Source organism: Halalkalibacter urbisdiaboli (genome assembly GCF_002156385.1).
GTDB lineage: Bacteria > Bacillota > Bacilli > Bacillales > Bacillaceae_D > Halalkalibacter_A > Halalkalibacter_A urbisdiaboli.
Window position 1 is genome coordinate 335,435 of sequence record NZ_MVJM01000003.1, and the last position, 57,671, is coordinate 393,105.

The window sequence follows — 57,671 nt, forward strand, 5'->3', positions numbered from 1 at the left end:
TCATAACGATTAAAAGTTTTGAGTAGAAGGTACAGCTGATTGCTGTGCTTCTTGATATAATGGTAAAACTGTTTCATAAACTTCTTCAATTTTGGCAAGGAGCTTGTCTCCATTTGAAAGAAGTGGGTCATGTCGATCGAGATGGATTCCGCATAGTAACTCTGCTTTTTTCACATCACGTAAACGTTCGAACATAGAAGCTAATTGTTGAACAGTTAACTCATCATGCTTAAGAGCATCCGGCTTCATATGATCAATTGACCAAACAAATTCGCTAGGAATAAGCTTGGACCATTTCTCTACATCAGAAAGTAGCCTCTCACCAAATACACCTTTTGCCTGCGCTTCGTAAATAACAGCAAACCATATAAATAAGTGTGACCCAAAAAGCCCAACTTGAAAGTGAGGGAGCATTTTATACCCTCGTTTATTGTTTGCAAAAGCTACCCACGTATCATTTGGGGGGTTCACTTTACGTCTCGCGTGTTTAGCAATATGAGGAAAAATTTCATCCCCGGTTAAAACAGCTAAGCTTGGAACAATATGTTTAGATATCGCTTCAAATTTGGGTTGAATCCGTTCTTGAATTGCCTTCATTCTCGGTTCTAAACCTTCGATAGCAAACACATCAAAATCCTGTTGTGTAAAACCTTCAAATGTCATTTGTAACAGCTCCTATCAAAACTCGGTAGTTCTATCCTATCATAATTTACCCGATCGATCCCTTGAAATGCTCTACACTAAAAAGTTGTAAAAAAATCATCGAATAAGGAAGAAATTGTTTTATTCCAATTACGACATACATATGCTATAATAATATCACATCATAATTCTGAAAATTTCGTCAATGTTACCGGTAGTAAAGAGACCTATATAGATAAAGGAGTGTATGGGTATGGAACAAGTAATTCAAACTTTTAAAAGAAGTGAACGCGAAAGAAGACTTCCGGTTTTACGACTTGAAATGAACTATGAGCTAGCTACTCTTCATGATGCGATGTTAGCCGAGGATTTAGATATGATGAAACAATGTAAAGAGAAACTTGAAAGGCTTCGTGTAGAATTAATTCAACTTGAAGGTCTATAAAGAAAAATATTATGAAAGCGCAGTCATAATGGTGTACTGTGCTTTTTTATTTGCGTTTACATGAAATTCTAGTGCCTTTCTAGCAAGAGATGCAATATGAAGTTTTCTCATGAAATCACAAAAGTTTTCATTACTAATAGATTATGTCATAATAGGAAAAAGGGAAAATTTGCTTAAAATCACCTTAGGGGGCAAAAACATGTCAATGAATTTCTTAGAACTAGAACAGGTTGCACGGGATTGGACTTATGAGGCTGGTGAAAAAGTTAAACAATCACTAGAGAATCCTATACATATTGAATCAAAGTCTAACCCAAATGATCTTGTAACCGAGGTTGATAAAGCAATTGAACAGTTTTTTTATGAGAAAATAACGCAGCATTATCCTGACCACTTGTTTTTAGGAGAAGAAGGGATTGCTGAAGAACTAACTTCTTTAGAGGGGACAGTATGGATTATTGATCCAATTGATGGAACGATGAATTTTGTTCATCAGAAATATAACTTTGCTATTTCTGTAGCAGTTTATCATGAAGGTGTTGGGATGATAGGCATCGTCTACGATGTGATGAGTGATGAAATGTTTCGAGCTGTCCGCGATTCCGGTGCTTATCTAAATGATGTAGAATTGTTACCTGTTTTAGAACGTCCGTTGGAAGAATCAATCGTAGGAATTAATGCCAGATGGCTAGTGGAAGGTCGTAACCCTTATCAAAATCCACTTAGGGCCCTTGTACGTGATTTGAGAGGAACACGTTCGTACGGCTCTGCTGCCATAGAATTGGCTTATGTTGCAGCTGATCGATTAGATGGGTACATTTGTGTAAAGCTATCACCTTGGGATTACGCAGCCGGTGCAGTTTTATTAGAGGAGGTCGGGTGTAAGATTTCAACGTTTCAAGGTAAGAGGTTATCAATGCTTACACCGAATACTGTTATTGCGGGGAAACCTCAATTACATAAGGAAATGATTTCTGGCTATGTCGGAGAGGAGTTGTAAAATGAAACGGGTTGGCTTTATTGGTCTTGGGACGATGGGATTACCAATGGCTAAGCATTTACTTGATGCAGGTTTTGAAACGTTTGTTGTAAGTCGTAGCAGAGGTCCTGTTGAAGAAGCTATATCATACGGAGCTGTTGAAGCCAAGTCTCCGAAAGATTTAATGGAACAAGTGGATGTTGTCATGACTTGTTTACCTCTTCCTGAAACGGTTTTATCTGTCTATGAAGGCGACAATGGGATTATTGCCGGTGCAAGTGAAGGAAAAATTGTAATAGACCATTCAACAGTTGATCGACAAACGAATGAAAGAGTAGCAACCCAATTAGAAAAAAAAGGTGCGTATTTTCTTGATGCCCCCGTTAGTGGCGGACCGATGGGAGCAAAAGCTGGTACGTTAACCATCATGTGTGGAGGAGAGGAGAAAGCGTTTAGCAAAGTAAAACCAGTAATGAAGGCATTTGGAGAATATATTGTCCACGTTGGAGAGATTGGAAGGGGTACCGTTATAAAGCTACTTAATAATATGCTTGTCGGTGTTCACCAAACTGCTCTAGCGGAATGCTATGTTATGGCGGAAAAGGCCGGAGTAGATCCTGCAATTGCCTATGATTTAATTAAGAAAAGTTCAGGCTTTTCAAAGGCGATGGATTGGTCCGTTGAAGCAATCTTGGATCGTTCGTTTACTCCGCGTTTTGCTATTAACCTTCTGCATAAAGACATGAAATTAGCGCTTGATTTAGCCGATGATATCGATATGCCATTGGACATTGTCAAGTTCGCTGAACGCAAAGTAGAAGATGCCAAAAAGGAATTTGGTGAGCAGGATGTATGTGCGTTAATTCGTCCTTTAGAAGAAAAAACTGGAGTCATTGTTAAAAGAAAATAAAAGCGAGCCGCAATCCTGCAGCACGCTTTTTTATATGTGTTTTTTAAAACTTTTGCAAACAAAAAATTAATAATCCTGAGACTCTCGTACTTTTTTACGTAAACTAAAACCAAGTCCTGTTGAGATAATCATACCTGCAGTCGCCAGTAAAGCAATGATTATGCTTCTTTCAGCAATTGCAACACCGATACTCATAATACAAAGAACTGTTAATATTGCGAGTAGCATAAACCAAATATTTTCTTTCTTCACTTTTTGTCCCCCCGTATGAAACGTTCCATGTAGTAAGTGTACCTTGAAATGGCGAAAAGGAAAACCCTTGTATGTGACAAAAACGTTAAAGATGGTTATTACCTACAAAAAAAACGTATTGTCCTTTCTGAATTAATATGTGATATACTTAGACAGTTAAGAACATGATTAAGGAGAGAATTAAATGACACAACGTAATGATATACGGAATATCGCGATTATTGCTCACGTTGACCACGGAAAAACAACATTGGTTGACCAGTTATTGAAGCAATCAGGAACATTCCGTGAAAACGAACAAGTTGAAGAGCGCGCAATGGACTCGAATGCACTTGAAAAAGAACGTGGAATTACCATTCTAGCAAAAAACACCGCAATTAATTACGGTGATAAACGAATAAATATTATGGATACACCAGGGCATGCTGACTTCGGTGGAGAAGTAGAACGAATCATGAAAATGGTTGATGGAGTACTTCTTGTTGTAGATGCTTATGAGGGATGTATGCCACAAACAAGATTTGTGTTAAAGAAGGCATTGGAGCAAAAATTAACACCGATTGTTGTAGTAAATAAAATTGACCGTGATTTCGCAAGACCTACTGAGGTTGTAGATGAAGTTATTGATTTATTTATTGATTTAGGTGCTGAAGAAGAACAGTTGGATTTCCCAGTTGTCTATGCTTCAGCTATTAATGGTACAGCAAGTCGAAATCCTGAGCAACAAGATGAAGATATGACATCACTATTTGAGACGGTTATTGAAACGATTCCTGCCCCAATCGACAATAGTGATGAACCATTACAATTCCAAGTAACGATGCTGGATTATAATGATTATTTAGGACGTATTGGAATCGGACGTGTATTTCGTGGAACGATTAACGTAGGTCAGCAAGTAGCGTTAATGAAGCTTGATGGAAGCGTAAAGCAGTTCCGTGTGACGAAAATGTTCGGTTTCCTTGGACTAAAACGAATTGAAATCGAAGAAGCAAAAGCTGGGGATTTAATTGCTGTTTCGGGGATGGAAGAAATCAACGTAGGTGAGACGGTTTGTCCTGTTGAGCATCAAGAAGCATTACCTGTTTTAAGAATCGATGAACCAACATTACAAATGACATTCCTTGTTAATAATAGTCCATTTGCAGGACGTGAAGGGAAGCATGTCACAAGCAGAAAGCTTGAAGAACGTTTACGTGCTGAGCTTGAAACTGATGTTAGCTTACGTGTTGATAATACGGATTCTCCAGATGTTTGGATTGTATCTGGAAGAGGAGAGCTACATTTATCAATTTTAATTGAAAATATGCGTCGTGAAGGCTATGAGCTTCAAGTTTCAAAACCAGAAGTTATCATTCGTGATATTGATGGAGTCCGTTCAGAGCCAGTTGAACGTGTTCAAATCGATGTTCCTGAAGAATATACAGGAGCTGTTATGGAATCACTAGGTGAACGAAAAGGTGAAATGGTTAACATGACGAACACTGGAAATGGACAAGTTCGTTTAGAATTTATGGTGCCTGCTCGTGGATTGATCGGTTATACTACGGAATTTCTTACTCAAACGCGAGGATACGGGATTATTAACCACTCATTTGATGGTTACCAACCGATGGCAGCTGGCCATGTAGGCGGACGTCGTCAAGGAGTACTTGTTTCAATGGATACTGGGAAAGCTAGTCAATATGGTATAATGCAAGTTGAAGACCGTGGAACGATCTTTGTTGAACCTGGTACAGAAATCTATGAGGGAATGATCGTAGGTGAGCATACTCGAGAGAATGATCTTACAGTAAATATCACAAAAATGAAACAACAAACCAACATTCGTTCAGCTAATAAAGACAATACTGTTACAATGAAAAAACCACGCATTATGACTCTTGAAGAAGCACTGGAGTATTTAAATGAAGACGAGTATTGCGAATTAACACCCGAATCCATCCGACTACGTAAAAAAATCCTAATTAAGTCAGAGCGTGAACGTGAAGAAAAGCGTAGAAAGCTTGCGGCTAAGTCTTAGGTAAAAGGGATTGGTGGTATTTGTGGATAACCAGCAATATTCTGAAGCTGATTTAGAGAATTTAACATGGTTGATGAGATGGACTTATGAAAATCCATGGAATGGACTTTATGCCTTTTTAATCATCGTCGTATTAGCAATAATTGTTTTTAATTTAGGGTTTGCTCAAAAATTACCTATTTTAAAAAAGATCGTTGTTTATATCGGCTTGATTATTGGTTGTTTTGTTTTATGGTTTCTTGAATTTGCATTTGGTGCACCGATGATTGTTGTGTTGATTATTTCTGGTGTTGTTCTTGGAATTTATCGATTCCGACTACATTTGCATCGGAAAGAAAAACAAAAGGAATTGTAATATAGTAAAGGCCGGTATGATTTTCATACCGGCCTTTACTACTATTTGTTACTACACCCATTCATCCTGTTCCTTCTGTTGGTGCTTCAATTGAAAGGATCCAGTTGCTTTTCGTTCCTCAGTGCGATACGTAATTCGTTCGTGACAATCATCACACATATAAGTGTGAATCGGTCTGTTGCGTAGACGTTTCGCTAGAGGTAGAAAATCATCAAGTTTGTCAATTTTATCACATAAAACACATTTTACTCGCATGTATAACACTCCGTTTCCAAAAAAACATTAACTAAACCTTATTCTCAAGGAGCATGTAAGCCTTCTCCTTTCCATTGTAAGCCGAAAAGGAATAAAAATAAACAGGTTTTATTTTTGCACTTAGTTCGATATAGTAGTAGTGTAAGGGAGAATAAGTAAAAATTTGGACTGGAGGTTACAAAATGGCAAATCAAGTCGAGCATGCATTAACGGATGAACTACTACCGCTTTTACAAAAAGAGCGTTATGTAACACTTTCTACAGTTGACTATGAAATGCAGACACCAAATGTTAATGCCATTTCATGGATTTTTGCGCCAACTAACAATTTTGTTCGATTTGCAATTGATAATCGTTCACGAATTGTAGAAAACATTAAAGCTAATTCAGGTGTAGTCATCACACTTATTGGTAATGGTTCTACTTTTTCTATTTCTGGTACTGCTCGCATTGCAATTGAAAAGCTTGAAGATGTTCCTCTTAAGCTTGCAATGATTGAAGTTAATGTTGAAGAAGTTCGTGACGTAATGTTTTATGGTGCCAAGATCGTGACAGAACCCAAATATGATAAAACGTATGATGCGCAAGCAGCGGCGAAGTTAGATCGTCAAGTGATGGACGCGTTAAAAAAAGCTTAGTCAAAAGAATGACTAGGCTTTTATTGTATCGTTTTCTTGCTGTTTTCCATTGTTTTAAAGATAAGTTCGTCTAAGTTGGAAACCAAGATCATACATTCAGTAATAAGAAGTCATTATGAAGAAACCATATTTATTCATAATGCATAAATTAAATAGTAAGACTTAGACAACGATACTTTAGTCAGGAGGCGGAATGTTGAAAAAAATCTACGTTTTGGACACGAACGTACTCTTACAAGATCCTCACTCCATTTTTTCATTTCAAGATAATGAAGTGGTTATTCCAGCAATTGTGCTAGAGGAAGTGGACTCCAAAAAACGATACATGGATGAAGTAGGCAGAAATGCACGTCACTTCTCGAAATTGATAGATAATTTAAGGGGGATGGGGAAGCTGCATGAAGGTGTTCCACTAGATACTGGTGGAAAGTTACGTGTAGAATTAAATCATCGTTCCTTTCAACGATTAAAAGATTCCTTTGCCGAAATGACAAATGATAATCGCATTATTGCCGTTGCGCTAAATCTCATGCTGGAAGAGCAAGAAAAACCTATTGGGAGACAAGTTATCCTAGTAAGTAAAGATGCACTTGTTCGAGTAAAAGCAGACGCTTTAGGTTTACCAGCGGAAGATTTTTTGAGTGACAGGGTTGTAGAATTTGACGATGTATATCCTGGTTTTGTGGAGATATATGTTGATACAGATGTAATGAGGCGATTTTTTTCGAATGGGGAGATTGCAATCTCGGAATTAACGAAGCATCCATTTTTTCCTCATCAGTTTATAATTATGAAGGATGCTTTAGGAAGTTCAAGTTCTGCTATCGGTAAAGTGGAACCTGATGGTAAAAAAGTAAAGCCGTTTTTAAATGAGCCTGATCAAGTATGGGGAATTCGATCACGTAATGTACAACAACGTATGGCATTTGAGCTATTATTAAGAGATGATATAAGTTTGGTCACGATGATTGGAAAAGCTGGAACTGGTAAGACACTATTATCATTAGCGGCAGGATTAATGCAGACAGAAGATTTAGGACAGTATAATAAACTCGTTGTAGCTAGACCTGTTGTTCCTTTAGGAAAAGATATTGGCTACTTGCCTGGTGAAAAAGAAGAAAAATTAAGGCCATGGATGCAACCAATTTATGATAATTTAGAGTTTCTGTTTAATACAAAGAAGCCAGGAGAATTAGACCAAATTCTTGCTGGAATGGGTTCAATTCAAGTAGAGGCGTTAACGTATATTAGAGGTCGTAGTATTCCAGATCAGTTTATCATTATTGATGAAGCTCAGAACTTAACAAAGCATGAAGTGAAGACCATTTTAACAAGGGTTGGAGAACGAAGTAAGATTGTATTAATGGGAGATCCTCAACAAATTGATCATCCTTATTTAGATGAATACAATAACGGACTAACCTATGTCGTTGAAAAGTTTAAAGATCAAACTGTAAGTGGACATGTTAAACTTATCAAAGGAGAACGTTCTGGTCTTGCGCAGCTTGCTGCAGACCTCCTTTAAGAGACAACAGATGCTCAAAGGATTGATTACTAATTGAGGTATCCTTGGAGGAACGCTCCTTTCCGGATACCTCTTTTTTGAGTTAACGTTTTACTAAAAGCCGTTTTACGTTTTTTATTGGAGCAGTTTGATTTGAACCATCTCCAAAATAAAGATGGACAGGCCCATCTTCTCTGAGGGGCTTTCCATTTTTGGAAAAACCAATAATAAAGCTAAGGGTATCCTCAAAAGGAAAGGAAAGTTTTGTGCCGTTATGTTGTTCAACAATTAATGTCGTTACATGTTCATTAGGCTTAGCATTCATTAAAAAAGGCTTCAAGGGCATTCCAAATGTGCCATTAATTAATTTTTGTTTTTCATATTTTATTTCGTTGCCGTTTGTATCAGGTCTTGGTGGAGCTGATCCTTCTATGATCTCTTTGTCCCATTGAGCTGAAATCGCCTTTTTGTAAGCCGTTTCCTCATCATCCATCGTTAAACGTTCTTCAAAGTAGGTAAGAAGGTCTACTTTACGTTCATCAAATATCCATACTGTCGGGTCAATCGTTAGTGGGTGGGATATGTCACCTTCAATAAAAAAAACAAACTCCTGCATTAGTTAGCTCCCCCTTAAATTTATCTATTCGCGTAAATCTATCCATAAAAGAACAGTGTCTACAAGAAGTATAAAGTTTTATAGGGGATTTGTCATTTGGAAAGGCTATTAATACTAGTAGGAAAAGGTGGGAGAAGGATGTTATGTCAGTATAAAAATGAATTAAAGGAAATGATTGAGGAAGTAAAAGGCTTTACGAATCAAGGAAAAGTTGCTGATTATATACCGGCACTTGCGGATGCTAATTCAAGTACGTTAGCGGTTGCTATTTTTAATGGAAATGATACATGCTTTTCAGCTGGCCAAAGTAATGAACGATTTACATTACAAAGCATTTCAAAGGTGTTGACATTAGCTTTAGCATTAATGGATCATGGAGGGGAACTCGTGTTTTCAAAAGTGGGAATGGAACCAACTGGCGACCCATTTAATTCTATAATAAAGCTTGAATCTCATGCGCCTTCAAAACCACTTAATCCAATGATCAATGCTGGTGCATTAGCTGTAAGTCATTTAATTAAAGGAGCATCTACAGAGGAAAAGCTTGAACGTTTATTAAACTTTGTCAGAAGGCTGAGTGGAAATGACAGTATTACGTATAATTCCGAGGTAGCAAAGTCGGAGTTTGAAACAGCTGATTTAAACCGATCTCTCGTGTATTTTATGAAACAGCATGGGGTTATAACAGGCAATGTTGAGGATTTGTTAGATTTTTACACAAAGCAATGTGCAATTGAAGTTGACTGCCATGATTTAGCTAAAATTGGCTATGCTCTTGCAACTGACGGTGCTGCTATGAACCAGGAGGAAGAAATAATGAATCCTTATATTGCCCGAATTGTAAAAACGTTTATGGTCACTTGTGGAATGTATAATGCTTCAGGTGAATTTGCTATAAAGGTGGGGATTCCAGCAAAAAGTGGTGTCTCAGGAGGGATCGTAGGTGCGGTACCAAATGGGATGGGGATTGGGATATATGGACCTGCATTAGATGAAAAGGGAAACAGTGTGGCTGGCATGAAGTTGTTAGAAGCCATATCCGCTCGTTATCGTTTAAGTATTTTTTAATTTTGATTGTTTTGAAAAAACAGGTAGTAAAGTTCTAATGAAACATATTGCATTTTTCTAGCTAAGAAGATACTATTAATATAAGGATATTTAGAAGTTAGGAGGGGACAACATGTCAACAGAGATGGTGACAGGACATAATGAAAAAGCATATGCCCTTCTGAAATCCGATGCGGAGAAAATCCGTCAATTGATTGAAGTGCAGATGGATAATTTAACCATGCCACAGTGCCCCCTCTACGAAGAGGTATTGGATACACAAATGTTTGGTTTGTCGCGAGAAATAGACTTTGCCATCCGCCTTAATTTAGTAGAGGAAGAAAAAGGGAAGCAGCTTTTAAGTGAACTTGAACGAAAGCTTGCTGATTTACATGATGCGTCAATGCGCAAATAAAAAACCAAGCTATGTAAACATAGCTTGGTTTTTTTATGAAAGTTTTAGGATTATCTTAAATTTTCTTATCTTATAAAAAAATTCATTGCAATCTGTGGCGATTATTCACTATACTAATAACAAGTTTTTAATTAGTATGTCACATTTAAAAAATATTAGTAAATGATGACATGCCAAAGGGACATAATACATAATATAGGAGGTCTTGTATGAACGACTTACATAAGATTCAAAAGGTATTAGTCGCTAACCGTGGTGAAATTGCCATTCGTATTTTCCGTGCTTGTACGGAATTGCATATTCGGACAGTTGCCATCTATTCGAAAGAAGATTCAGGAGCTTATCATCGGTATAAGGCGGATGAAGCCTACCTTGTCGGTGAAGGAAAAAAACCAATCGAAGCGTATTTGGATATTGAAGGTATTATTGAAGTAGCAAAGTTACACGAAGTTGATGCCATTCATCCTGGATACGGTTTTTTATCTGAAAATATTGAATTTGCAAGAAGATGCCAAGAGGAAGGAATTATTTTTATCGGACCTGAGCTTGAACATTTAAATATGTTTGGTGATAAGGTACAAGCTCGCGAACAAGCAATTAAAGCAGGGCTCCCAGTTATTCCAGGGAGTGATGGGCCTGTCGAGAGTCTCCAAGAGGTTGAGGATTTTGCTGCAAAGCATGGCTATCCGTTTATAATTAAAGCCTCTTTAGGAGGTGGTGGACGTGGGATGCGAATCGTAAAGTCTGCTAGTGAGCTACAAGAGTCTTATAATCGTGCAAAATCTGAAGCGAAATCAGCTTTTGGTAATGATGAAGTTTATGTTGAGAAATTTATTGAAAATCCGAAGCATATCGAAGTTCAAATATTAGCAGATAAGCATGGAAACATCGTACATTTATATGAGCGTGATTGCTCTGTACAACGTCGCCATCAAAAAGTTGTTGAGGTAGCACCAAGTGTTTCTTTGACAGAAGAAGTCCGAGCTGAAATAAATGAAGCCGCTGTTAAACTAGCTAAAAACGTTAACTATGTGAACGCAGGGACTGTTGAATTTTTAGCTACTGAAGATGGGGCATTTTATTTTATTGAAGTAAATCCACGTGTTCAAGTAGAGCATACGATTACTGAAATGGTTACAGGTATTGATATTGTCCAATCGCAAATTTTCATAGCGGATGGAGAAGAATTGCATGGAAAAAAACTTGGAATTCCGAAGCAAGAAGACATCATGTGTAATGGCTATGCTATTCAATCACGGGTAACGACAGAGGACCCTAGTAATGGGTTCCTGCCAGACACAGGTAGAATTAATGCTTATCGATCAGGCGGCGGTTTTGGTGTTCGGCTAGATGCGGGGAATGGTTTTCAAGGTTCCGTGATTACACCATATTATGACTCGTTACTTGTGAAGGTTTCGACATGGGCGTTAACATTTGATAGTGCTGCAGCAAAAATGCTTCGCAATTTACGAGAATTTCGTATCCGTGGAATAAAAACAAATATCGCTTTTTTAGAAAATGTTGTTCAGCATCCGAAATTTTTATCGGGTGAATATAATACATCATTTATCGACCAATCACCTGAGCTCTTTGTTTTTCCGAAACGTAAAGACAGAGGAACGAAACTTCTTTCATTTATTGGTGAAACCATTGTAAATGGTTACCCAGGACTGGAACAAGCAAAAAAACCAATCTTTGAACAGCCGCCTGTTCCAAGAGTTAAATATACAGACCCGATTCCTAACGGGACAAAGCAAATTCTTGATGAACGTGGACCTGAAGGATTGGCAAAATGGGTTAAAGAGCAAAAGGAAGTACTATTAACGGATACGACTTTCCGTGATGCCCATCAATCATTATTGGCAACAAGAATTCGTACTCATGATTTAAAGAAAATTGCCGAGCCAACAGCAAGACTCCTCCCGAATCTGTTTTCAATGGAAATGTGGGGGGGCGCTACTTTTGATGTAACGATGCGATTTTTACATGAAGACCCATGGGAGCGGTTATTAACTTTAAGAAAGAAAGCACCTAATGTGTTATTTCAAATGTTATTACGTGCCTCTAATGCAGTAGGTTATAAAAATTATCCGGATAATGTAATTGAGGAGTTCGTTGAGAAGTCAGCGGATGCGGGTATTGATGTTTTTAGAATCTTTGATAGTTTAAACTGGGTAGAAGGCATGACTCTAGCCATTGACTCTGTAAGAAAAAGTGGAAAAATAGCTGAAGCATCGATGTGTTATACGGGGGATATTTTAGATGCTTCTAGATCGAAATATGATTTAACTTACTATAAAAATCTAGCGAAAGAGTTAGAACAATCAGGGGCACATATACTCGGCATTAAAGACATGGCTGGCTTATTAAAACCAGAAGCAGCGTATCGATTGATTTCTGAATTGAAGGAGAGTATAGATATTCCTATCCACCTTCATACTCATGACACGAGTGGGAACGGTATCTTTACTTATGCACGAGCGATCGAGGCAGGAGTAGATATTGTTGATGTGGCAGTGAGTTCAATGGCTGGATTAACATCACAACCTAGTGCAAATAGTTTATATTATGCTTTAACAGGTTTAAACCGACAACCCAATTTAAATATTGAAGCTTTAGAACAGCTAGCAAACTTTTGGGAAGTAACAAGAACCTATTATGCAGGCTTTGAAAGTGGCATGAATGCACCTCATTCTGAAGTATATGAGCATGAAATGCCCGGTGGACAATATAGTAATCTTCAGCAACAAGCGAAAGCAGTTGGACTTACAGATCGTTGGAATGAAGTCAAGAAAATGTATAGGACCGTTAATGATATGTTTGGTGATGTTGTTAAAGTGACCCCATCTTCAAAAGTAGTTGGGGACATGGCTTTGTATATGGTTCAAAATAACTTGAGTGAAGAAGACATTTATGAAAAAGGTGAGAGCCTTGATTTTCCAGATTCGGTAGTTGAGTTTTTCCAGGGGCATCTAGGTAAGCCGTATCAAGGATTCCCTCAAAAGCTTCAACAAATAGTATTAAAAGGTAAACAACCACTAGAAGGAAGACCTGGTGAATCGATGGAGCCAGTCGACTTCCATGAAATAAAAGAACAACTGTTTGAAAAGCTTGAAAGACAAGTGACAAGTCATGATATGCTATCCTATGCTCTATATCCAAAGGTTTATATGGAATTTGAACAATTCCGTAAACAATTTGGAGATGTATCAGTCCTTGATACACCAACCTTTTTCTATGGTCTTCGTCTTGGAGAGGAAATTGAAGTTGAAATTGAAAAAGGTAAAACGTTAATCGTTAAGCTCATTTCTTTGTCAAAACCTCAGGAAGATGGAACGAGAATCGTTTATTTTGAACTTAATGGTCAGCCACGTGAAGTGATAATAAAAGATATGAATGTAGAAACAACGTCTATTCAAAGACCAAAGGTTGATAAAGATAATCCGAAACAAATTGGGGCATCGATGCCAGGAACCGTTATCAAAACGCTTGTCGCTAAAGGTGATATAGTAAAAAAGGGTGATCATTTAATGATTACAGAAGCAATGAAAATGGAAACGACAGTTCAGGCATCATTCGATGGCGAAGTAAAAAATGTATTTGTAAAGGATGGGGACGCGATTCAAACAGGTGACCTCCTAATTGAAATGTCTTAATTTGAAGGATGTTCAATAAAGAGGTTTAAAATAATAAAAATAGGAAAGAACTGTAATAAAAAAATGACAGCGTTTCGGCTGTCATTTTTTTCTAACGACTTCTTGTCAAAATCATTCCGATGTAACAAAGTGTTGAGAATAACAATGAAATAATAAGAGCATGCAAAAGGCCAACTTGTAGCGAATTTTCTGTAAAGACAACGAGGATTCCGCTTGTAAATTGAATGAGAACAAAAATTAAAGATAGAACACTTGCCCAAACTAGAACTTTTTCATGCTTATACTTACGTAATACCCAAATAACAAGAACTAATAGTAGCAGCAAAAGGAGCGTCGCAACAATTCTGTGAAAGTAGTGAACGCCGATTGGACCGGCCATTTCAGGAAATAGTTGGCCATTGCATGTTGGAAAACCAGAACATGCAAGAGTCGCTTGAGTATGTTTAACATAGGCACCAGAATAAATAACGGCGTAACAATAGGTAATCACAAACAGGAAATAATATTTAAATCTTGTTGAGACGATTGGTGTAACCTTGAGTTGACGTCCATCTTCAAAAGCAAGGATCATTAGTAAGAGAACTGAAGCAAGTGACATAGCGGAAATTCCAAAGTGTAAAGCTAAAATAGCTTTTGATTGACCGAATACAACGGCACCTGCACCTAGTAAACCTTGAAAAATAATAAGGAATACAGCTAAAATCGACATGAGACGAGCTTCTCTAACATGAGAAAGTTGTCGCCATGCCCAAATGGCTAGGATTATTACTAAAACGCCAACTAGTCCAGAAACAATTCGATGGCTATATTCAATTATCGTCTCAATTGCGGGGTTCGCAGGAATTACTTCACCAAAGCAAAGTGGCCATGTTGCACCACAGCCTTCTCCTGACCCGGTTTTTGTTACTAAAGCACCTTGTAATAGGACGATTGTTAAACCAATCGATGTTAAAATACTAAATAGTTTTAATCGTTTATGCATGGTTGTCACCATTCCTTCTATAAAAATGACTAAAATTAATTACGGTTTTCCTTATATATAATAGTAGAATAACGTAATTTCTAATTTACACCATAGAAAAGCGACATTCCTACTCGCAGAAAAATCGACTTTTTTTATAATCTCATATTAATTTATTTTGATATGTGCTAGAGTTAGCAGAGGATTTAACGAATCAATCTTACATCTGATCATAAAAACAAATGTTCGAAAAGTCAATTTGTTAAACGTGAATTATTTATGGATAGTTATAAATGTGAAGATAATGTGAAACTCAGGATTTTGATGAAACAAAGTAGATTTTGAGATATAATGTGATCGTGACTGATCTTAGGTGAGCTAGATCACACCTAATTGATTTTTGTAGAAATGTTTGGTCTTGGTTAATTCTACAAGGGGGGTGAAGATTGATGAATAAGACCAATACAGCGCTAAATGCGTCAGAGGTAATAAAAACTGGTCCAGATTCATCAGTTTCGGTTGTTCAGGAAAAATCGTGGAAAGACTACCTTGTTTTAGCAAAACAAGGAATTGTCACATCGAATTTAATTACGACCTTTGCTGGTATTTATTTGGCGGCAGTATATACAGGTTCAAGTATTGGGTCACATCTTTATACGATGTTTTTTGCTTTAATCGGGGCAGCGCTTGTGATGGCTGGTGGATGTACCCTTAACAATTTTATTGATAGAGATATTGATCCTATCATGGAACGTACGAAGGACCGACCATCTGTAACAGGACGATTTTCCGGTAAGCATATTTTAACAGTTGGACTTCTACAGTCAGCACTAGGTATGGTATTTCTTGCTTTGACAACTGCTACAGCTGCTGTAATCGGACTCATTGGTCTCTTTATATACGTAGTTCTTTATACAATGTGGACAAAGCGAACAACTTCTCTAAACACGATTGTTGGAAGTTTTTCTGGTGCTGTTCCTCCACTTATCGGTTGGGCAGCAATTGATGGGGGACTTCATTCGTTTGCTTGGTTGTTGTTTTTTATTATGTTTTTTTGGCAGCCGCCGCATTTCTTAGCACTTGCTATGAAGCGTGTTGAAGAATACCGTGCAGCTGGTATCCCAATGTTACCGGTTGTTGCTGGGTTTGAGATGACGAAACGACAAATTGTTGTCTATGTTGCAGCATTACTACCCGTTTCGTTAATGCTTTATCCGTTTGGAATCGTCTATACTGTTGTAGCAGCTATTCTTGGAGTAGGTTGGCTCGTTCTAGGACTTGCAGGCTTTAAAATGAAAGACGATATTAAATGGGCTCGCTTGATGTTTGTTTATTCGTTAAATTATTTAACGATTCTCTTTGTTCTTATGGTCATTGTTCATATTTAATTCGAATAGGGTTAGAGGTTCAATGATTATAAATATATTTAATTGAAGTTGAAACTTATGGATGAAAGTGAGGTTGGATTGTCAGATGAAACTTTGGAAAACTGCATGGCGTTTTCTACCATTTTCCTTACTCCTATTATTTCTGACGGGATGTTTGGGAGAAGAAAACTTAACTACTCTTGATCCAAAAGGGCCACAATCAGCATGGTTATTGGATAATATGCTTTTATCCCTTTATGTAATGGCTCTTGTATCAATTGTCGTATTTGCTATCTTTTTCATCATTCTTGCAAAATATCGCCGTAAGCCTGGTGATGATGAAATTCCTAAGCAAGTACACGGAAGTACGGTTCTTGAAATCACTTGGACTGTAATTCCTATTATTTTACTTGCAATCTTAGCTGTCCCAACAATTACAGGTCAATTTATGTTGGCAGATAAGGAGCCAGATCCTGAGGTAGGAGAAGACACAGTCTATATTAAGGTGACTGGTCATCAGTTCTGGTGGCAGTTTGATTACGAAAACGAAGGATTTACTGCTGGTCAAGAAGTATACATACCAGTAGGTGAGAAAGTTATTTTTGAACTTCATGCACAAGATGTATTGCACTCATTCTGGGTACCAGCTCTTGGTGGTAAAGTTGACACTGTACCTGGTATCACTAATCATCTATGGTTAGAAGCTGATGAACCTGGTACTTACAAAGGTAAGTGTGCTGAATTATGTGGTGCGTCACATGCTCTAATGGACTTTAAACTAATTGCTTTAGAACGTCCTGAATATGATGCATGGGTTGCAAGCATGCAAGAGGAAGTAGAAGCTCCAACAGACCCAGTATTAGCACAAGGTTATCAAGTATTTGAAGAAAACGGCTGTATTGGCTGTCATGCTGTTGGCGGAACTGGCTCTGCTGCTGGTCCAGTTTTCACTAATTTTGGTGATCGTTCTGTTATTGCTGGGTATTTAGAAAATGATGCAGAACATATTGAGGCTTGGATTCGAAATCCTCAAGAATTAAAGCAAGGAAATAAAATGCCAGCATTCCCTCAAATTAGTGAAGAAGATATGGATGCACTTATTGCCTATTTACAATCACTAAAAGTTAGAGAATAGGGGAGAAATTGATTAGAAGGAGGTAAACCCATTGGCTACACACAAAAAAGAAAAAAGTGTCATCTGGGATTGGTTAACAACCGTTGACCATAAAAAGCTCGGAATTATGTATTTAATTGCGGGGGCGCTTTTCTTCGTAAAAGCTGGGATTATGGCATTATTTATGCGTATCCAGCTTATGTATCCTGAAATGAATTTCTTAAGTGGTCAAACATTTAATGAATTCATTACAATGCATGGTACGATTATGTTATTTTTAGCAGCCACCCCATTACTATTTGCGTTTATGAACTTTGTTATTCCACTACAAATTGGTGCTCGTGACGTAGCGTTTCCTTTTGTAAACGCATTAGGGTTCTGGATTTTCTTATCTGGTGGATTTTTACTTAGTTTAAGTTGGTTCTTCGGTGGTGGACCTGATGCAGGTTGGACTGCGTACGTTCCATTATCTAGCCGTGACTATGCAGGGCTTGGCCTTGATTTTTACGTTTTAGGTTTACAGGTTGCTGGTATCGGTACGCTTATTTCAGCGATTAACTTCTTAGTTACGATCGTAAACATGCGTGCACCAGGAATGACAATGATGCGTCTACCACTATTTGTTTGGACATCATTTATTACATCAACACTTATTTTATTTGCGTTTACCCCACTTGCAGCTGGTCTTGCATTACTAATGCTAGATCGCATGTTTGATGGTCAGTTTTTCATTCCAAACATGGGTGGTAACGTAGTATTATGGCAACATATTTTCTGGATTTTTGGTCACCCAGAAGTTTATATTCTAGTATTACCTGCTTTTGGTATCATTTCTGAAGTTATACCAGCGTTTTCTAGAAAGCGTCTCTTTGGATATACTGCGATGGTATTTGCTACGATGATTATTGCTTTCTTAGGATTCATGGTATGGGCTCACCATATGTTTACAGTTGGTATGGGTCCAGTCGCTAACTCAATTTTTGCAATTGCGACAATGACAATTGCAGTTCCGACAGGTATTAAAATCTTTAACTGGCTCTTCACTATGTGGGGAGGGAAAATTACATTTAACACTGCAATGCTTTTTGCATCTTCATTCGTACCAACATTCGTATTAGGTGGGGTAACAGGGGTTATGTTAGCAATGGCTCCAGTTGATTATTTGTACCATGATACTTATTTTGTCGTGGCTCACTTCCACTATATTATTGTTGGTGGTATCGTACTTGCATTATTTGCTGGATTATTTTATTGGTATCCGAAGATGTTTGGTCACAAACTAAATGAAACGTTAGGAAAGATATTTTTCTGGACTTTCTATATCGGTTTCCACTTAACATTCTTCATTCAGCATTTACTTGGTTTAATGGGAATGCCACGTCGTGTGTTCACATACTTAGCGAATCAAGGCTTAGATACATTTAACTTTATTAGTACAATTGGTACATTCTTCATGTCTGCTGGGGTTATTATATTAGTAATCAATATTATTTACTCAGCAGTTAAAGGTGAGCGAGTAACGGTTGCTGACCCATGGGATGCTCGTACACTTGAGTGGGCAGTTCCTACACCAGTACCTGAATACAACTTTGCTCAAACACCGCAAGTTCGTTCATTAGACCCATTATTCTATGAGAAAGTTCATGGTGATGGTACAATGAAGCCGGCTGAACCACTAGCGGATATTCATATGCCAAACGGTTCAATTTTACCTTTAATTATGTCAGTTGGTTTGTTTTTCGCTGCCTTCGGACTTATTATGACGGAAATGGATAATCCAATTATGAATGGCTGGGTAGTAATGGTGATTGGTTTTATCATTACATTTGGATCGATGTTTGTTCGATCTGTGAAGGAAGACCATGGTTATCATATTCCAGTTGAGCAAGTGAAGAAAGACCTTAAGAAAGGAGGAAACTAGATTATGGCCGGAACAATTGATACTTCAAAAGGTTTGCCGTCTCATCCTGAGAGAGCGACTCTGGAAGCTAAAAATAAATTTCTCGGTTTCTGGTTCTTCCTTGGTGGTGAAACAATATTATTTGCGACGTTTTTCGGAACATTCCTAAGCTTACGTAATGGTACAGCTGATGGTCCAGCGTCACAAGATCTATTTCATTTGGATTTAGTTTTTATTATGACGATGCTGCTGTTAACAAGTAGTTTAACAAGTGTTCTTGCGATGTTTGCGATGAAGAAAAACAACTTCAAAAGCTTAATCGGTTGGATGATTGTTACCGTTCTTCTCGGACTAGGCTTCCTTGGCTTAGAAATTTACGAGTTTTATGTGTATGTGAATCATGAGGGACTTGGATTCTCCACAAGTGCATTTGCATCATCCTTCTATTCTTTAGTCGGATTGCATGGTGCCCACGTAACGTTTGGTATTGCTTGGATTGTTGTTTTACTTTTCCGTTATGCCAAAACAGGAATTACATTGACAAATGCGCCTAAGTTTTACCTTTTCAGTCTTTATTGGCACTTTATTGACGTAGTTTGGGTATTCATCTTTACTGTTGTTTACCTATTAGGAGTTGGAGGTGGAACACATGGCTGATAATTTAAGCCAACCATTTGAAAAAAGTGCGATGACACCTGAAGAAAGACGTCAAATGAAAAAAGAAATCAAAAAGCAAATTATTGTGTTTGCTCTGATGATTTTCCTTACAATTCTCGCATTTTTAGCAATTGGTAGTGACCTTGTCCCACGTTCGTTTGGTGTACCATTTGTGTTAATTTTAGCTGTGATTCAATTTATCATGCAGTTAGTATTTTTTATGCATCTTAAGGATAAGGATCATGGTTGGGCAACTGCCTTTATGATCTCTGGGATTTTTGTTACAGTTCCTACAATTGCAGCTCTTATGTTGCTTGTTGGAGTAGTAAAATATTAATGATAGACGAAGTTCTCGCTGGCTGTCAGCGAGAACTTTTTTAAGATCTTTACTTTTAAGATTTTAAGATTTGTTCATGATTTTGTAAAAGCAAATGGGCGTGTTTTAGTTACGTCATTGTTATAATAGAAGAAGTAGAAAGGAGCTGTATCTATTTTGAGACAAAGTGAACAGGATGTTTTACAAACTTCTCGTAAAAAGAGAAATTATAAACCATTTATTATTATTGTAACCATTGTCATTAATGGTCTTGTATTTATTCTTTCTGGCTTGCCACCCGTGGAGAACTTTAATGCTTTTGATGTTAAGATTCTTCCGCTTTTAAATGCGATTTTAAATAGTTTTACTTTTCTATTTTTACTAGCTGCTTTGATTGCAATTGTAAATAGAAAAATAACCATGCATCGTCGTTTTATTTATGCTGCATTTACAACGACAACTTTGTTTTTAGTTACGTATGTAGGGCACCACTTTTTATCTGAATCGACACCTTATGGTGGAACGGGTATTATGGCAGGAATTTATTACTTTATTTTAATTACACATATTATTTTAGCAGCTATTATCGTACCACTTGCACTAACGTCTGTTACTCGTGCTTGGAACATGGAATTAGAGAGACATCGCAAAATAGCGCGTTGGACAATGCCGATATGGTTATATGTGAGTTTAACGGGTGTACTCGTATACATTATGATTTCTCCATACTATTAAAAGAAAAAGCAAGTTGAGTTCAAAACTCAACTTGCTTTTTTTAGCATTTTTACATTATACGATAATTGTTTTTCTATTTATATTTTGAAATTCATTTTTATAATCCCTGCTTCTTTAGCTGAGGTAAAGGCGATAACGATAAGTGGTCCAATAATAAAGCCCATTACCCCAAAGAACATTAATCCTAAGTACATAGCAATAAGTGTAGCCAAAGGTGATAATCCAATATGATGGCCCATAACTTTAGGTTCCACTGTTCTTCTTATTATAAGTAATACAGCGGCCAGGATCAGAAGCTGTGTTCCTGTCCCGACATTACCGGCTATTAACTGAAAAATCGCCCAAGGTGCTAAAATGACAATTGAACCGATAAGTGGAATAAAGTCGACGAGCCAAATGATAAATGCCATTAAGAGCGCAACTTCAGGAGCTATGATTAATAAACCAACTAATGAAACAATGAAGATGATAATACTAACTAAAAATTGAGCTTTAAAAAAGCCCCATACAACGTAAGAAAGCCGAGATGTCATAAAGTTTACCTTGTCTTTTGTTCTTTCGGATAGGTAAGCATATATTTTCTCTTTTATTCTAGGTAATTCAAGCATAAATAAAAAGAGTGCAATAAGGTAGACAATAAACGTTACTAAATAACCAGGTATACTTGAAATGACAGAGGTGACGTCCGTTATTAGATTTCGGTCACTAATCGTTGAACGTAACTCGTTTAACGCTCTTGTTACTTGAAGATTAATTTCTTGTACTACTTCTGGTGGTAACGTTTCGTATTTTTCTTCAAGGTCACGTTGAAAGTTCAGCCAAGCCCGATTTAAATCATTTATATATTGTGGAAAGTTTTCAACAACATCGGTTCCTTGTGTAATGGCTTTTGTTGTTATAAAATAACCACTTAGTCCAATGAAACAGACGAAGATGGTAAAGACAATCATAACAGCAATGTTTCTTTTCATTTTCCCTTTTCGGTGCAGTGTGTTTACAGCCGGAGATAAAATCAGTGCTGTAACCAAAGCAGCGATTAATGGAAGAGACACTGGTAAGATAAAATAGGCTGCTACTAGAAAAATAAGAATGGTTATTACGAGCACAATAGAACGTTTGGTAAAAAAAGCTGCCAATTTGAAACCCCTCTCTACTACATTAGAAGCTCTTTTTATTATAGTATGAAACAACATAGATTGAACAGGCAAAACGATTGAAATTACTAAGATTGTTCACATTTTTTCTAGAATGATCAGGTATCGGTTTATGATATAATCGTCGAAGGAGACATGATGGGAGTAATCAGATGAAAAAAACGATATGGCTGCTTTTTTTGGGAATAACGATGGTGCTGTTGGTAAGTTGTAATAATGAGCCGAAAGCTTTACTAGAGGTTTCTGATGAAGAGGCAACACTAGTTTCTAATTTTGTTACGGATTACAAGATGACAATGGTTGAAGCAGTAAATAGTGGCGATTTTAACGAATTGGAATCTTATTTAATTACCAATAATAGCTTTTATCATTCTTTAAGACGTTATGTTAGTGATTTACAACGAGATAAAGTGAAAAAAAGGTTACTGCATTTTGAGGTTAAAAATGTATTTAAAACGGAAGATGGTCAATGGTTTGCCGATGCAAATGAGAGTGTGGAATTAGACGATAATAATCATATGAAAACGGAAGAACGTTTTGTCCGTTTTGAATTGATTGAAAAGGATACTCAATCGTTCCGAATTGTAACGATTAAAAAGCAATAAAACCTAGGGCTAAAAATAGCCCTAGGTTTTATTATGCTTCTAAATTAGTTTTTAATAGTTCTAATTTTTTATTGGACTTATCGACAATCGCTTTAGGAAATGTTTCGCCCTCATATTCAACACCATGAGGATAATAGTGTTTTCCTAAAATAGGTGTCATCAGTTTTACAATAGCGTCATCATGTGGAATCTCACCCTCAACTGCATAGGCAGGAACACGAAGGTAATACACATCATCTTTTATGACCATTTTATAGTCAAAAGTTACGCGCTGGTAGTCCCACTGTCCAGCATGAACCAAACCAATTGATTCAGCGGCATGGCGTAGTGTTTCAAATCTCAATTCTTTATCTGCAATCTCAATGTGGTCAAATTTCACCAGGAACCCTCCTTATTTCAACAAACATTTTCCTCTACTAATGATAGTATGAAAAGCTTTCACTTGCAACGAATTAATGGTGAATGTTTTATGGCAAACCATTCTTTTCTGTTTTTTTTGCAGTTTTTTGCAAGATTTAATCAAATAAGGCCAAACTATTTACGAATAGATGACGTTAGGAGGAACAGAATTGAAAACATTAGTAAAATCGATGGTACTTATAGTTGTATTAACGCTACCTGCCTTTGTTCAAGCTCAAACGACGACGACTCATACAGTAGCTCCAGGTGACACGATGTGGAAAATTGCTGTTCGCTATCAGGTTGGATTGTCTGAGATTATTGAAGCAAATCCTCATATTCAAAACCCTAATTTAATTTATCCTAATCAAAAGATAACCATTCCACTTTCAGATAATGTTAAAAGATTAGAACAGCAAGTGGTCACCTTAACGAATCAAGAACGAGCAAAAAATGGGTTGTCGCCGCTTCGTGCAAATTGGGAACTAGCCCGTGTAGCTCGTTTCAAGTCAGCAGATATGAGGGATAAGAATTATTTTTCACATACTTCTCCTACATATGGCTCTCCATTTGATATGATGCGTAATTTTGGTGTTAATTATCGAAACGCTGCTGAAAATATCGCAATGGGACAACAGACGCCTGAACAGGTAATCCGTGACTGGATGAATAGTGAGGGGCATCGAAGGAATATTTTAAGTCAAGATATTACTGAAATTGGTGTAGGCTATGCTCAAGGAGGCAATGGAAGACATTATTGGACGCAAATGTTTAGACGACCATAAAAAAGAATAACAGCTATCTCGGTGTACCGCTCTAGTTATTATCGGTACACCTTTTTTATGAAAAGGATCTTTAAAGACAAGGAGGTTCTATGAAAACTGTTTTAGTTTAACAACGACATTATGACAAAGTAAAATTTTCTTATTTGTTTCCTGTATGTAGAAATTTTAAAACACAATAGAACCTTTCGACACCTTCATTTAAGCAGTGACAGAAGGTTACATAGTTAGTGAAAGGAAAAGCTATCTTTCATTGCGAAATAGTTTTGTAAGAACATAAGGAAAGAGGCGAAGACATGAAAAGAAGAATCGTTCTTGCGGCTTTTTTAGTGTTGTTTTTATCTGTTTCACTATTTGAATTTTTTTTCGAAGATAAAGTGAAAAAATGGTTTAATCAAACGAGTGATGAAAGGATTGAAGTTGAGGTAGCGGAATTGCAAAATGAAGAGGTAATGGCAAGCGTGCCAGAAACGAAAAGAGAAGAAGAGAACATTGTACAAAGACTTGAAGAAGGTGATTTAATTGGCGAAGAAAGTCAAGATATTTTAAAAGAATATGGAGAGCCTGTACGAATCGACCTTTCTGCGTATGGATATGAGTGGTGGATCTATCATTTATCTAATGAAACATTCTTTCAAGTTGGTATTGAAGATGATAAAGTAGTAACGGTCTATCTTTCTGGAAGAGGATTTGAGAAAAATTCAGTTTTGGGAGAAACCTATGAAAATTTGCAGGAAACACTAAACTTTCAACAAGAAGTAACTGTTAAAGCTGGACATGGAACTTACAAATTTGAGCTGACAGAAGATGATTTACGAATGAGACCTCTTACGAAAGATGGCGAAAACTGGGTTCAGCTATATTTTGATACGTATACTGAAGAATTAATGAGCATGCGTTTAATGAATGAAGAGGTTTTGATTAACCAGAGACCGTATTCTATCTCTTACCGTGGAACACTTCCGGAATTAAAAGAATTTAGTGAAGAAGAGTGGAAAAAGATCGAAGCAGGCAATGAAAAACAAATTTTTGAATTAACAAATATTATTAGAAAAAAGCATCAACTTGAACCTTTTGAATGGGAAGAAGAAGTTGCGGAAGTTGCTTTTGCCCATAGTAAGGATATGAGTGATGATGATTATTTTTCCCACACTTCTCCTACGAAGGGGAAATTATCGGACCGATTCGTTCAAGGAGATGTCCCTTTTAAGTTAGCTGGTGAAAACATTGCAGCTAAATATGTAGATGGACTTGCAGCGGTAGAAGGTTGGTTAAATAGTGAGGGTCACCGTGTTAATCTTCTTCATGAGGAATTTACACATTTGGGTGTTGGAGTGTATAGAGATTATTATACGCAAAACTTTATGACACCGTGGCAACCATAATTGGAATATTTAATAAGTATTTAACGCTAAAACACTTGGATATCCAAGTGTTTTTCTGATTAGATGCAGTTTTGAATGTACTCGATAAAAAAACATCAAAATTTTTAAAAATGGGCGAACAACGGACTGGGCGTCTTTGTAGACTATAGTAAGAATGTAAAGGAAGGGGAGGGTGCGTAAGATGGTACAAAAGGAAAACTTACATCCTTCTGTTAAGCAATTTAAAGAATTTGTTCATCAACACCCTTTAATTATGAAGGAAGTGTCAAACCAGAAAAAGTCTTTACAAGAGTTTTTCGAAGAGTGGTCAGTACTAGGACCAGAGCATGAGCAATGGGAGCAATACAAATTAAACAGTGAGTCAGAAACTAAAAGCGTAGAACAGCCAGAGAGTGAATCAGATTCAGAAGAAGGGAATTCTAAAGGTCTAAATGAAACCTTTGGTCAACTTTTTAACGTTCTTAAACAAATGAATGTTCAGGATTTACAAGCCCATCTCTCTCAATTTAGCTCAGTATTAGCAAACATTCAACAGGTGATGCAGTCTTTCCAACGTCCAACTTCCGACAAACAGAATCATCAACAAGATTCAGACCCATTTTCTTTCAGACGAGATTAGAGGAGGGAAGCCTAATGAGAGTAGAGGTTCAAAGATTTTTAGAACAGAAGCCGGAATTAAGACAATATATAAGGTTACACCCTATCTGGTATCGTAAATTAAGTAGAAATCCCGGCGAGTTATCTAATTTGGAAAAGGAAGCAAATTATTTTTATGGTCGTACGCTCCCACAGCGTGTGGAAAAAGTACAAAATAATTTAGGGCTAGTAATGATGTTAATGGAAATGCTACAGCAAACAAATTTCAATCAAAACGAGGGGTCAGCTCATTAGTTGAAAGTCAGCTAAAGCTGGCCCATTTTCTTTGAACTCCTTTTTAAATAGCAGTACCTTATGTATAATGATTTTTTTGACCACACATACTAACAGTCAAAAAGAGCTTAGAAAGAGGGATATAGGTGAAAAAACTCCTCGTTGTATTAACGATACTGATCGCGTTTTCGACGAATATTGGCTATGCAGAAGTGCCATTAAGGGAACAAATTGAAATTGTACCGCTACAAAGTATGGGCGTAATTAATGTTGTTGCTGGAGAAAAAGATCGTACAATGACAGTAAATCATGAAATTCGGGACGGGGACGTTTATATTGAGTGTTTAATTCATCCGTTTACGTTTACAAAAGAAAAAGTCGGACATGCCCATAAAGATGGTGAAGGGCATATCCGACTGTATATCAATAATAAACATGTTGACTCCATTTTTCGGCCTGCATTTATTATTAAAGGACTTCCTACAGGGAATCATGAAATTAAAATAGAAGTAGCGAAAAATGATAAAACTCCATACGATTTAGAAGAAACGTTTACGATTTCGATTCCTGAAAAGCCTGCTGCAAATAGTTGATTATTTTAGCTTCAGCTGAAATACCAAGTTGTTGAAATCCCTGATTCCCAAATAAAATGTTAAATTCTAAAAAGTAAAATTTGTCTCCTACTACAACGACATCAAAGCCTGCATGATTGATCCCTAGAGCTTGGGCTACTTCTTTAACAAGCTCTAGGGCTTTTTGTGGTATGTCGTCAAATGAAATTCGGCCGCCCTGAGCCACATTTGTTCGGAACGTATTTTGGTCATTAATTCGCCAATACGCTGAAACAACGTCATCACCAATTACACACACCCGTAAATCGCGTTCAATCGGTAAATACTCCTGGACATAAAAGTAAGGATTATTTTCAGTGTATTCATTGAATTGCTGATGATTTTCGATTAGGAAAACCCCCTTACCCATTGAGTTTCGTATTTCCTTTGCTACAAATGGAAATGGAAATTCTCGAAACACTCGGTCAATATTATCATGATTCCGACCGAGAATAAGGGTTCGTGGAACATTCTCTGGGCATACGCTCCACAGCGCACGTGTTACTTCAATTTTATTAAAGCCTAGCTGAATTGATTGAATACTTGGGAAGATTTGTTTTTTCATGCCATATACAAGTGCATTTACTTGCCAGTTTTCAGGGAATAGACAAATATCTGCCTCCATTATCTTCTCTCTTTCCTCAAACATGTGCTCAGGCTTTACATATTTTAAATTCGGCATTCCAATTGTTCGGAATGGATTAAATGTAACGAGTTTCATGGTAGCACCTTCTTTACTTGGACAAAATAGAATGAACGAGTGAATTATAGACGTAGGAAGGAAGAAAGTCAATGTCAACAGCTAATCTGATGGATGTACGTTTCGGGTACGTTGCAATGAGTGAGCACTTAGTGAATGCATCACCTTCACAGACAATGACAGCGAAGCAATTTGAACAACTTGCCAATAAGGAGGCAGGACTTCTGAAATTAGAGAGAATCGCAAAAACGAATTTAAAAAACTGCCTCCGATTATTAAAACATAATAAGGCTCATGATATTTCATTTTTTCGTTTATCATCGAGGCTTGTTCCGTTAGTTAATCACCCTCTTACGACAGGGTGGAAATATGAACGTGCCATTCGTTTAGAATTAGAGGAACTCGGTGACTTTGTCAAAAATGAAAAGATGAGAATTGATTTTCATCCCAATCATTTTGTTGTATTAAACAGCCCTTCAAAAAAGGTTTTTACTCAATCACTACAGACGCTGCTTTACCATTATAAGCTGCTTAAAGGGATGGGGATTGATACAACTCATCGTTGTGTCATCCATATTGGTGGGAAAAAGCACGGAAAAGAAGCTGGATTAGAACAGTTTATCGCAAATTTTGCCGATACTCCAAAGCCCATTCAACGGATGATAATGATCGAAAATGATGATGTAAACTATACAATTGAGGATACGCTTTACGTAGGAGAAAAACTAGGAATTCCCGTTGTATTTGACCTCCACCACTATGATGTCAACCAACAATCAACTGAACTTGAAGAATTATGGAAACGAGTCATAACAACATGGGATAATAGCCCTTTTCCAGTAAAAATGCATGTTTCTAGCCCAAAGGATGGACGTTTAGATCGGAGACATCATGAGTTTATTAATGCACATACTTTTGCCGATTTTTTATCAAACATTGCAGGGAGTACATCTTTACTCGATGTGATGATTGAAGCAAAAAAGAAAGATGAAGCTTTATTTCAACTCATGAAGGATTTAGTACAGATGGAACAGTTTGAACAATTGACTCAAGCAAGTATAAAGGTACGGATAAAAAATAAAAGTGTTGTATAGGTGTGTTTCCTTCGCTGACATGTTATAATCATTCTGATGGAGGTGTTAGCTGATGCTTGCTACGATGACGACATTTGAGCTACTAGATGAAGCAACTGAGCTCGGTCAAGCCATTCTATCATCTGATGTTTATCAGGGATATGAAAAGGCAAAGAAGCAGTTAGAGGCAGATGAACATGCGCAGCAGCTGATCCAACGCTTTAATGAAATGAAGGACCGTTACGAGGAGGTACAACGCTTCGGTAAGTATCATCCCGATTACGATAAAGTTTCCACTGAAATTCGTCAAGTAAAACGAGAAATGGATAGTTTACCTACTGTTTCAGCTTTTAAAAAAGCTGAACGTGAGCTTGAAATGTTGTTAAATGAAATAAGTGAAATTGTTGCACGTTCCGTTTCAGATACGATAAAGGTTCCAACAGGTAATCCGTTTTTTGATAATATGTCTTGTAGTGGAGGCTGTAGCTCTGGTGGAGGCTGTGGCTGTAAATAGAGAACATCCTTAAAGGACTTCCCTTTAAGGATGTTCTGCTTCTAGTTTTGTTATCGCTTACTTGAGTTTGGTTTTAGATATGGAAGCTATTGCTCGTTTTATGAGATCGTGCTAGACTTAGAAAAAATGTTAAGGAAAAAGGAGAACCGTTTATATGTTAAGTTCAAATCGTCAAGGTTTGGCTGTATGGTTGACGTCCCTAAAATTTGCTCGTCAGCTTAGACGTTTCGGTAATGTGCATTATGCCTCTAAAAAAATGAAATATGTCATTTTATATTGTGATCAGGATCATATAGACGAAACGATTGGGAAATTGGAATCTTTTCATTTTGTTCGCGAGGTAAAACCGTCTATGCGCCCTTTTATTAAGACGGAGTTCCAAAATGCAAAACCAGATAAGGCAAAAGAATATGATTATAAAATGGGGATATAACCAGGTGAGCGATTCACCTGGTTTTTTTGTGCCTAAGTTAGATCGAAAAAGAAAGTAGCTTGAAAAATTATGATAGAGGAGGAATAAAGCGATTCATTCGTAAGATACCAATTAAATACTGGTAGAATAAATCCTTTTCTTCGAATTTTTGGGAGTTCTTGATTTCTAGTTGATGAATCGTTTGCCCGCAATCTGTTGCACAATCCAAAAATAATGAATAGCGTTGGTTTGCTTTTTGATCCGGATTGACGATTCCTTCCCGACAAATATAGATAGGCATGAGATTACCTGGTGCTGCAGGGTTTAAAACAACGGCTGTTGAAGTCATTTTTCTTTCTCCTACTGTTGTATCCAATCGTAAAAACCTATGAATGCGATCTTTGTTGGATTTTGCGATTTCGATTAATTCGTAAATATCAGAATACCCTTCACCTAGTTCAATAAAACGTTGTATCATAGCTAACACCCTTTTTCTAAGTTCCTAGTATAACTGGAATGTAGCATGAATTGGTGGTACTTGTCGAGTTAAAGAAAGTAGGTGATTACAGTTCATGATAAAAAATCGCAAAAAAAACCTCGTAAGGAATAACCTTACGAGGCGCCCATACACATACATCCCGTATGTACTAGGCTATGGGAGAGGAGAAACCGGAGGAAGAACTTATGGGGAAACGTAAGCCTTCTCCGCGGTTGTCGCAACATTATATGAATGTTGCTAGTTCTAAGTATGAACAAAATGCTGGGTATTTATACATATTGATAAAGATTTCTAAATAAATGTTGGAATACCTGAAAATCAAAGGCATGCGTAGTATTTTGTTTTTGTGGTAGGATATAGTAGATATTTCATGATAAGGATAGGTGGCAAATGTGAGAGTCATTTCAGGAGAAAAAAAGGGGTTATCACTAAAGGCTGTACCTGGTTCATCGACAAGACCTACGACTGACAAAGTTAAAGAGTCGATTTTTAATATAATCGGACCTTATTTTGAAGGAGGTCTGGGGCTGGATTTGTATGGTGGAAGTGGTGGATTAGGAATTGAAGCGTTAAGTCGTGGAGTAGAGAAGATCATTTTTATCGATCAGGACCGAAAGGCCATCGAAACAATCAAAACAAACTTACATCTATGTGGGTTTAGTGAGCGCGCAGAGGTTTATCGAAATGATGCAGCTCGGGCTTTAAAGGCTCTAGTCAAAAGAGAGCTTGTTTTCACACATGTCTTCCTTGACCCACCTTATGCAAAGCAAAACATTGTTAGCGAAATAAGTATTATCGCGGATCATGGCTTATTAGCTAAGGAAGGGGTTATTGTGACTGAACATAGTTCAAATGTAGAACTTCCAGAAATGCTAAGTAATATGGAGAAAGTTCGAGTGGAAACCTATGGTGATACAACTGTATCGATCTTTCGATTTAACTAAAAAGGGAGGATATAATAATGAAAATTGCCGTTTGCCCTGGTAGCTTTGACCCAGTTACGTATGGACATTTAGATATTATTTCTCGTGGAGCAGCTGTTTTTGATAAGGTGATCGTAGCTGTTCTTCATAATCGAAATAAACAACCACTATTTTCAATCGATGAAAGAGTCGATTTATTAAAACAAGTAACGAAGCAATTATCCAATGTTGAAGTTGATTCATTTAATGGCCTTTTAATTGATTATATGAAGGAGAAACAAGCACATACGATCATTCGAGGATTACGAGCAGTATCTGATTTTGAATATGAGATGCAGGCTGCTTCGATTAATAAAAAGCTAGGTCCAGAGGTTGAAACATTTTTTATGATGACTAGTAATCATTATTCGTATTTAAGTTCAAGTATTGTTAAAGAGGTAGCAAAATACCACGCAGACGTAACAGATTTAGTCCCAGAGGAAGTAGCGGACGCCCTGCGCGTTAAATTTTCATAATGATTGAAATAGGGTGTCCAAGCTTTATGAATGTTGAACACCCTATAAGTATCTTATTGTTCCAATTTTAATTGTCGCTTTGTCCAGATGCTAATTGATAGTATCAACATGAATAATGTAAATAATGAACCAAATTGAACTAGGAAGAACCAACTTTTCTGAAAAAGCGAACTTGAGTGTTCACGTAAAAACACAGGAATGGCGCCCCATTGTTTCATTGATTCTTGCTGCTTCTCATATAGAGGGAACCAAAGTAATAGTGCAAAAAATGCTGCAAAAAAACCTTGGCAAATGCGGGCTATAAAAAATGGTTTAAAACGAATGTCAGTTTCGGCTAAAATGCTCGCGACTTGTGCATGAACTGAGAGCCCACTAAAGCCAAGGATGAAGCTTGTAATGATTACCTGCTCGATTAATTTAGTACTCGTTGATTCGCTCGACATTTGTGAGCCTAGCGTAATCTCAAAAAGTCCTGAGATTAAAGGTAAGCTTAGCTCGTTGGGTAATTGGAAAAAAGTTAGTACAACCGAAAAAAAGGCTGCTAGAAGAGCTGTAAATCCGATTAGACTTAAGATTTTATTTAAGACAGAAAATAAGACAATAAATCCACCGATCATTAACAAAGTCCTAACAGAGGACTGGACAGCATCACCAAGTAACTTACCAAGTGGACGACCGTCACGAACTCGCTCTTGATGTAATAGTTGAAATGCCTCAACAATAGAGGGTCTTTTCTTTTTTTCTTGGGGTTGAAAAGCTTCCTCGTCGCGACCGTGAAACCTCATAAACAACCCTACACATATATTTCCTAGGTAATGTGCTAATGCTAGAACAATCCCTAAAGTAGGATCGTGAAAAAAACCTACAGCAATGGCACCAAAAATAAACAAAGGGTTAGAAGAATTTGTAAAAGAAACAAGTCTTTCAGCTTCAATTCTTGTTAATTTCTTTTCTTGCCTTAATCTTGCCGTTAATTTTGCTCCTGCTGGGAAACCAGAAGCTAACCCCATAGCCCAAACAAAGCCTCCAACACCAGGAACTCTAAAAAGTGGTCGCATTAAAGGCTCAAGCAAGGCCCCTATAAAAGTAACAACACCAAAGCCAATAAGTAGCTCTGAAACAATAAAAAATGGAAGCAATGAAGGGAATACGACATCCCACCACATTTCCATTCCTCGAATTGAAGCATCTAAGGCTTCTTTCGGAAAAATCATAAGTGAGGCCGCTAAAAGAGTCGAAAGCGAGGCCAAAATGAACGTTTTCATCAACGATGAACGCATAGCTGTAGCGTCCCCCTTTTCTTTGTTCATAGGGACCTGTCTCCCTATTAATTTAAATATACGTATACAAGCTAGTAATAGACCATATGATTGAAAACGGGCTTAGGAAATCGTAAGATAGGAGATGATCGTATTGAATGGGGAACGTCCTAAAGTTGGTTTGGCTTTAGGTTCAGGAGGAGCGAGAGGCTATGCACATATCGGTGTATTAAAAGCATTAGAAGAAGAGAGCATTCCCATTGATTATATTGCTGGAAGTAGTATGGGGGCGCTTATAGCCGGATTATATGGTGTTGGTCATTCAACCGATTATCTAGAACGTTTTGCAACATTATTTAAAAGAAAATATTATCTTGATTTTACAGTTCCAAAACTGGGGTTTGTTGCAGGTAATAAAGTAAAAGCTTTAATTAAGATGCTAAGCAAAGGCAAACGTCTTGAAGATTTAGATCCACCTGTTGCAGTAGTTGCAACAGATATAAAAAGAGGAGAACGTGTCGTATTTCGTTCAGGAGATTTTGCCTCGGCGATTCGTGCTAGTATTGCAATACCCGGGATTTTTGTTCCAGAAAAAATTGATGGGAAGATGTTAGTGGATGGTGGGGTTATTGACCGTGTTCCGGTATCTGTCGTTAAAGAAATGGGAGCCGACCTCACCATTGCAGTGAATGTCTCGTGTTTTCGAATGGAACCAGATTTAACGAGCATATATGATGTTATCCTTCAAAGTATGGATATAATGGCAAGAGAAATGATTCGATTCCAAGAGTTAAATTGTTCTGTCATGATTCGTCCAGATTTAGAGGATGCTAGTGCACTCGTTTTTTCCGAGGTTGAGCATTTGATTGCATGCGGATATGAGGCAGCATATCAAAAAATGGACGAAATAAAGGATGCAATCGCAAATTGGAAGGGGAGCAACGGATGAAAGAGCGGCAACAACCAATGATTAAAAAGAGATGGCTTTTCTTATTTGGCATTCTTCTATTTTTACACTTTTTTCAATTACCATATTATTACTCACAGCCTGGACATGCGAAACAGTTAGAATCCATTATCGTAGTTGAGGATGGATATAACGAAGAGGAAGGCTCCTTTATGTTAACGACAATTAGAATGGGGAAGGCTAACGCTTTTTTTTATGTTTGGGCACATTTAAGTCCGTATCGGAACCTGTATCCGGAAGAACAGCTTCGCCATGAGGATGAAACCGAAGAGGAATATCAGCAACGCCAAATACAGATGATGACAGACTCTCAGGAGGTCGCTAAAATAGTGGCATATGAGAAAGCTGGTAAGCAGGTAGATTATGAATATCACGGTGTTCTCGTTTCCTCATTTATTGAAGGGATGCCAGCAGAAAAGCTGTTAGAGCCCGGAGACAGAGTTTTACAGGTAGACGGAAAAAAGGTTCTAACGGCTGAAGCATTTATGAGCGAGCTTCAAGGGAAAACAGCTTCTGATTCTGTGAAGTTAATGGTTCTTCGTGATAATAGGGAAATTGAAGTTGAACTTGGCTTTGCCTCATTTCCAGAATCAATGGGGGTATCCGATGAGCGGGTAGGAGTTGGCATCCGCTCACCAATTACAGATCGTGATGTTACCTTTCAGCCGAAAGTGGAGATTGATACGAGTGAAATAGGCGGACCTTCTGCTGGATTAATGTTTGCGTTGGAGATTTATAACCAATTAGTTGAAAAAGATATCACGAAAGGTTACGAAATTGCCGGAACAGGAACAATAAATGAACAAGGTGAAGTAGGAAGAATTGGAGGAGCAGCGCAAAAGGTTATTGCTGCAGACAAGGCTGGAGCGGATTACTTTCTTGCACCAAATGAAAAGGGTGCACCGACATCAAATTATCAGGAAGCACTAGAAGCAGCCAAAGATACAAATTCAACGATAAAAGTGATTCCGATTGATACGTTTGAGGAAGCACTAGACTTTTTAGAATCGTTACCGAATAAAGCAACATAAAAGATCCTATATAAAGGAGGGCACAGAAAAAGGGTGGGTTTCCCTTTTTCTGTGCCCTTATATAAAGGGGCTATCTCAAAAAGCTTAAAGCGTGCAAGGCTGTGCCAAAAGGTTAAAAAACAACCTTTTGGCACAGCCTATTTAATTTATCTTCTTTTTTAATAGGGACGTAGGGGAGGGATAGTGAATTCTTCTTTCATACGATTGAGCCTCGTAGAAAGAGGAGAATAGTAAATGTTTGTCACCCTCTCATCAATAACAGATAATAAACCATATGCTTGCGCCGCCCGACTAATAAGAGGGACGTCGATATCTTTTTTTATTTTATTTAAATATGTTTGCCCTAATGAGCTCATTCCAAGTAGCCGAATATAAGGAAGAGTTGGCTGGGAAGTTAATTCCATGATATCTTCTTTTGTTGTTTGCGTTAAAATATGTGTAGCATATCTTTGCAAACGATTCCTTGTATAACGCTTCGTTTTTAACAAGTTCATCCATTCTGAAAAGGAAGAGGCTTTTTTAATTGTCTCTTTTACTCGGTATTCCAATCCTTCCTCCGCTTCATAAATTTGACGAAGGTCTGTCAGGCTTGAACATAGTATTTGGTATTGTAGCAACGGGAAATAGGCTTCCCAAGTATGGAACATCTTATTTTCCAGAACGTATTCTTGGAGAAGTTTAAATGTGGAACTAGGTAATACATGTTTGACTTGGTCGAGGGCACCGTGCTCATTAAGTTTTTTTCGAATGCTTGTAGCACTAGCAATTGGTGATGCCGGAACCGTTTCCTCGTGGTAATGAGCAGACTTTCGTGTTATCGTTGTTGCATTTATCGATAATTGCATATCGCGAATTGCTTTCATATAGTGATAGCCTAGAATATTGTTTGGTTCACTAAGTGATAACATTGTCTCTGGAGCAGATAATGTTGAAAAAGCTTCTGAAGTAGCACGCGGATAACTAACTCCATTTTTTAAATTTATTTTTACTTGTTTGTTCCATTCCGCGTGATGCTGTTCCATAAAGTTAAGTAAGTCTTCAAAGGCTTTTATCGAGCCCGACTCACTTCCAAAGTTTATGGTTTGCACACCGACAGTAGCTAATACTTTCATTGCTCCCTCGGCAAATGTCTCCGCCTTTTGAGTAGAGTAAATGTAGGGGAGCTCTAATACAAGATCGATACCTGCTTCTAATGCCATCCTTGTACGCTGCCACTTCGAAACAAAAGCTGGCTCTCCTCGTTGCAAAAAAGAGCCACTCATAACTGCAATGACAACATCTGCATTCGTTTTTAGACGTGCTTGTTTAATATGGTAAAGGTGTCCATTATGAAGTGGGTTATATTCAACAACAATTCCAACAGTTTTCATTGTAGTTCTCCTTTATTAAGATTAATTCGAAACTTTACTCTAGAATCACAACATGCTACAATTGGTCTCACGCGCATTTTATAGAAGGACTTGCACATATTATAGACAAAACCGTGTAAAGAAAAAAGGTTGACAAACAAAATACGTAGATTTATAATTACTTTTGTTGCCTTATGAGGTGAGGAAATATGAAATGGACATTAGCACAACTCAATGTAGCAAAGCACAAACCGTTTTTAATCGACGAGATTATTGACTTGCATGATATTATGGATCAAAATCATGAAATTCGAGATATCTCTCCCGTTCGTGTAAAAGGGGAAGCTGTTTATACAGGACATGTTGTTACCTTTCCTCTTCATATTACTGGAGAATTGACTTTACCTTGTTCTCGAACGCTTGCAGATGTTAAGTTGCCCTTTGATTTAAGGGTATCGGAGCAATTTAGGCCAGCTGACGAGTACTATCGTAAAGAGGATGAAGATGAAGACGTGCATATTATTGAAAATGATGTCGTTGATTTAGTTCCTTATATTAAAGAGCATATTTTGTTGGAAATTCCTATGCAGATTTTTGCTGAAGAGGATGTAGAACCCCAAGCTCCTCCTGAAGGGAAAGATTGGGAGCTTGTAACTGAGGAAACTCAAGAGAAAAAAATAGATCCAAGGCTAGCGGATCTTGCTAAATTTTTTGACAAAGAATAAGAAAATCGAAGCACCGGCATTGATCGGACCTTCATTTCATACAAAACTAGGCAAAGTTCTAGGTTAAGTAGTAAGATTAGATCCTGTAAGGAGGTGGGAATGATGGCAGTACCATTTAGAAGAACTTCTAAAACTCGCAAGAATAAACGTCGTACTCACTATAAATTAGCAGTACCTGGCATGACTAAGTGTCCTGAGTGTGGAGAATTAAAGCTTGCTCACCGTGTATGTAAAGAGTGTGGCTCTTACAAAGGCCAAGACGTAATTAGCAAGTAATATGACGTAAGCAAAGAGGAAATCCTCTTTGCTTATTTTTTTTTTGCATAAAAAGATCTAGTAATAAAGGAAATGGAAGAGTTTGTAAATGTAATTTTTGAAAAAAATAGTGACTCTAAGTGGTATTCATGAAGTGTAACGAATAGATATGAAAAAAGAAGGATATAATCCCTTAATAGAACAAAGTCTATCTTAACTAGTATTTGCATACGTATAAGCAATAAGATATTTTAGGAGGGGTATAAATGTCATCTATTCGTCAAGATGCTTGGAGTACAGATGAGGATTTAATTTTGGCAGAAGTGGTTCTTCGCCACATTCGTGAAGGTGGTACACAACTTGCAGCTTTTGAAGAAGTTGGAGAACGCTTATCAAGAACAAGTGCGGCTTGTGGGTTTCGTTGGAATTCAACGATTCGAAAAAAATATGAATCTGCAATTGCATTAGCAAGAAAACAACGCAGTAAAAATAAGAAAACGAATGGTGCTGCTGATGAATCGTTTGAGGAAGAAGTAAGCTCTGAGCTAACTCCTAGAACTGAACCAGCTAAACCGAGTATTGCTATGACAGATAAAAAGGAAGACGATGCTTCTTCATTAACGATGGAGAAAGTATTGGACTTTCTTTCTGAGTATCATCGTAATCGTGAGGATAAAAGTTTAAGTGAAGAGCTAGAGCGTGTACGCCTTGAAAACCAAACACTGAGAGAGCGGTTAAACAAGCTAGAAGAAGAAAAAAGAACCATGACTGAAGATTATCGCGCCCTATTATCAATCATGGATCGGGCAAGAAAGCTCTCCATCTATCAAGATTCAAGGGATCTTGTTGAACCTTCTTCTAAATAATGAAAAGCGAGTGGTTTCAGTTACGAAACCGCTCGCTTTTTATCGTTATTTAGGCTGTTTTTTTGGTTAATCGTTCTGTAATTCTGTTACGTTTTCATTCTCAGGTTGCATTTCATTTTCAACCTGTTGCTCTTTAACACCATTTGGAAACCAAACATAAGGGCTTTCGCCACGGTCACGAGAGGATTGATATGTAATGGGTTCAAATCCTTGTTTACTCCAAAATCCTTCAGAACGTTGACGAGCATTTGTTTTAATTGGCAAATTAAAGCTTTTTGCATAATTTACAAGAGTTTCTCCATAACCTTTCCCGCGATAAGGCTCCAATACTTCTAATTTCCATAATTCTAAAAAGTCCTGAGGTGGATCGAAATAGCGGTCGTATTTTTCTTCAATTTTGTAAAGACTCATTCTGGCTACCAGTTTTTTACCGAAATAAATTCCATAGAAAGGAGATTCACTATCGTTTTCGATAATATTAGCATTTAAATCATCTTTCATTGAAAGCTCTGCTGCCCCAAATTCACGAAAGTTTTTAAACTCTTCTAAAGTTTTGTAATTTACGAGCAGGCGTTGTACTTGATGTGTATCCATTACCTTCTCCTCCTTTTAAGCCACTCAGTATTTATCCTTTTATATTTTACTACAAAATGTAGGATATCGGGAAGAGAAACAGATTTAATCCGAGGATAATCGTAATCTGAATGTTCCAAATCAAAAATCTGAAGAAGTGTGTTACAATTTGAGAAGATTTTATGTAGGGGTGTTCATGGTGAAGATTGCTATTGTAGGAGCGGGTTCAATCGGTATGCTCGTCGCATCTTTTTTTTATAGTGCTGGTCACCATGTGATTTTGCTCACTAAAAGAGAAGAACAAATGAAGGAGCTACGACAGCACGGCTTAAATTATGTCTACAAAGACACTGAAAGAAAACGTGCAATGATTGAGGTTAATCAACTTGATAACGTTCGAAAGCTAGAAGTAGATTGTACTATTATTGCAGTTAAATCTTATGAAGTAGAAACGATTCTGAACAAACTTTCAAATTTAAAAGGTTCTAAAAAAGCAATTCTATTTTTACAAAATGGGATGGGACACCTTCACATGCTTTCCAATCTTGCTTATTCGGAAGTAGGAGTAGCTGTTGTTGAACATGGTGCGCTAAGAGAATTAGATTATCTTGTTCAGCATACAGGAGTAGGTCGAATAAAGTGGGCACTATTTACTGGTGGAGACCAAATATTAATGGCGATGATGGAGTCAGTTCATCAACCCTTTTTTTTGATTGAAAGAAGGGACGATTGGCAAGAAATGCTTGAATCAAAGTTAATAGTCAATGCTTGCATTAATCCACTAACAGCTTTACTAAAAGTTGAAAATGGTGAATTGCTTCATAATCCGCATTTTTATAAGTTAATGCAACATGTATTTACAGAGGTTCAAGCAATTTTACATCTTGAGCACTCTCAACAAAGTTGGGATTTAGTAAAACAAGTTTGTCATAATACTTCTCATAATCGTTCATCCATGTTAAAGGATGTAGAAAATGAGCGCAAAACGGAAGTAGATAGCATTATAGGTTATTTATTAATTAGAGCAGATAAACAAAACATTGAAGCGCCGTTGTTAAACTTTTTATATGAGGCGTTAACGGGCAATAACTTGAGGAGGGATACAATGTGTTAACGGCATTTGCATGGTTTGTAGCAACCATCGTTACCATCCCTATTTTTGGTTGGTATTTAGTGTATATTATTACTGTGAAAATCACGAAAAATAAACGAAGGGCTGTACGATTAGCTATTGATGGTTCATGTATACTCTTCATTACTTCTGTATATTTTATTATGTACGAATTATGGCAGCGCTCTTTTTTATGGATTATCTTAACACTCATCTTTTTTATTGCTTTTATTTTTACATTTATTCATTGGAAAATTGCAGATGATATTTATGTTAAAAAGTTATTTCGAGGGATTTGGAGAACGAACTTTTTAATCTTTTTCTTTCTCTATTTTATATTAATTGGGTACGGTTTATTATCAAGGGTTTTTGCGTTATAAAACGAGGTGTAAATAATGGTGTAGAGAGAAAGACTTTGCTATGATTATGATGAAGTCTTATATATGAAGGGACGTCGCATTAATGGAAGTGAAAGAAGTTAATCTAGCACAATCAGCGTTTGTAAATGATTATTTAAAGGGGAAGGTAGAAAGTAATCAATTTTTTGATTATCCTCTTCAAGAATCGAATGGTTACCAAGAGCGGATAGATGAGCTTTCGACTCGTCACTTTAAAAGAGCAGAGCTTGTAGAACATTTACTTGACTTTCACAAACAGTTTCCAAATCAAAAACGTGTGATAAATAATATTAAAAAATTACAGAACTCTAATGCGGTAACTGTCGTAGGAGGTCAGCAAGCTGGGTTACTGACTGGGCCTCTATATACACTCTATAAAGCAATGTCTATTATCATATTAGCAAAACAGCAAGAGGAGGCATTAGGTGTACCGGTTGTTCCGATTTTTTGGATTGCCGGAGAGGACCATGACTTAGAGGAAATAAGATTTGTTTATGCGCAAAAGAATAAACGCTGGAGTAAGCATGTTTTAAATCAACATGGCTTTGAGCAAAAGACGGCATCGGATACGGAATTCTCTAAACAGAACCTATCGATATGGATCGATGATTTGTTTCAAACCTTTCCTGAGACCGCTAATACTAAGCGTCTAGTAAATCATATCCATATGTTAGCTGATTGCTCACATACGTATGTCGATTTTTTTGCACAAATGATGAATTGGTTTTTTGAAAAAGAAGGGCTCGTTTTATTGGATTCAAATCATCAGCGTATTCGAGAGATTGAAGCAGATTATTTTATCGAAATGATTGAACACGTTTCTGAAATCCAGAAGGCTCAGTTACGGGGGGTTGATGAGTTTGCATCACTAGGGTATGGAACACCAATTGAGACGGAACCGGAAAATGCTCACTTGTTTATTCAGATAGAGGGTGAGCGAAAGCGTTTGGATTTTCTTTCCGATTTCTTTCAAGTTAGAGGGACGAATCTAACTTATACAAAAAATGAATTGAAACAAATGGCAAAAGAAAATCCAAGCTTATTTAGTAATAACGTTGTTTCAAGGCCGATCATGCAAGAATTTCTGTTGCCTGTCTTGGCATTTGTTTCCGGACCGGGTGAATTAGCGTATTGGGCGACTCTTAAACATGTATTCCATTGCTTATCTCTTAAAGTTCCAAGAATTGTTCTTCGCCTACAAGCAACTGTTATTCCTAGAGAAGTACATAAATGGGTTGGGAGAAATGGTTATACCTGTATGCAATTTTTAGAAGGTGAGGGTGAACAGCTAAAGAACGCATGGTTAGCTTCCATTCAAGAATACCCAATTAATGATGTGATGAAAAAAATGAAGGTTGACCTTGCAGATTCACATCAGAAGGTTCAAGAGTTGGCGGGAAAAATGGATACGACCCTTTTTCACTTAAGTCAAAAGAATTTTTCGATTCTAAACTCGCAAGTAGAATTTATGGAAAGAAAAATGAATCAATTTGTTGAGCAGAAACATCATCATATGTTAGCAAAATTTGACGAGGTGAATTTTTGGCTTTTCCCTGAGAATCGACTTCAGGAAAGAGTGATTCACCCAGTTTTATTACTAAATCTCGTCGGCGAAGATGGTTTGCGTCGATTTATAGAAGAGGATTTCACTCTTAATGGGAAACACAAGCTTATTTATTTGTAAGATGATGTATAAATTCTGTGTCGGAAGAAGATGAGAAAAAACCTGCAAATGTTGCAGGTTTTTTTTATTTTGATGATTAATTAAAATAATAGTGGTGAAAAGTGGAGGGATGTGGTAACTTTAGGGTAATAAGTGGGGGGAGATGTGTTTTCGATGTTCATGGGGGAATATCGTCATAATGTAGATGAAAAAGGACGCATGATTGTTCCGGCGAAATTTCGTGATTCGCTAGGGGCTTCCTTCGTTGTGACACGTGGACTCGATCGTTGCTTGTTTGTTTACCCACTTGAAGAATGGAAGAAGCTTGAAGAAAAGCTAAAGACATTGCCATTTACAAAAAAAGATGCTCGGGCATTCACGCGTTTTTTCTTTTCAGGTGCGACTGAATGTGAGCTTGATAAACAGGGGAGAGTAAATATTGCATCTCCTCTTCGTGAATATGCACAACTTGAGAAAGAGTGTGTTGTTATCGGTGTCTCTAATCGTGTGGAAGTTTGGAGCAAATCGATATGGGAAGAATATTTTGATGAAGCTGAAGAATCCTTTAGTGATATTGCTGAAAACATTGTTGATTTTGACATGTGAAATGTTGATTAATTCTGAATAGCGAAATCAGCGGTTTCTATCAAGGCTTCACGAAAAGTGAGAGAGTTCTAAGGAGAAGGTGATAGTTTGTTCACCCATATTACTGTTTTAAAAGAGGAATCAGTAAAAGGCTTGAATATCCGTCCAGATGGGATTTATGTTGACTGTACGTTAGGTGGAGCAGGGCACTCAGAGCGTATTGTGCAGCAGCTAGGTGAGAAAGGCCACCTCTATGCTTTTGATCAAGATGATAAAGCGCTTGAGCATGCAAAGCAGAGACTGGCGCCATATGAAGGGAAATTCACGTTAATACGAAGTAATTTTCGTTATTTAAAAGAAGAGCTAGCTAACCATTCTGTTTATGGAGTTGATGGGGTTTTATTTGACCTTGGGGTATCTTCACCACAATTAGATGAGGCAGAGCGAGGCTTTAGCTATCATCAAGATGCGCCATTGGATATGAGAATGGATCGAACGGCGCCACTGACTGCTTTTGAAGTTGTTAATGAGTGGGAGTTTAACCGGCTTGTAAAAATCATTTCGAGATATGGGGAAGAAAAGTTTGCAAAGCAAATAGCGAGAAAAATTGAAGCCTATCGTGAAAAGCAAACTATTTCAACAACAGGTGAACTCGTTGAAATTATTAAAGATGCGATACCAGCTCCTGCTAGAAGGCAAGGGGGACATCCTGCAAAGCGAACATTTCAAGCTATCCGCATAGCAGTAAATGATGAGCTCGGTGCCTTTGAGGATGCATTAGAAGCGGCTATCAGTCTTACAAACAAGCATGGGCGTATTTGCGTGATTACGTTCCATTCTTTAGAGGACCGTCTTTGTAAGGAAGTGTTTAAAGAGCTTAGCAAAGGTCCCGATTTACCACCTGGTTTACCTGTCATACCTGAAGGTTATGAACCGACATTAAAGTTAATTACACGAAAACCAATTAGCGCAAGTCAAGAAGAATTAGAAGCAAATAACCGTTCGCGTTCAGCGAAGCTTAGAATAGCAGAAAAAAGTTAGGGAGGGTGCAACACATGAGTATGGTAGCGCGTCAAATACAGCATCAGCAACAAGAGGAAACAAAGATAAAGAAAAGAATACGAATTAGGCCTGAACGAGCAAGAGTTACTAAAGGAGAAAAAGCAATTGTCGGTGCTATCGCCTTAACACTTTTCTTATTAATTGGGTTTATAATACATAATTATGCTACCATTTATGAATTAAATCGTGATGTGTATCGTTTGGAAACATCAATAAATGAACAATCACAGGTCAATGAAGGACTATCCTTACAGGTTGTGGAACTTAGTGCGCCAGATCGTATTTTACAGATCGCAACGGAAAGGTTGAATATGTCTTTAAATGACCATCAAGTGAAAGTCGTTAAAAACTAGTTCATATTTGAACTAGTTTTTTTTCCAAGAGCTTGATGTTCGCTACAGCTTGAACGTCTCGGCGAGAATATAAAATAACGATGACACTAGTCGTATTTCTACATTTTTAATAAATCTGCTAGCATTTGGGGTGGTTATACATGGAGATAAAACGAGCAACGACGAATGTTCGAGCGGTTTTCCTTATGGGTATATTTTTATTGTTGTTTAGTATTTTGGTTGGAAGGCTTATGTACATTCAATCGGCAAAAGAGGTGAAAGGTCAGGAACTAGTGGCCATGGCAGAGGATAAATGGACAAAAAAACGAGTAATTGAAGGGAAGCGTGGGACAATTTATGACCGGAAAGGGAGCCCGCTTGCCCAGGAGTTAAATTCTTATACCGTTTATGCTGTATTAGATGAAAGTCAAGTCAGATATGTAAAGGACCCCGTTAAAACAGCAAAAGCATTGTCCTCATATATTGATATGGACGTGTCGAGATTAGAACGTCTATTATCGTCTGATCGTTTTCAAGTGGAATTAGGGTCAGGAGCTAGAAATTTAACGTACAGTCAAATGATTGAGATTAAGGACTTAGGTCTTGATGGTATTTACTTTCGGGAGGAACCCCGACGCTATTATCCAAAACAGACGTACGCTTCCCATGTACTTGGTTATACTGAAAGAAATATGGAAGAAGCAAGAATGGGATTGGAAAAAAGCTTAGACGAATTTTTACAACCAGAAGATGGAGCGATTCAGTATCAAAGTGATCGAAAAGGAATTCCACTTCCAAATCCTAATAGTCATATCATTCCAGCTAAAGATGGAAATGATGTATATTTAACGATCGACTCAAATATTCAGGTTGCACTTGAGCAAGTTATGACACAGGTTGAAGAACAGTATACACCTGAAAAAATAATCGCCATTGTCGCCGATCCAAAAACCGGTCAAATCCTTGCAATGAGTAACCGACCAAGTTTTAATCCAAACCATTATGAACAAATCACGAACTATATGAATTATGCGGTTTCTGATCATTTTGAACCAGGATCTACGATGAAGGTATTTACGCTAGCCGCAGCAATTGAAGAAGATGTTTACAACGGTGATGAAACATTTCTGTCTGGGCAGTACAATATAGGTTCAAATAAAGTAAAGGACCATAATGGTGATGGTTGGGGGCCGATAACATATGATGAGGGAGTTTTGCGCTCATCAAATGTAGGTTTTTCCAAAATTGCTCTAGAAAAATTAGGGGAAGAAAAGATCTATGAATATTTACAAGCTTTTCATTTTGATAAGCCGACTGGTATCGACTTACCGAATGAAGCATCGAGTTTAATTGCTAATAATAGTCGTTTTGACGCAGCAACAACGGCATTTGGACAAGGGACTGCGGTGACTCCTATTCAACAGATTCAAGCAATGACCGCCATTGCTAATAATGGGAAAATGATGAAGCCTTATATTATTGATCGGATTGAAAATTCAGCTACAGGAAATATTATTGAAAAGCGTGAGCCTGTTGAGGCGGGGCAGCCAATATCGGCCGAGACAGCTTCTAAAGTAAAAGATATTTTAGAGCGTGTCGTAACAGATCCTGCAGGAACAGGGCGTCCATATGCACTTGAAGGTTTTGAAGTAGCTGGAAAAACGGGTACTGCGCAAATTCCAAGTCCTAGTGGAGGCTATATTCATGGACATGGAGAGAATATCTTTTCGTTTCTAGGTATGGCACCGAAGGATGATCCGAGATTAGTCGTTTACGTAGCAGTAGAACGACCGAAACTGGAGGCACATGAGGCAGGATCGGACCCAACTTCATTAATTTTTAACACGATAATGAAACAAAGCTTACAATATTTAAACATTACGCCAACCTTTGAAGAGATAACGGAGAAGAATGAACAAGGCTATCAAATCGAAAACTATGTAAATCGCAATATTGAGGATGTTAAAGCTAGATTAGAGCAAGAAAATCTTAATGTCCTTGTATTAGGTGAAGGTTCTACCATTGAAGAACAACAGCCATTACCAGGTAAAGCAGTTCTCCCTGGTGAAAGGGTTATGCTTCGAACGAAGAGTGAATCTTATCAGATGCCCGATATTCTTGGTTGGTCAAATCGAGATGTTATGAAGTTTGCCAAAGTGATGGAATTAAACCCAACCCTGTTCGGAAATGGGTTTGTCACGGAGCAAAGTATTTCTGAAGGGACTGAAATTAACAAAGGTGAATATATTGTTGTAGAGTTTTCGAAATTGAATGAGAATCAACAAGGTGAGTTTAATGAATTTGTAGAAGAAGAGAACGAACATTCTACAGGAGAATGATATCTTAAGCCAAAGAAGCTCGTACCATGTTCTAATCCCTTTCGTACAAGCATACGTTTAAACAAGCCTACGTCTTAATGACGTCACTTGAATGAAACGAAAGCGGGAGGGTATATGTGGTGCGAGTTTCTAATGTAACCGTTCGAAAACGTCTTGTACTCGTCTTATTTTTAGGACTTGCTATGTTTATTATTATTGCTTTAAGGCTAGGTTATGTCCAATTTGCCTTAGGCGATTGGTTAACCGAGCGTGCCGAGGATTCGTGGAGCAGGGATGTACCTTTTGAAGCGAAACGTGGAGAAATTCTTGATCGAAATGATGTAGTACTTGCAACAAATGTAAGTGCTCCATCGATATTAGTAGTGCCTAAACAGGTGAAGGATCCAGTAGAAACTGCAGAAAAATTAGCGGCAGCTTTAAATATGGATCATAAGAAAGCATATGAGTATGTTACAAAAAATGAGTCGATCGTGAAGATAAATCCGGAGGGACGTAAAGTAACGAAAGAAAAAGCAAGTGAGGTTAGAGCGCTCAGACTTGCTGGTGTCTATATTGCAGAGGATAGTAAAAGGCATTACCCATTTGGAAGTTATTTATCTCATGTATTAGGCTTTGCAGGAATTGATAATCAAGGGTTGACGGGATTGGAGCTATATTATGATGACAATCTAAAAGGTGAGAAAGGTTTTGTTTCCTTTTTTGCTACGGCCAAAGGAAACCAAATGCCGAACTTAGCAGATGAATATAAAGCTCCCGAGAATGGACTAGATTTACGTTTAACGATAGACAGTCGTGTCCAAACCATTATTGAAAGAGAATTGGACATTGCTGAAGCTACTTATAACCCAGATGGAGCGATAGCGATTGCTATGAACCCAAATACGGGCGAAATTCTTGGGATGAGCAGTCGACCTCATTATAATCCTGAAAACTTCCAAGACGTTCCCCCTGAAATTTATAATCAGAACAAACCGGTTTGGATGCAATATGAACCTGGCTCAACTTTTAAAATTATTACTTTAGCAGCTGCTCTAGAAGAAGGAGAAGTCGATCTTGAGAAAGACACATTTAATGATCCAGGTTATATTGAAGTTGCTGGTAGAAATCTTCGTTGTTGGAAAAAAGGTGGCCATGGGCATCAAACCTTTCTAGAGGTTGTTCAAAATTCATGTAACCCAGGCTTTGTTGTATTAGGTGAAAGACTTGGAAAGAAACGTTTGTTTGATTATATTGAAAACTTTGGCTTTGGCCAAAAAACGGGTATTGACCTTCAAGGGGAAGGAACTGGAATTCTCTTTAACCGCGATAAAGTAGGGCCGTTAGAACAAGCGACCACTGCCTTTGGGCAAGGGGTTGCGGTTACACCGATACAACAAGTAACAGCGGTTTCTGCGGCGATTAACGGTGGTTTCTTATACCAACCATTTATTGCAAAAGAATGGATTGATCCATTAACAGGAGAAGTAGTAGACAGTCAGGCTCCGGTAATGAAACGTCAAGTCATCTCCGAAGAAACATCAAAGGAAGTACGGCACGCACTAGAAAGTGTTGTCGCCTTAGGTACAGGTAAAGGCGCATTTGTAGATGGATACAGAGTGGGGGGGAAAACAGGGACTGCCCAGAAAGCAAAAGATGGACGATACTTAGAAAATAACCATATCGTCTCATTTATAGGTTTTGCTCCTGCAGATGACCCGCAAATCGTTATTTATGTTGCTATTGATAATCCAAAGGATACATTACAATTTGGTGGTATTGTTGCAGCGCCTATTGTCGGAAAAATGATTGGTGATAGCTTACGAGCGATGGGAGTTGAAAAGCGTACTGACCAAATTGAAAAGGAATTAGCGTGGAATGATGAACCGTTTATAGAAGTTCCTGATTTAGTCGGGAGGACAAAACGAGAAATTCATGAATCGTATTATGAATTGAAAGTTGACGCAACCGGTGAAGGAGAGCATGTGTTAGCACAATCGCCGGAACCAGGTGTAAAAGTAACTTCTGGTTCAACAATTCGTATTTATATGGGTGATAAATAGTTTTTCGGCAGTAAACATGGTACAATTGAATGCTAGATGGTGTGATGATTGAAAGTTACGGTGATTGTGAGGTTTTAATATGATGAAATTAAGTGAGTTAATGACACAAGTCCCTTTTTCTTCAAAACAGGCGTATAATGACGTGACCATTCATAAGCTAGAAATGGATTCTAGACTTGTTGAAAAAGGGACATTGTTTTTCTGTATAAAAGGCTATACGGTTGACGGACATGATTTTGCAGAAAAAGCAGTTGAGCAGGGGGCTGTCGCCATTGTGGCAGAGCGCCCCATTTCTGTAAATGTTCCTGTCATCCTTGTAAATGATACAAAACGAATGATGGCAAAGCTTGCAACCTATTTTTATGGTAATCCAACATCGAAGCTACATTTAATTGGGGTGACAGGAACAAATGGTAAAACATCTGTTACCCATATTATTGAACAAATTATGAAAGATGTTGGACAGAAGACGGGTTTAATTGGGACGATGTATACGAAAGTTGGTGAGAACAAATATGAAACGAAGAATACAACTCCAGAATCAATTGTTCTCCAACAGCGTTTCAAACAAATGGTAGATGAAAATGTAAATTCTGTTATGATGGAGGTTTCATCGCACGCCTTGCATTTAGGTAGGGTTCGTGGCTGTGATTTTAATGTAGCGGTCTTTACAAATTTATCCCCAGACCATTTAGATTATCATGGAACAATGGACGCTTATTTACACGCTAAGGGACTGCTATTTGCCCAACTTGGAAACACATATAATGGAAAAGCAGCTGTATTAAATGCTGATGATCCTGTTGTAGCTGCCTTAAATTCGATGACAACAGCAGATGTTATAACGTATGGAATAAAGAACAAGGCGGATGTTTTTGCAGACGACATCATGATGACAAGTGGTGGTACTTCATTTGTCTTGCATGCATTTGATGAAACGGTTAATGTCAATATGAAACTAATTGGTAAATTTAGTGTATATAATACATTAGCTGCAATTACTGCTGCCCTTGTATCAGGAGTTGACTTACGAGATGCGGTTAGAAGTGTTGAAAAGGTAGAAGGAGTAGATGGGCGATTTGAGACAATAGATGAGGGACAGCCGTTCACAGTACTTGTTGACTATGCACATACACCTGATAGTCTTGAAAATGTTTTAAAGACTGTGAATGATTTTGCTAAAAATAAAATAACAGTTATTGTAGGCTGCGGTGGTGATCGGGATCGTACGAAACGACCAGTTATGGCAAAGATAGCTGTTGAGCATGCAGACCAAGCAATTTTCACATCTGATAACCCTCGTTCAGAAGACCCTTATGCAATTATTGAAGATATGAAAGAAGGGGTATCAGAAGGCAGTTATATCGTTGAATTGGATCGTGAACGGGCGATTCATTCAGCGATTAAACATGCAAGTCCAAATGATATCATTATTATTGCCGGGAAAGGCCATGAAACGTATCAAATTTTACGCGAAAAGACAATCCACTTCGATGATCGTGAAGTGGCGCGTCGAGCGATTAGGGAGCGATTGAAATCATGTTAACTTCATCTCTTATTCAATCTATACTGCTCTCTACTCGCTTTAGTGAAGGAGAACGGAATTTTAGCAGTGTTTCAACAGATACTAGAACACTTCAACCAGATGCGTTATTTGTTCCCTTGGTTGGTGAACGCTTTAATGGTCATACATTTATAACAACGGCTATTGAACGTGGAGCAACCGCTGCGCTATGGCAAGAAGGGCAACCTGTTCCGAAAGATTTACCGGTAAAGTTCCAATTATATTTTGTGAAAGATACTCTACATGCATTACAGCAAATGGCTGCGAAATATCGTGAACAACTTAATCCAACTGTAATCGCCATTACTGGTAGTAATGGAAAAACAACGACGAAGGACATCCTTTTCAGTTTACTTTCTTTACATGGTGACACATATAAAACGCAAGGGAATTATAATAATCATATTGGATTACCTTTAACGATTTTAGCAACGCCGTCAACTTGTCAATATTTGATTTTAGAAATGGGGATGAGTGGATTTGGTGAAATTGAGTTATTAAGTAAAATTGCTCGTCCAAATGAGACGGTTGTTACGAACATTGGCGAATCACATATGGAACAACTAGGCAGTAGAGAAGGGATTGCAACAGCTAAAATGGAGATAAGGGCGGGTTTGCAGCAAGGCGGCCACGTCTATCTCGATGGGGATGAACCATTACTGTCTCCACATATTCAACCAGATTCTTTAAAGATTGGATTCAGCGGCGATAATGACTATGAGATTACAGACGTTCAAGCCAAAGAGGACGGATACTCTTTTCTGTTAGATGGAGAATCCTATTATTTACCATTACTTGGTGAGCATAACGTAAAAAATGCAGCATATTGTATCATTATTTCGAAAAAATTAGGGCTAACCCCTGAGCTCATTCAAAAAGGCTTGTCTAAAATCTCTCTTTCAGGAATGAGACTACAAAAACAAGTTGGATCTAGTGGAGAACTTATCATTAATGATGCTTATAATGCGAGTCCAACTTCAATGATTGCAGCTGTAAAGGCCATTCAATCCATACCAAACTATCAAAATAGAATTGTAGTTCTTGGGGACATGTATGAACTTGGCTCGAATGAAGAGCAGCTTCATCGTAATGTCGCTCAAGCTGTTAAAGAGCCGATAACTCATTTTCTAGCAATTGGAGACAAGGCAAAGTGGATAGCTGATGAATGGTTAAAGAGTGTAAATGGTTCTTCAATCACGTTAAAGTCAACATCATCTATAGACGAAGCTGCTAAACTCCTAGCTGCTATTGTCAATAAAGACACGGTTATTTTATTTAAAGCATCACGAGGAATGAAATTAGAACAACTAATTGATAAGTATCAGTCTATCGGAAAGGGGGAAGTATAAGGTGTTAGAACGAGTTTTACTGATTACTTTAATTTTATCATTTTTAATAGGTGTTTTACTTTCACCGCTCTTTATTCCGTTTTTACGACGGTTAAAATTCGGTCAAAGCATACGAGAAGAAGGACCAAAATCACATCAAAAGAAAAGTGGGACACCAACAATGGGTGGCATTGTCATCGTCTTATCCATTTTGGTGACATCTCTCTTTATTTCATTTAACTATCTTTCCTTTAGTCAGGAAATTTTATTGTTATTGCTCGTAACAGTTGGCTTTGGGGTGGTAGGTTTCTTAGATGATTACATAAAAGTAGTAATGAAACGTAATCTCGGTTTAACCTCGAAGCAAAAACTTATTGGGCAATTACTGATTTCCATTCTTTTTTACTTCGGTCTTATTCAAATGGATTTTTCAACGGAGCTTTCGATTCCAGCTACAAATATATCGTTTGATTTAGGGTGGCTATATTTTCCATTAGTTATTATCATGCTAGTCGGAGCGTCTAATGCAGTTAATTTAACGGATGGACTTGATGGGCTGCTTGCCGGAACTGGAGCTATTGCCTTTGGTGCGTTTGCTGTGTTAGCATGGCACATAAATGCTTTAGATGTGTCAATTTTTAGTGCGGCCGTTGTTGGTGCTGTACTAGGTTTCTTAGTTTTCAATGCCCATCCTGCAAAAGTATTTATGGGGGATACAGGTTCTCTTGCGCTAGGTGGGGCAATTGCCGCTATTGCTATTATGACGAAAATGGAAATTCTGCTTATTTTAATCGGTGGTGTTTTTGTCATTGAAACCTTATCGGTCATTATTCAAGTTATTTCTTTCAAAACTCGTGGTAAGCGTGTATTTAAAATGAGTCCATTGCATCACCATTACGAATTATCAGGATGGTCCGAATGGCGTGTGGTTGTAACCTTTTGGTTTGTTGGAATGGTATTTGCAGTGATCGCAATTTATTTAGAGGTGTGGATATAAATGGAAGATAAACAATTTTATAAAGGGAAAAAAGTGCTTGTTCTAGGTCTAGCAAAAAGTGGGGAGGCTGCAGCAAGATTACTTCTACGTCTTGGTGCTGAGGTTACTGTAAATGATGCCAAACCATATGAAGAGAATCTACAGGCAAAAGAGTTAGAACAAATTGGTGTAAACGTCGTTTGTGGGGCTCATCCGTTGTCATTATTGGATGAGCCGTTTGACGTCATCGTTAAAAACCCAGGTATCCCGTATCAAAACCCAATTATACAGGAAGCTATGAAACGTCAACTGCCAATAGTAACTGAAATTGAGCTTGCCTCTGCTATTAGTGAAGCCGAAATTATTGCGATTACAGGCTCTAACGGAAAAACGACAACGACGACATTGATTCATGAAATGTTAAAAAACAGTGTTTTTAATCCACTTATTGCAGGGAATATTGGTACAGTAGCTTGTGAAGTTGCAGAAGAGGCATCAAAGGAAGACGTTGTTGTAATGGAAGTATCAAGTTTTCAATTACTTGGGACGATTCATTTCCATCCAAAAGTAGCTGTACTTTTAAATATTTTTGATGCACATCTTGATTATCATGGAACAAAGGATGAATATGTTTCTGCTAAAGCAAAGATAACAGCAAACCAAACACCGTCGGATTACTTAGTATATAATGCAGATGACCCTTACGTTGTAAAAATGGCAGAGCAAAGTGATGCAACACTTGTGCCGTTTTCGACTACTAAAAAATTGGAAAAAGGCTTGTGTGTAGTGAATGATTTCATCGTAAGTGATGGTGATTCACTCATTCATATAAATGAAATTGTCTTACCGGGTTCGCACAATCTAGAAAATGTTTTAGCTGCTGTTGGTGCTGCAACGATCATGGGAGCAAGCAACGAGCAAATAAAGCATGTCCTTACTACATTTAGTGGTGTAGAGCACCGATTACAATTTGTTAAAAGCTTTCAAGACCGTATGTTTTACAACGATTCAAAGGCTACTAACATACTGGCTGCTTCCAAAGCACTTGAAGCCTTTAATCAACCTGTTATTTTGTTAGCGGGAGGGCTTGATCGGGGAAATGAGTTTGACGATTTAATTCCCGCTTTAAAGGGAGTAAAAGGAATTGTTACCTTTGGTGAGACGAAAGAGAAGATTGCTGCAACGGCAAAAAAGGCAAATGTTCCTGTTCACTTTGCTAATAGGGTAGAAGATGGAGTTGAAGTTGCTTATAACCTCTCTGAGAAGAATGATATTATTTTATTATCTCCAGCATGTGCGAGCTGGGACCAATATAAGACCTTCGAAGAACGTGGGAGGTCGTTTATTGAAGCTATTGAAAAGCTTAGTTAGTTAAAGGAGGTGTCTCCAAAAGGTAGATTGTTACCTTTTGGAGACACCTCCACTTCATTGACTTTTGAGACAGGCGCTGTTCTTTATCTGTAATAATAATAATTACTGTTTTAGAAAAATAAGTTTTCTTTTGAGTGTTGGACATGTTTTCTAAAGACCATGCATACGTTTAGGAATAGAGTATTGTACGAGTTTCAGAAATTGTCCTAAACGAGGTGTCAAGAATGACAAAAATGAAAACTGCTCCTGACTATATTCTACTGGCCACGACAATCTTACTTTTAATCGTTGGGATGATTATGGTTTATAGTGCGAGTGAAGCATGGGCATCCTACCGTTTTGATGACTCCTTTTTCTTTGCAAAGCGTCAGTTGTTCTTTGCAAGCATAGGAGTTATTGCGATGTTTTTTATTATGAATGTTGATTATTGGACATGGCGTACATGGGCAAAGTTTATAGTCATAATTTGCTTTATCTTACTTATTATTGTTTTAATACCTGGCGTCGGATTAGTTCGTGGTGGAGCGAGAAGTTGGTTAGGGGTTGGTGCGTTTTCTATTCAACCATCTGAGTTTATGAAAATGGCTATGATAGCTTATTTGGCAAAATATTTATCAGAAAACCAAAAGAAAATTGTTTCCTTTAAAAAAGGTCTACTCCCTTCTCTATTCTTAGTTATGGTTGCATTTGGGATGATTATGCTTCAGCCAGATTTAGGAACTGGAGCAGTTATGGTAGGAACATGTGTTGTAATGATATTTGTAGCAGGTGCACGAGTTAGCCATTTTGTAGGTTTGGGATTAATTGGCTTACTTGGATTTGTTGGTTTAATCATTTCGGCACCATATCGAATGAAGCGGATTACATCGTTCCTTGATCCTTGGTCAGATCCCCTTGGAAGTGGGTTTCAAATCATTCAGTCCCTTTATGCAATCGGACCTGGTGGATTAATGGGCATGGGACTTGGTGAAAGTAGACAAAAGTATTTTTATCTACCTGAACCGCAAACGGACTTTATATTCGCTATCTTAGCGGAAGAACTGGGTTTTATTGGTGGGTGTATTGTCATTTGTTTATTTGGTGTTTTATTATGGCGGGGGATTCGGATCGCTCTAGGTGCTCCAGATTTATTTGGAAGTTTACTGTCGGTCGGAATTATTGCAATGGTTGCCATTCAGGTTATGATTAATATTGGTGTTGTAACGGGGTTAATGCCTGTTACAGGTATCACATTACCTTTTTTAAGTTATGGTGGCTCATCATTAACATTGATGCTAGTTGCAATTGGGGTGCTACTAAATGTTAGCCGTCATACTCGTTTTTAACCTCTTCGTGGGAAGGGGTTTTTTCATTTTTGAAACAAACTCACGATTACTCAAAAAATCACATAGGAATCGTGTATAAACCAAGCTATGTTCATGATAGAATGGTAACAATCATGTTTTTTGGAGGGGACCAATGAAAGTTGTCGTTACTGGTGGTGGAACAGGGGGGCACATTTATCCTGCACTATCTCTAATAAAAGAAATAAAAAAGGAACAGCCAAAAGCCGAAATTTTATACATTGGAACAGAACGTGGACTTGAAAGTGAACTCGTTCCGAGAGAAAATATCCCATTTAAAACAATTCATATAACAGGATTTCGCCGAAAATTATCATTTGAAAACGTTAAGACTGTTGCACGTTTTATACAGGGTGTTAAAAAATCGAAACAAATGATGAAAGAATTTAAACCTGATGTAGTCATTGGGACCGGCGGGTATGTATGTGGACCAGTAGTGTACGCAGCAGCAAAGCTTGGAATTCCAACTGTTATCCATGAACAAAACAGCGTTCCAGGTTTGACGAATAAATTTTTGAGTAAATATGTTAATAAAATTGCAATATGCTTTGAAGAAGCAAAAAAGTTTTTTCCTGAAGAAAAGGTTGTTTTCACTGGAAATCCTCGTGCATCTGAAGTTAAAGATGTTAATCCTAAAATGGGAAGAGACTCTCTTGGTCTCGTTGATGGAAAGAAAACGGTTCTTATCGTGGGAGGGAGTAGGGGAGCAAGACCGATAAATGACGCTTTACTCTCTGTAGTTGGTGATATTTCTAAGAAGCCTTATCAAGTCGTGTATGTTACAGGGACTGTTCACTATGATGCAGTTGTGGAAAAAGTAAAAGAACATAGTAACCCATCAAATGTAATTATAAAACCATTTATCCATAACATGCCTGATGTATTAAGTGCTGTAGATTTAATCGTTGCAAGAGCAGGGGCAACAACCCTTGCGGAAATAACAGCACTAGGTTTACCAAGTATCCTAATTCCTAGTCCGTATGTTACGAATAATCACCAGGAAAAAAATGCACATGCACTTAGTTCAAAGGGAGCAGCGATTCTTAGATTAGAGAAGGAAATGAGCGGAAAGCAATTAATAAAGGATATCGACTTAGTGCTGTCTGATGAAATAAAATGGGAGAGTATGCATAAGGAGGCCTTACAAATAGGTGTGCCGAATGCGGCAGCAGACCTTTACGATCTACTAAAGACGGTTTCACGCTAACTAGGCGGTTGCATATACTACTTGGTAACATGGAGAATGAAATGAGGGTTGAAAATGAAGCAGATTATAAAATTATTACAAGATGAAAATGTAGGGACTGTGAAGAGTCAAGAGTCTCTTACAAACCATACAACCTGGAAAATAGGAGGGCCAGCAGATATTTTTGTAGAGCCCAACGGTATTGATGGCCTAAAAAAAACAATGAACATAATTAATGATACAGGGATAAACTGGCGTGTGATAGGTAGGGGTTCGAATTTGCTAGTGGCTGATGGTGGAATTGAAGGGGTCGTTATTAAATTAACGAAAGGGTTTGAGCAGCTTGAAGTCCAAGGTGAAGAAATTAAAGTTGGCGGAGGCTATCCATTAATTAAACTAGCAACACTTATTAGTCGACAAGGTCTTTCAGGATTAGAATTTGCAGGTGGAATTCCTGGTTCGGTTGGAGGAGCCGTATTTATGAACGCAGGGGCCCATGGTTCGGATATTTCTGAGATCTTAAAGGAAGCGCACGTTCTGTTTGCTGATGGTACGATGGAATGGATTAAAGCAGAGGATATGGATTTTTCATATCGGACATCACGCTTACAAAAAGAGGATGCCATTTGTATTGAAGCTATTTTTACATTAAAAAAAGGGAATAAAGAAGAAATTGTTAAACATATGCAAAAAAACAAAGACTACCGACGAGAGTCGCAACCATGGGCTCATCCTTGCTGTGGAAGTGTATTCCGTAACCCACTTCCACACCATGCAGGTAAACTTATTGAGGATGCCGGGTTAAAAGGGTATCGGATTGGCGGAGCACAGATATCAGAGGTGCATGCAAATTTTATTGTCAATGTGGATAAAGCGAAAGCCAAAGACGTGTTGGACCTTATTCACTATGCAAAAGAAACGGTCAAGGAAAAATATGGGGTTGATATGGAAACGGAAGTGGAAATGATAGGTCGGATGGTTTAAGTTGCAATTAGTATAACCTTTATTCGTTAATATATGGTATAATTAAACAGCCAAAATGCGCTCGTAAATGAAATCATCTTGAGCCTTTTTCTTCTGTTTTTTTGAAGAAAAAGGTCTTTTTACAAGCTAAGCATCGGAAGGTTTTCAAGAAAGACCGCATCGCGGTTTTTCTTGAATAAACTGACAGAATCCTTTTTATCAAAAATATTGCGGGGGTTTAGAAATGAGTACGGAAAAAATCGTGACAATCAATGAACGGATCCCCTCATTAAAAGAGCAACGTAAGCGCCGAGCTAATCAGAGACTATTGTTTTTTTTACTTTTGTTTTTTGTGTTGCTTTTACTTATGGTCTATTTCCAATCTCCTTTAAGTCATATAAAGAAAATTGAGGTTCAGGGGAATTATCTACTACAAGATGAAGTTATTATTAAATCAAGTGGGCTTTCAATTGGGACAAGCATTTGGAATCTACAAGAAGAGGAACGTCAGGAAAAGATTATAGGGAATCCGGAAGTTGTTGATGCCACCATTTCACGTCAGCTACCAAATACAGTTGTGATTCATGTATCTGAGTACCCTCGTGTTGGTTACCTTCTAAACGATGGAAAATATTATCCTATTTTGTCAACAGGAGCCTTCCTAGGCCCACTAGAACGTCAGGAATTTCCAGCTGATGCCCCTATTTTAGTTGACTGGAAGCAGGGGAGTGAACTTGGGGAAATGGCAGCGGAGTTAACGAAAATGCCAGAGCAAATCAATGAACGGATATCAGAAATTTTTTATACCCCTACTGATACAGATCCTTTTTATATTACAATTCACATGAATGATGGATACGAAGTACATTCTACCATTCGAAATTTTTCGGAAAGAATGGCCCCTTATCCATCGATAATACAAGAGCTTGATCCAAAAAAGAAAGGCATCATTCATATGAGAATGAGTCCGTATTTTGAAGAGTTTTCTAATAAGGAGGAGGAAGAAAGTGAAGGTGAAGGGTAAGCATGCTATCCTATCCTTCGTTCTACTTGTTACTGGTTTCATTCTAGCATTAAGCTATGAGATTACAAACGAGAGACAGGCTGAGCTTAACCCTGGCTATGAGCGTGAATGGAAGCATGAAGATCAACTTAGA

At 37.7% G+C, this 57,671-nt stretch carries 61 protein-coding genes (1 of these 61 cut by a window edge); 49 read left to right on the plus strand and 12 right to left on the minus strand.

Features of this window, described 5'->3' with window-relative positions; all coding sequences use genetic code 11:
• Window positions 1–9 precede the first annotated feature (9 nt).
• Entirely contained in the window at window positions 10–663 is a 654-nt protein-coding gene (locus B1R93_RS15930; protein WP_088104954.1) for a DUF1054 domain-containing protein, read from the minus strand.
• Window positions 664–895: 232 nt separating this feature from the next.
• On the opposite strand from B1R93_RS15930, the gene B1R93_RS15935 reads away from it, so the two are divergent.
• The 3 genes from B1R93_RS15935 to B1R93_RS15945 all read left to right on the plus strand — a co-directional run bounded on the left by B1R93_RS15935 (window position 896) and on the right by B1R93_RS15945 (window position 2,976).
• Window positions 896–1,087, plus strand: a complete 192-nt coding sequence (locus B1R93_RS15935) for a hypothetical protein (RefSeq protein WP_088104955.1) — start codon at window positions 896–898, stop codon at window positions 1,085–1,087.
• 199 nt (window positions 1,088–1,286) lie between these two features.
• On the plus strand, window positions 1,287–2,087 hold the full coding sequence (locus B1R93_RS15940; protein ID WP_088104956.1) for an inositol monophosphatase family protein: 801 nt from the start codon (window positions 1,287–1,289) through the stop codon (window positions 2,085–2,087).
• 1 nt (window position 2,088) lies between these two features.
• Window positions 2,089–2,976, plus strand: coding sequence for an NAD(P)-dependent oxidoreductase (locus B1R93_RS15945; RefSeq protein WP_088104957.1), 888 nt, complete (start codon window positions 2,089–2,091; stop codon window positions 2,974–2,976).
• A gap of 66 nt (window positions 2,977–3,042) precedes the next feature.
• Here the strand turns inward: B1R93_RS15945 and B1R93_RS15950 are convergent, their stop codons facing one another.
• A complete protein-coding gene (locus tag B1R93_RS15950) occupies window positions 3,043–3,228 on the minus strand; it encodes a DUF5325 family protein (protein WP_088104958.1) in 186 nt (61 codons plus the stop codon).
• Between the two features lie 184 nt (window positions 3,229–3,412).
• Between B1R93_RS15950 and typA the strand changes: the two genes are divergently transcribed.
• On the plus strand, window positions 3,413–5,251 hold the full coding sequence (gene typA, locus B1R93_RS15955; protein WP_088104959.1) for a translational GTPase TypA: 1,839 nt from the start codon (window positions 3,413–3,415) through the stop codon (window positions 5,249–5,251).
• A 22-nt stretch (window positions 5,252–5,273) separates the two neighbouring features.
• The gene (locus B1R93_RS15960) at window positions 5,274–5,606 is read left to right on the plus strand and encodes a YlaH-like family protein (RefSeq protein WP_245308311.1); all 333 of its coding nucleotides are present in this window, start codon (window positions 5,274–5,276) and stop codon (window positions 5,604–5,606) included.
• Window positions 5,607–5,657: 51 nt separating this feature from the next.
• On the opposite strand, the gene B1R93_RS15965 is transcribed toward B1R93_RS15960, so the two are convergent.
• On the minus strand, window positions 5,658–5,861 hold the full coding sequence (locus B1R93_RS15965) for a YlaI family protein (RefSeq protein ID WP_088104960.1): 204 nt from the start codon (window positions 5,859–5,861) through the stop codon (window positions 5,658–5,660).
• A gap of 182 nt (window positions 5,862–6,043) precedes the next feature.
• Between B1R93_RS15965 and B1R93_RS15970 the strand changes: the two genes are divergently transcribed.
• Together B1R93_RS15970 and B1R93_RS15975 are read left to right on the plus strand one after the other, a co-directional pair.
• Window positions 6,044–6,499 carry a pyridoxamine 5'-phosphate oxidase family protein gene (locus B1R93_RS15970; RefSeq protein WP_088104961.1) on the plus strand — a complete coding sequence of 152 codons (456 nt, stop codon included), beginning with the start codon at window positions 6,044–6,046 and terminating at the stop codon, window positions 6,497–6,499.
• A gap of 193 nt (window positions 6,500–6,692) precedes the next feature.
• On the plus strand, window positions 6,693–8,024 hold the full coding sequence (locus B1R93_RS15975; RefSeq protein ID WP_088104962.1) for a PhoH family protein: 1,332 nt from the start codon (window positions 6,693–6,695) through the stop codon (window positions 8,022–8,024).
• A gap of 82 nt (window positions 8,025–8,106) precedes the next feature.
• On the opposite strand, the gene B1R93_RS15980 is transcribed toward B1R93_RS15975, so the two are convergent.
• On the minus strand, window positions 8,107–8,619 hold the full coding sequence (locus B1R93_RS15980; RefSeq protein WP_088104963.1) for a hypothetical protein: 513 nt from the start codon (window positions 8,617–8,619) through the stop codon (window positions 8,107–8,109).
• Window positions 8,620–8,757: 138 nt separating this feature from the next.
• Here B1R93_RS15980 and glsA point away from each other — a divergent pair, with 138 nt between their 5' ends.
• The 3 genes from glsA to pyc all read left to right on the plus strand — a co-directional run bounded on the left by glsA (window position 8,758) and on the right by pyc (window position 13,737).
• Entirely contained in the window at window positions 8,758–9,687 is a 930-nt protein-coding gene (gene glsA / locus B1R93_RS15985) for a glutaminase A (protein WP_088104964.1), read from the plus strand.
• A gap of 112 nt (window positions 9,688–9,799) precedes the next feature.
• Window positions 9,800–10,081, plus strand: coding sequence for an Fpa/YlaN family protein (locus B1R93_RS15990; protein ID WP_088104965.1), 282 nt, complete (start codon window positions 9,800–9,802; stop codon window positions 10,079–10,081).
• Window positions 10,082–10,290: 209 nt separating this feature from the next.
• A complete protein-coding gene (gene pyc, locus B1R93_RS15995; protein ID WP_088104966.1) occupies window positions 10,291–13,737 on the plus strand; it encodes a pyruvate carboxylase in 3,447 nt (1,148 codons plus the stop codon).
• A gap of 91 nt (window positions 13,738–13,828) precedes the next feature.
• Here the strand turns inward: pyc and B1R93_RS16000 are convergent, their stop codons facing one another.
• Entirely contained in the window at window positions 13,829–14,719 is an 891-nt protein-coding gene (locus B1R93_RS16000) for a COX15/CtaA family protein (RefSeq protein ID WP_088104967.1), read from the minus strand.
• Between the two features lie 428 nt (window positions 14,720–15,147).
• Between B1R93_RS16000 and cyoE the strand changes: the two genes are divergently transcribed.
• The 6 genes from cyoE (at window position 15,148) to B1R93_RS16030 (ending at window position 20,787) form a co-directional block, all read left to right on the plus strand.
• On the plus strand, window positions 15,148–16,086 hold the full coding sequence (cyoE, locus tag B1R93_RS16005; protein ID WP_088104968.1) for a heme o synthase: 939 nt from the start codon (window positions 15,148–15,150) through the stop codon (window positions 16,084–16,086).
• 85 nt (window positions 16,087–16,171) lie between these two features.
• Window positions 16,172–17,200 carry a cytochrome c oxidase subunit II gene (gene coxB / locus B1R93_RS16010; protein WP_088104969.1) on the plus strand — a complete coding sequence of 343 codons (1,029 nt, stop codon included), beginning with the start codon at window positions 16,172–16,174 and terminating at the stop codon, window positions 17,198–17,200.
• 31 nt (window positions 17,201–17,231) lie between these two features.
• Window positions 17,232–19,100: a cytochrome c oxidase subunit I gene (gene ctaD / locus B1R93_RS16015; protein WP_088104970.1), complete on the plus strand. Its 1,869-nt coding sequence runs from the start codon at window positions 17,232–17,234 to the stop codon at window positions 19,098–19,100.
• A 3-nt stretch (window positions 19,101–19,103) separates the two neighbouring features.
• On the plus strand, window positions 19,104–19,736 hold the full coding sequence (locus tag B1R93_RS16020) for a cytochrome c oxidase subunit 3 (protein ID WP_088104971.1): 633 nt from the start codon (window positions 19,104–19,106) through the stop codon (window positions 19,734–19,736).
• The gene (locus B1R93_RS16025) at window positions 19,729–20,073 is read left to right on the plus strand and encodes a cytochrome C oxidase subunit IV family protein (protein ID WP_088104972.1); all 345 of its coding nucleotides are present in this window, start codon (window positions 19,729–19,731) and stop codon (window positions 20,071–20,073) included. The genes B1R93_RS16020 and B1R93_RS16025 overlap by 8 nt, the downstream gene beginning before the upstream one ends.
• Window positions 20,074–20,229: 156 nt before the next feature.
• A complete protein-coding gene (locus tag B1R93_RS16030) occupies window positions 20,230–20,787 on the plus strand; it encodes a DUF420 domain-containing protein (RefSeq protein ID WP_088104973.1) in 558 nt (185 codons plus the stop codon).
• Window positions 20,788–20,864: 77 nt separating this feature from the next.
• Here the strand turns inward: B1R93_RS16030 and ytvI are convergent, their stop codons facing one another.
• Window positions 20,865–21,923 (minus strand): sporulation integral membrane protein YtvI, encoded by a 1,059-nt coding sequence (ytvI, locus tag B1R93_RS16035; protein WP_088104974.1) that lies wholly within the window; start codon window positions 21,921–21,923, stop codon window positions 20,865–20,867.
• A gap of 170 nt (window positions 21,924–22,093) precedes the next feature.
• Between ytvI and B1R93_RS16040 the strand changes: the two genes are divergently transcribed.
• Window positions 22,094–22,546, plus strand: a complete 453-nt coding sequence (locus tag B1R93_RS16040) for a TcaA NTF2-like domain-containing protein (protein ID WP_088104975.1) — start codon at window positions 22,094–22,096, stop codon at window positions 22,544–22,546.
• A gap of 31 nt (window positions 22,547–22,577) precedes the next feature.
• Here B1R93_RS16040 and B1R93_RS16045 read toward each other — a convergent pair whose 3' ends face one another.
• Window positions 22,578–22,925 carry a YugN family protein gene (locus B1R93_RS16045; RefSeq protein WP_088104976.1) on the minus strand — a complete coding sequence of 116 codons (348 nt, stop codon included), beginning with the start codon at window positions 22,923–22,925 and terminating at the stop codon, window positions 22,578–22,580.
• A 190-nt stretch (window positions 22,926–23,115) separates the two neighbouring features.
• Here B1R93_RS16045 and safA point away from each other — a divergent pair, with 190 nt between their 5' ends.
• The 5 genes from safA (at window position 23,116) to B1R93_RS16070 (ending at window position 26,575) form a co-directional block, all read left to right on the plus strand.
• On the plus strand, window positions 23,116–23,730 hold the full coding sequence (gene safA, locus B1R93_RS16050) for a SafA/ExsA family spore coat assembly protein (protein ID WP_425348967.1): 615 nt from the start codon (window positions 23,116–23,118) through the stop codon (window positions 23,728–23,730).
• A gap of 293 nt (window positions 23,731–24,023) precedes the next feature.
• Window positions 24,024–25,112 (plus strand): CAP domain-containing protein, encoded by a 1,089-nt coding sequence (locus B1R93_RS16055; protein ID WP_165763856.1) that lies wholly within the window; start codon window positions 24,024–24,026, stop codon window positions 25,110–25,112.
• A 181-nt stretch (window positions 25,113–25,293) separates the two neighbouring features.
• Window positions 25,294–25,731, plus strand: a complete 438-nt coding sequence (ylbD, locus tag B1R93_RS16060) for a spore coat protein YlbD (RefSeq protein WP_088104977.1) — start codon at window positions 25,294–25,296, stop codon at window positions 25,729–25,731.
• A 14-nt stretch (window positions 25,732–25,745) separates the two neighbouring features.
• Window positions 25,746–26,003: a YlbE-like family protein gene (locus B1R93_RS16065; RefSeq protein WP_088104978.1), complete on the plus strand. Its 258-nt coding sequence runs from the start codon at window positions 25,746–25,748 to the stop codon at window positions 26,001–26,003.
• Window positions 26,004–26,128: 125 nt separating this feature from the next.
• Window positions 26,129–26,575, plus strand: coding sequence for a hypothetical protein (locus tag B1R93_RS16070; protein WP_088104979.1), 447 nt, complete (start codon window positions 26,129–26,131; stop codon window positions 26,573–26,575).
• Here B1R93_RS16070 and B1R93_RS16075 read toward each other — a convergent pair.
• Window positions 26,535–27,314 carry an ATP-grasp domain-containing protein gene (locus B1R93_RS16075; RefSeq protein ID WP_088104980.1) on the minus strand — a complete coding sequence of 260 codons (780 nt, stop codon included), beginning with the start codon at window positions 27,312–27,314 and terminating at the stop codon, window positions 26,535–26,537. The two genes, B1R93_RS16070 and B1R93_RS16075, sit on opposite strands and share 41 nt — an antisense overlap.
• 89 nt (window positions 27,315–27,403) lie before the next feature.
• Here B1R93_RS16075 and uvsE point away from each other — a divergent pair, with 89 nt between their 5' ends.
• From uvsE to B1R93_RS16090, 3 genes are all read left to right on the plus strand, one after another.
• Window positions 27,404–28,387 (plus strand): UV DNA damage repair endonuclease UvsE, encoded by a 984-nt coding sequence (gene uvsE, locus B1R93_RS16080; RefSeq protein WP_088105657.1) that lies wholly within the window; start codon window positions 27,404–27,406, stop codon window positions 28,385–28,387.
• Window positions 28,388–28,439: 52 nt separating this feature from the next.
• A complete protein-coding gene (locus B1R93_RS16085) occupies window positions 28,440–28,880 on the plus strand; it encodes a YlbF/YmcA family competence regulator (protein ID WP_088104981.1) in 441 nt (146 codons plus the stop codon).
• A gap of 154 nt (window positions 28,881–29,034) precedes the next feature.
• Window positions 29,035–29,313, plus strand: coding sequence for a YlbG family protein (locus tag B1R93_RS16090; RefSeq protein ID WP_088104982.1), 279 nt, complete (start codon window positions 29,035–29,037; stop codon window positions 29,311–29,313).
• Window positions 29,314–29,380: 67 nt separating this feature from the next.
• On the opposite strand, the gene B1R93_RS16095 is transcribed toward B1R93_RS16090, so the two are convergent.
• Window positions 29,381–29,770 carry a DUF7147 family protein gene (locus tag B1R93_RS16095; protein WP_088104983.1) on the minus strand — a complete coding sequence of 130 codons (390 nt, stop codon included), beginning with the start codon at window positions 29,768–29,770 and terminating at the stop codon, window positions 29,381–29,383.
• 413 nt (window positions 29,771–30,183) lie between these two features.
• Between B1R93_RS16095 and rsmD the strand changes: the two genes are divergently transcribed.
• A complete protein-coding gene (gene rsmD / locus B1R93_RS16100; protein WP_088104984.1) occupies window positions 30,184–30,735 on the plus strand; it encodes a 16S rRNA (guanine(966)-N(2))-methyltransferase RsmD in 552 nt (183 codons plus the stop codon).
• 17 nt (window positions 30,736–30,752) lie between these two features.
• Window positions 30,753–31,229: a pantetheine-phosphate adenylyltransferase gene (gene coaD / locus B1R93_RS16105; protein ID WP_088104985.1), complete on the plus strand. Its 477-nt coding sequence runs from the start codon at window positions 30,753–30,755 to the stop codon at window positions 31,227–31,229.
• Window positions 31,230–31,282: 53 nt separating this feature from the next.
• Here the strand turns inward: coaD and ylbJ are convergent, their stop codons facing one another.
• Entirely contained in the window at window positions 31,283–32,509 is a 1,227-nt protein-coding gene (gene ylbJ, locus B1R93_RS16110; RefSeq protein WP_088105658.1) for a sporulation integral membrane protein YlbJ, read from the minus strand.
• A gap of 133 nt (window positions 32,510–32,642) precedes the next feature.
• Here ylbJ and B1R93_RS16115 point away from each other — a divergent pair, with 133 nt between their 5' ends.
• On the plus strand, window positions 32,643–33,437 hold the full coding sequence (locus tag B1R93_RS16115) for a patatin-like phospholipase family protein (RefSeq protein ID WP_245308312.1): 795 nt from the start codon (window positions 32,643–32,645) through the stop codon (window positions 33,435–33,437).
• Window positions 33,434–34,486 carry a SepM family pheromone-processing serine protease gene (locus tag B1R93_RS16120; protein WP_088104987.1) on the plus strand — a complete coding sequence of 351 codons (1,053 nt, stop codon included), beginning with the start codon at window positions 33,434–33,436 and terminating at the stop codon, window positions 34,484–34,486. The genes B1R93_RS16115 and B1R93_RS16120 overlap by 4 nt, the downstream gene beginning before the upstream one ends.
• 158 nt (window positions 34,487–34,644) lie before the next feature.
• Here the strand turns inward: B1R93_RS16120 and B1R93_RS16125 are convergent, their stop codons facing one another.
• Window positions 34,645–35,856 (minus strand): nucleotidyltransferase, encoded by a 1,212-nt coding sequence (locus tag B1R93_RS16125; RefSeq protein WP_088104988.1) that lies wholly within the window; start codon window positions 35,854–35,856, stop codon window positions 34,645–34,647.
• Between the two features lie 188 nt (window positions 35,857–36,044).
• Here B1R93_RS16125 and B1R93_RS16130 point away from each other — a divergent pair, with 188 nt between their 5' ends.
• From B1R93_RS16130 to B1R93_RS16140, 3 genes are all read left to right on the plus strand, one after another.
• Window positions 36,045–36,560, plus strand: coding sequence for a YceD family protein (locus tag B1R93_RS16130; protein ID WP_088104989.1), 516 nt, complete (start codon window positions 36,045–36,047; stop codon window positions 36,558–36,560).
• A 102-nt stretch (window positions 36,561–36,662) separates the two neighbouring features.
• The gene (gene rpmF, locus B1R93_RS16135) at window positions 36,663–36,836 is read left to right on the plus strand and encodes a 50S ribosomal protein L32 (protein WP_012959505.1); all 174 of its coding nucleotides are present in this window, start codon (window positions 36,663–36,665) and stop codon (window positions 36,834–36,836) included.
• Between the two features lie 245 nt (window positions 36,837–37,081).
• Window positions 37,082–37,681, plus strand: a complete 600-nt coding sequence (locus B1R93_RS16140; RefSeq protein WP_088104990.1) for an RsfA family transcriptional regulator — start codon at window positions 37,082–37,084, stop codon at window positions 37,679–37,681.
• Between the two features lie 66 nt (window positions 37,682–37,747).
• On the opposite strand, the gene B1R93_RS16145 is transcribed toward B1R93_RS16140, so the two are convergent.
• Window positions 37,748–38,275 carry an N-acetyltransferase gene (locus B1R93_RS16145; protein ID WP_088104991.1) on the minus strand — a complete coding sequence of 176 codons (528 nt, stop codon included), beginning with the start codon at window positions 38,273–38,275 and terminating at the stop codon, window positions 37,748–37,750.
• A gap of 178 nt (window positions 38,276–38,453) precedes the next feature.
• Between B1R93_RS16145 and B1R93_RS16150 the strand changes: the two genes are divergently transcribed.
• The 17 genes from B1R93_RS16150 to B1R93_RS16230 all read left to right on the plus strand — a co-directional run.
• Complete coding sequence (locus B1R93_RS16150) at window positions 38,454–39,368, plus strand: 2-dehydropantoate 2-reductase (protein WP_165763857.1); 915 nt, start codon at window positions 38,454–38,456, stop codon at window positions 39,366–39,368.
• Complete coding sequence (locus tag B1R93_RS16155; protein WP_088104993.1) at window positions 39,362–39,745, plus strand: DUF3397 domain-containing protein; 384 nt, start codon at window positions 39,362–39,364, stop codon at window positions 39,743–39,745. Before B1R93_RS16150 ends, B1R93_RS16155 begins: the two co-directional genes overlap by 7 nt.
• An 82-nt stretch (window positions 39,746–39,827) precedes the next feature.
• A complete protein-coding gene (gene bshC / locus B1R93_RS16160; protein ID WP_088104994.1) occupies window positions 39,828–41,447 on the plus strand; it encodes a bacillithiol biosynthesis cysteine-adding enzyme BshC in 1,620 nt (539 codons plus the stop codon).
• Window positions 41,448–41,600: 153 nt separating this feature from the next.
• Window positions 41,601–42,032 carry a division/cell wall cluster transcriptional repressor MraZ gene (gene mraZ / locus B1R93_RS16165; protein ID WP_088104995.1) on the plus strand — a complete coding sequence of 144 codons (432 nt, stop codon included), beginning with the start codon at window positions 41,601–41,603 and terminating at the stop codon, window positions 42,030–42,032.
• Between the two features lie 87 nt (window positions 42,033–42,119).
• Window positions 42,120–43,052: a 16S rRNA (cytosine(1402)-N(4))-methyltransferase RsmH gene (rsmH, locus tag B1R93_RS16170; RefSeq protein ID WP_088104996.1), complete on the plus strand. Its 933-nt coding sequence runs from the start codon at window positions 42,120–42,122 to the stop codon at window positions 43,050–43,052.
• Between the two features lie 14 nt (window positions 43,053–43,066).
• The gene (ftsL, locus tag B1R93_RS16175; protein ID WP_088104997.1) at window positions 43,067–43,426 is read left to right on the plus strand and encodes a cell division protein FtsL; all 360 of its coding nucleotides are present in this window, start codon (window positions 43,067–43,069) and stop codon (window positions 43,424–43,426) included.
• Between the two features lie 140 nt (window positions 43,427–43,566).
• Entirely contained in the window at window positions 43,567–45,744 is a 2,178-nt protein-coding gene (locus B1R93_RS16180) for a penicillin-binding protein (RefSeq protein WP_088104998.1), read from the plus strand.
• A gap of 119 nt (window positions 45,745–45,863) precedes the next feature.
• Window positions 45,864–47,783, plus strand: coding sequence for a stage V sporulation protein D (locus B1R93_RS16185; protein WP_088105659.1), 1,920 nt, complete (start codon window positions 45,864–45,866; stop codon window positions 47,781–47,783).
• 82 nt (window positions 47,784–47,865) lie between these two features.
• Window positions 47,866–49,329 carry a UDP-N-acetylmuramoyl-L-alanyl-D-glutamate--2,6-diaminopimelate ligase gene (locus tag B1R93_RS16190; protein WP_088105660.1) on the plus strand — a complete coding sequence of 488 codons (1,464 nt, stop codon included), beginning with the start codon at window positions 47,866–47,868 and terminating at the stop codon, window positions 49,327–49,329.
• Entirely contained in the window at window positions 49,323–50,696 is a 1,374-nt protein-coding gene (locus B1R93_RS16195; RefSeq protein ID WP_088104999.1) for a UDP-N-acetylmuramoyl-tripeptide--D-alanyl-D-alanine ligase, read from the plus strand. Before B1R93_RS16190 ends, B1R93_RS16195 begins: the two co-directional genes overlap by 7 nt.
• Window position 50,697: 1 nt before the next feature.
• Window positions 50,698–51,672 carry a phospho-N-acetylmuramoyl-pentapeptide-transferase gene (mraY, locus tag B1R93_RS16200; RefSeq protein ID WP_088105000.1) on the plus strand — a complete coding sequence of 325 codons (975 nt, stop codon included), beginning with the start codon at window positions 50,698–50,700 and terminating at the stop codon, window positions 51,670–51,672.
• Window positions 51,673–53,022: a UDP-N-acetylmuramoyl-L-alanine--D-glutamate ligase gene (murD, locus tag B1R93_RS16205; RefSeq protein ID WP_088105001.1), complete on the plus strand. Its 1,350-nt coding sequence runs from the start codon at window positions 51,673–51,675 to the stop codon at window positions 53,020–53,022.
• Between the two features lie 224 nt (window positions 53,023–53,246).
• Window positions 53,247–54,347 carry a stage V sporulation protein E gene (gene spoVE, locus B1R93_RS16210; RefSeq protein WP_088105002.1) on the plus strand — a complete coding sequence of 367 codons (1,101 nt, stop codon included), beginning with the start codon at window positions 53,247–53,249 and terminating at the stop codon, window positions 54,345–54,347.
• Window positions 54,348–54,480: 133 nt separating this feature from the next.
• On the plus strand, window positions 54,481–55,572 hold the full coding sequence (gene murG, locus B1R93_RS16215; RefSeq protein ID WP_088105003.1) for an undecaprenyldiphospho-muramoylpentapeptide beta-N-acetylglucosaminyltransferase: 1,092 nt from the start codon (window positions 54,481–54,483) through the stop codon (window positions 55,570–55,572).
• A 54-nt stretch (window positions 55,573–55,626) separates the two neighbouring features.
• Entirely contained in the window at window positions 55,627–56,535 is a 909-nt protein-coding gene (gene murB / locus B1R93_RS16220) for a UDP-N-acetylmuramate dehydrogenase (protein WP_088105004.1), read from the plus strand.
• Window positions 56,536–56,758: 223 nt separating this feature from the next.
• Window positions 56,759–57,538 carry a cell division protein FtsQ/DivIB gene (locus tag B1R93_RS16225; protein WP_088105005.1) on the plus strand — a complete coding sequence of 260 codons (780 nt, stop codon included), beginning with the start codon at window positions 56,759–56,761 and terminating at the stop codon, window positions 57,536–57,538.
• Window positions 57,522–57,671, plus strand: the 5' end (the start) of a protein-coding gene (locus tag B1R93_RS16230) for a DUF881 domain-containing protein (protein WP_088105006.1). Its footprint extends 567 nt past the window's final position; 150 of the gene's 717 nt are visible here — the first part of the coding sequence; it begins with the start codon at window positions 57,522–57,524; the stop codon falls past the right edge of the window. The genes B1R93_RS16225 and B1R93_RS16230 overlap by 17 nt, the downstream gene beginning before the upstream one ends.

What these genes read in the sequence shown, in the direction of transcription:
- B1R93_RS15930 (WP_088104954.1), bottom strand. Translation starts at nt 663, where the DNA reads ATGACATTTGAAGGTTTTACACAACAGGATTTTGATGTGTTTGCTATC.
- B1R93_RS15935 (WP_088104955.1), top strand. Translation starts at nt 896, where the DNA reads ATGGAACAAGTAATTCAAACTTTTAAAAGAAGTGAACGCGAAAGAAGA.
- B1R93_RS15940 (WP_088104956.1), top strand. Translation starts at nt 1,287, where the DNA reads ATGTCAATGAATTTCTTAGAACTAGAACAGGTTGCACGGGATTGGACT.
- B1R93_RS15945 (WP_088104957.1), top strand. Translation starts at nt 2,089, where the DNA reads ATGAAACGGGTTGGCTTTATTGGTCTTGGGACGATGGGATTACCAATG.
- typA (WP_088104959.1), top strand. Translation starts at nt 3,413, where the DNA reads ATGACACAACGTAATGATATACGGAATATCGCGATTATTGCTCACGTT.
- B1R93_RS15965 (WP_088104960.1), bottom strand. Translation starts at nt 5,861, where the DNA reads ATGCGAGTAAAATGTGTTTTATGTGATAAAATTGACAAACTTGATGAT.
- B1R93_RS15970 (WP_088104961.1), top strand. Translation starts at nt 6,044, where the DNA reads ATGGCAAATCAAGTCGAGCATGCATTAACGGATGAACTACTACCGCTT.
- B1R93_RS15975 (WP_088104962.1), top strand. Translation starts at nt 6,693, where the DNA reads ATGTTGAAAAAAATCTACGTTTTGGACACGAACGTACTCTTACAAGAT.
- B1R93_RS15980 (WP_088104963.1), bottom strand. Translation starts at nt 8,619, where the DNA reads ATGCAGGAGTTTGTTTTTTTTATTGAAGGTGACATATCCCACCCACTA.
- glsA (WP_088104964.1), top strand. Translation starts at nt 8,758, where the DNA reads ATGTTATGTCAGTATAAAAATGAATTAAAGGAAATGATTGAGGAAGTA.
- B1R93_RS15990 (WP_088104965.1), top strand. Translation starts at nt 9,800, where the DNA reads ATGTCAACAGAGATGGTGACAGGACATAATGAAAAAGCATATGCCCTT.
- pyc (WP_088104966.1), top strand. Translation starts at nt 10,291, where the DNA reads ATGAACGACTTACATAAGATTCAAAAGGTATTAGTCGCTAACCGTGGT.
- B1R93_RS16000 (WP_088104967.1), bottom strand. Translation starts at nt 14,719, where the DNA reads ATGCATAAACGATTAAAACTATTTAGTATTTTAACATCGATTGGTTTA.
- cyoE (WP_088104968.1), top strand. Translation starts at nt 15,148, where the DNA reads ATGAATAAGACCAATACAGCGCTAAATGCGTCAGAGGTAATAAAAACT.
- coxB (WP_088104969.1), top strand. Translation starts at nt 16,172, where the DNA reads ATGAAACTTTGGAAAACTGCATGGCGTTTTCTACCATTTTCCTTACTC.
- B1R93_RS16020 (WP_088104971.1), top strand. Translation starts at nt 19,104, where the DNA reads ATGGCCGGAACAATTGATACTTCAAAAGGTTTGCCGTCTCATCCTGAG.
- B1R93_RS16025 (WP_088104972.1), top strand. Translation starts at nt 19,729, where the DNA reads ATGGCTGATAATTTAAGCCAACCATTTGAAAAAAGTGCGATGACACCT.
- B1R93_RS16040 (WP_088104975.1), top strand. Translation starts at nt 22,094, where the DNA reads ATGAAAAAAACGATATGGCTGCTTTTTTTGGGAATAACGATGGTGCTG.
- B1R93_RS16055 (WP_165763856.1), top strand. Translation starts at nt 24,024, where the DNA reads ATGAAAAGAAGAATCGTTCTTGCGGCTTTTTTAGTGTTGTTTTTATCT.
- ylbD (WP_088104977.1), top strand. Translation starts at nt 25,294, where the DNA reads ATGGTACAAAAGGAAAACTTACATCCTTCTGTTAAGCAATTTAAAGAA.
- B1R93_RS16065 (WP_088104978.1), top strand. Translation starts at nt 25,746, where the DNA reads ATGAGAGTAGAGGTTCAAAGATTTTTAGAACAGAAGCCGGAATTAAGA.
- B1R93_RS16075 (WP_088104980.1), bottom strand. Translation starts at nt 27,314, where the DNA reads ATGAAACTCGTTACATTTAATCCATTCCGAACAATTGGAATGCCGAAT.
- uvsE (WP_088105657.1), top strand. Translation starts at nt 27,404, where the DNA reads ATGGATGTACGTTTCGGGTACGTTGCAATGAGTGAGCACTTAGTGAAT.
- B1R93_RS16085 (WP_088104981.1), top strand. Translation starts at nt 28,440, where the DNA reads ATGCTTGCTACGATGACGACATTTGAGCTACTAGATGAAGCAACTGAG.
- B1R93_RS16090 (WP_088104982.1), top strand. Translation starts at nt 29,035, where the DNA reads ATGTTAAGTTCAAATCGTCAAGGTTTGGCTGTATGGTTGACGTCCCTA.
- B1R93_RS16095 (WP_088104983.1), bottom strand. Translation starts at nt 29,770, where the DNA reads ATGATACAACGTTTTATTGAACTAGGTGAAGGGTATTCTGATATTTAC.
- coaD (WP_088104985.1), top strand. Translation starts at nt 30,753, where the DNA reads ATGAAAATTGCCGTTTGCCCTGGTAGCTTTGACCCAGTTACGTATGGA.
- ylbJ (WP_088105658.1), bottom strand. Translation starts at nt 32,509, where the DNA reads ATGCGTTCATCGTTGATGAAAACGTTCATTTTGGCCTCGCTTTCGACT.
- B1R93_RS16120 (WP_088104987.1), top strand. Translation starts at nt 33,434, where the DNA reads ATGAAAGAGCGGCAACAACCAATGATTAAAAAGAGATGGCTTTTCTTA.
- B1R93_RS16125 (WP_088104988.1), bottom strand. Translation starts at nt 35,856, where the DNA reads ATGAAAACTGTTGGAATTGTTGTTGAATATAACCCACTTCATAATGGA.
- B1R93_RS16130 (WP_088104989.1), top strand. Translation starts at nt 36,045, where the DNA reads ATGAAATGGACATTAGCACAACTCAATGTAGCAAAGCACAAACCGTTT.
- rpmF (WP_012959505.1), top strand. Translation starts at nt 36,663, where the DNA reads ATGGCAGTACCATTTAGAAGAACTTCTAAAACTCGCAAGAATAAACGT.
- B1R93_RS16140 (WP_088104990.1), top strand. Translation starts at nt 37,082, where the DNA reads ATGTCATCTATTCGTCAAGATGCTTGGAGTACAGATGAGGATTTAATT.
- B1R93_RS16145 (WP_088104991.1), bottom strand. Translation starts at nt 38,275, where the DNA reads ATGGATACACATCAAGTACAACGCCTGCTCGTAAATTACAAAACTTTA.
- bshC (WP_088104994.1), top strand. Translation starts at nt 39,828, where the DNA reads ATGGAAGTGAAAGAAGTTAATCTAGCACAATCAGCGTTTGTAAATGAT.
- mraZ (WP_088104995.1), top strand. Translation starts at nt 41,601, where the DNA reads ATGTTCATGGGGGAATATCGTCATAATGTAGATGAAAAAGGACGCATG.
- ftsL (WP_088104997.1), top strand. Translation starts at nt 43,067, where the DNA reads ATGAGTATGGTAGCGCGTCAAATACAGCATCAGCAACAAGAGGAAACA.
- B1R93_RS16180 (WP_088104998.1), top strand. Translation starts at nt 43,567, where the DNA reads ATGGAGATAAAACGAGCAACGACGAATGTTCGAGCGGTTTTCCTTATG.
- B1R93_RS16190 (WP_088105660.1), top strand. Translation starts at nt 47,866, where the DNA reads ATGAAATTAAGTGAGTTAATGACACAAGTCCCTTTTTCTTCAAAACAG.
- B1R93_RS16195 (WP_088104999.1), top strand. Translation starts at nt 49,323, where the DNA reads ATGTTAACTTCATCTCTTATTCAATCTATACTGCTCTCTACTCGCTTT.
- murD (WP_088105001.1), top strand. Translation starts at nt 51,673, where the DNA reads ATGGAAGATAAACAATTTTATAAAGGGAAAAAAGTGCTTGTTCTAGGT.
- spoVE (WP_088105002.1), top strand. Translation starts at nt 53,247, where the DNA reads ATGACAAAAATGAAAACTGCTCCTGACTATATTCTACTGGCCACGACA.
- murG (WP_088105003.1), top strand. Translation starts at nt 54,481, where the DNA reads ATGAAAGTTGTCGTTACTGGTGGTGGAACAGGGGGGCACATTTATCCT.
- murB (WP_088105004.1), top strand. Translation starts at nt 55,627, where the DNA reads ATGAAGCAGATTATAAAATTATTACAAGATGAAAATGTAGGGACTGTG.
- B1R93_RS16225 (WP_088105005.1), top strand. Translation starts at nt 56,759, where the DNA reads ATGAGTACGGAAAAAATCGTGACAATCAATGAACGGATCCCCTCATTA.